The sequence below is a fragment of the Pseudomonas sp. 2725 genome, assembly GCF_050434585.1.
GTDB lineage: Bacteria > Pseudomonadota > Gammaproteobacteria > Pseudomonadales > Pseudomonadaceae > Aquipseudomonas > Aquipseudomonas jessenii.
Genome location: NZ_JBNDIV010000002.1, coordinates 682,189 through 739,859, shown reverse-complemented (window position 1 = coordinate 739,859; position 57,671 = coordinate 682,189). Strand labels below are relative to the sequence as shown.

The following is a 57,671-nucleotide window of genomic DNA, read 5'->3' as shown; positions in this document are numbered from 1 at the left end:
AATCTGTGCCTTGCCGTTTTCGATGGTTTTCAGGTTGACCGCGCAAAGGTCTTCAGCGGCAAATGAAGTGGAAGCCAGCATGGAAGCAGTAACGAACAGACCTAACAGCACAGAACGATTCATGTGTTTCTCCTTGAACTGATGGCCAGGCATTGCTGGCCATCAAATCGGTCTACCGAGTGTTGGGAAAGTCCCGCATTGGCGGGACTTGATCAGTGGACTGCGGCGACACGTCAGGGTTCTGTTTTACTGTGTTGATGCCCACAAGAAACGACTAGACAGGCGCCTGAATGCGCCTTTCTTGAGGCCTCGTCATCAGGTCACCCTGGCCTGGGTAACGCGGTCCACCAGATAGACTAGTCCGTGGTAGTCGATTCCGCCGTGTTGTGTCAGGCCAATCTCGCAGGTACGGCTGGTGGAAATCCCCTCGCTGCACTGCTGCACCGCATCCTTGAGCGTGCGCAGCGAATGGGCGTTCAGCTCCGGCGTGGTGAAGCCCTTGTCGCCGGCAAAGCCGCAGCAGTGAATACCTTCGGGAATGACCACGTTTTTGCTGCACTTGCGCGCCAGGTCGATCAACGCCTGGCTTTCCCCGAGGTGTTGGGTGCTGCAGGTTACGTGCACGGCAATCGGCGCCTCCTGAGGCGTGAAGTCCAGGCGATCCATCAGGTGTGTGCGGATGAAGCGCACCGGGTCGTACAGGTCCAAACGGACTTCCCCGAGGTCTTGAACCAGGCGCAAGGTGCAGGGGCTGGTGTCGCAGTAGATCGGGTCGAGCCCGCCACGGCTGGCGTGGAGCAGGGCGCCGATCAGTTCCTGTCGTTTGTGCTCGGCTTGCTCGGCGTAGCCTTTGGAGGCGAATGGCTGACCGCAGCACAGGTTGTCGAGGTTGTCCGGGAACACCACCTGGTAGCCGGCCTTTTCCAGCAGGCCTCGGGTCTTGTCGTGCAGCGACATTTGCTCCGTATCGCCCGCTGCCGGGCCCATGGCGCGGGATACGCAGGCCGCCAGATAGACCACGCGCGGGCGCGCGTCCGTCACCGTCGGGCTGAAGCGAATCGGCCGTTCAGGCTGAGGCATGGCGTTGGTCCATTGCGGGACCTGACCCTTGGACAGGCGCGTCAACGTCGCCGACAACTTCGCCAATCTCGGTGCCCCCAGCAACATCCGCGCACCATTGGCCACGTGCAGGGTGAAGCGTGCACCTTGCAGTGCCGTGGCGAAATGTCCTTCAAGCCAGTTAGCGGTTTTCGTATGCGTCGCCTTCCGGCTGCGCAGCTTTTTCACCAGCTCGCCGGTATTGATGCCTACAGGGCAACGTTGTGCGCACAGGCCGGTGGCGGCGCAGGTATCGATGCCTTGATAGTCGAAGGCGGCTTCGAGTTCGGACGTATCGATGCCCGCGCGTTTCTTCGCCTGAATGTCGCGCCAGATCACGATGCGCTGACGCGGGCTCAGGGTCAGGCCTTTTGACGGGCAGACCGGTTCGCAGAAGCCGCATTCGATGCACTTGTCCACAATCTCGTCAGCAGCGGGCAAGGGCTTGAGGTGCTTGAGGTGGATCTGTGGATCTTCGCTGAGCACCACGTCCGGGTTGAGAATGCCATTGGGGTCGAGCAGTCGTTTGAGCTGCCACATCAACTGGTAGGCATCGCTGCCCCATTCCAGTTCAACGAACGGCGCCATGTTGCGTCCGGTGCCGTGTTCAGCCTTCAGCGAACCGCCGAACTCCACCGCCACCAGTTGCGCCACATCGTCCATGAACGCCTGATAGCGTGCGACTTCTTCCGGGCTGTTGAAGCCTTGGGTGAAGACGAAGTGCAGATTGCCTTCCAGGGCGTGTCCGAAAAGGATCGCTTCGTCGTAGTGATGTTTGTCGAACAGCTCGATCAGGCGGTTGACGCCGATGGCCAGTTGTTCGACCGGGAAGGTGACGTCTTCGATGATCACCGTGGTGCCGGTCTTGCGCACGGCGCCGACGGCGGGGAAGGTGTCCTTGCGGATGGCCCAGAGCCGGGCGTTTTCTTGCGGGTCTTCGGTGAAGTCGACCTGCTTTTCTACCGGGAACGCCTTGAGCGACGCCATGATCTGCGCCAGTTGCTCGTGCAGCAAAGTGGACGACGCGGCGCGGGATTCGATCAGCAAGGCGCAGGCATTGTTCGACAGATGTTGTACGAAAGCGGGCATGCCGGGTTTGTTCTGTACCGAGCGCAGGCTGCGCCGGTCCAGCAGTTCCACGGCCGACACCGGTTGGCTTTTCAACACGGTGACCGCATTGCAGCAGGTCTCGACATCCGGGAACACAATCAGGGCCGAGGCTTTATTCGGATGGTCGATCACCGTGTCGTAGGTCACCGCACTGATGAACCCGAGCGTGCCCTCGGAGCCCACCAGCAAGTGGCTCAAGATATCCACAGGCTCGTCGAAATCCACCAGGGCATTGAGCGACAGGCCGGTGGTATTTTTCAGACGGTATTTGTGGCGAATTTTCGCAGCCAGCTCGGCGTTTGCCCGGGTCTCGCGGCCCAGAATCGCCAAGCGCTCCAGCAGCGCGGCGTGGCTTTGGTGAAACGCCGTGACGCTGGCGGCATCCTCGGTGTCGAGACGACTGCCATCGGCCAGCACCAGACGAATGCCGGCCAGGGTGTGATAGGTGTTTTGCGCGGTGCCACAGCACATGCCGCTGGCATTGTTGGCGACGATCCCGCCGATCTTGCAGGCGTTGATCGAGGCCGGGTCCGGACCGATCTTGCGTCCGAACGGTGCCAGCCAGGCGTTGGCCTGGGCGCCGATCACCCCCGGTTGCAGGCGGATTTGCGTGCCTTGGCCGCGGATCTCACGACCGTTCCAGTTATCCCCCAGCACGATCAGTACCGAGTCGCTGATCGCTTGGCCGGACAGACTGGTACCGGCGGCGCGGAAAGTCACCGGCACCTGATCCCGTTGCGCCAGTTGCAGCAGTGCCACCACTTCGTCTTCGGACTCGACGCGGATCACCAGTTGTGGAATCAAACGATAGAAACTGGCATCGGTGCCGAAGGCCAGGGTCGACAGAGGGTCGTCGAAACGTCGCTCTTGGGGAATCAGTTGCTGTGCGTCACGCAGGAAAGCGGCCGGTAGACTCATTGGTCCTCCAGGATCAGTACCACCAGGTCTTTTGGACCGTGTGCGCCGTACGCCAGCACTTGCTCGATGTCGGCGGTCTTCGACGGGCCAGACACCAGCAACGCGTTGGTCGGCATGCCCTGGGCCCATTCGAATTCCTGTTGCACCTGATAGAAGTTGTCGCGGATTTCACTGGCCTTGAGCAGGGCGAAATGCACCGGTGGCGCCAGGCTCATCAGGCGCGGTTCTTCCCGGGTCGGCCAGAGAATAAGGCTGCCCGTGGCAGCGATGGCGCCGAGGGTTCCAGTGATGCTCGCCGGGGTGTCGTTGAACAGCTCGGCTTTCCATTCTTCAACGGGACGGTCGTAGGCTTTCAGCATTGGCAGGCCGGGACTATTCGCCCAGTGCTGCGTGATCCGTTGACCGTGGGGCGTTGTCGGTGCGATCAGCAGGCTTGGCAACTGGCGGTCCTGCAGCAACTGCGCGAGTAGCGTCGGCCACTCTTGGCCGGACGTCAGATGAATTTCCGTGTGCACCGCTTCCATCAATTTGCGCAGCTGCGCAATGCGCTGCTCTGGCGCGTAGGTGTAAGGCTGGGTCACCAGATCGACATCGAAGTTGTCGGCCACCGGCGTTGTGCCTGTCAGGCTTTTACGCAGTTTGGCGAGGATATTTTGTTTGGCGCTCATCGGCGGTCTCCCTGTTTGGCCAAATGTTCGCGGGCCATGTCATGCAATGAGCGGGCAGCGGGTTTTGGTGCGCTGTGGTTTTGCGTCCACGGGCCGACATTGCTCGGCGTAAGGGCGCGCAAACGGGTGGCAAAGAAACCGAACAGGCGATAGAGCGTCGGCGAACTGTTGAGCTTGGCCCAGGCGTTCCAGATGAACCGCTCCTTGCGCGAATACTTGCTGCCCTGGCCGCGCATCACTTGATGGGGGCTGTCCGGGGCCTTGACGTTTTCTTCCCGCAGGCGCCGCAGCAAAGCAGGGATCGGGATTTTCACCGGGCAGACTTCACCGCAGGCGCCGCACAGCGACGAGGCGCTCGGGTGATCCGGGACTTTCGCCAGGCCGACCATGTGCGGGGTGATGATTTTTCCGATAGGCCCGGGGTAAACCTCCCCATAGGCATGACCGCCGATTCGGGTGTACACCGGGCAATGATTCATACAGGCGCCGCAGCGAATGCAGTTCAGGGTCTGGCGCAATTCGCTGTCGGCAAAGGCCTGGCTGCGGCCGTTATCGAGCAGTACGAGGTGCACTTCCTGTGGGCCGTCGAGTTCATGTTCCTTGCGTGGACCGGAGATCATGTTGACGTAGGTGGTGATCGGAATGCCCAAGGCTGAACGGGTCAGCAGCGACAGCAACGGCACCACATCACGCAGGTTTTCCACGACTTTTTCGATACCGGTGACGGCGATGTGCACGGGTGGCACCGTGGTGGTCATGCGACCGTTGCCTTCGTTTTCCACCAGCAGCAGGGTGCCGGTTTCGGCCACGGCGAAGTTGACACCGGAGACGCCGATGTCCGCTTCGAAGAATTTCTGCCGCAGGACTCTGCGACCGATCTGAATGAGTTGGTCTACGTCCTTGGTGTATTCCACGCCAAGTTTGTCGTGGAACAAGGACGCGACCTGACCGGCGTTCTTGTGGATTGCCGGCATGATTATGTGTGAAGGCTTCTCGTGGTCGAGCTGGACGATGTACTCGCCCATGTCCGATTCCAGGCATTCAATGCCCTGTTCAGCGAGGACATGGTTCATCTCCATCTCTTCGCTGACCATCGATTTGCCCTTGATCACTTGCCGCCCCTCGTGAGCGCGGATGATCGAGAGGACGATGCCATTGGCCTCGTCCACCGTTTCCGCCCAGTGCACTGTCACACCGTTGCGGGTCAGGTTCTGTTCCAGTTGCTCGAGCAGGTCGGGCAACTTGGAGAGCGCGCGGGCACGGATTGCATTGCCCAGTGCGCGCAAGTGTTCTCTTTCATGGGCATCGCTGAAAGCGGCTGCCCGTTTGGTCATCAGTGAATCCATCGCCTTGCGAAAGTTGCTTCGCAATTGCGGGTCACCCAGTGCGTTGTGAGCGCGGGTGCGGAAATCTTCTTCTACGGCAACCGTAGGAATAATCGTCGAGGTGCTCATTTCACACCTCCGGTTCGCTGCCAGAGGAAGCTGGCCAGATGCTGACCGCGCAACGCTTCCTGTTGTTTTTCCAGCGAGCCGTTGATGTTCATCAAACAGCCGCAGTCGGCACTCAATACCTTGTGCGCGCCGGACTCCTTCAACGCCCGGGTCTTGTCAGCCACCATCGCGCCGGAAATGTCTGGCATACGGACGCTGAATGTCCCACCAAAGCCACAGCATTCACTTTCGTGATCGTGGTTGACCCGCTCCACATTGCTCAACTGCGCCAACAACTCGCGGCCGTGCAGGTGGGTGTTCATTTCACGGCGTGCCGAGCACGAGGTGTGCAGCGCCACTTTCACGGGCTCGCCGCCGTCCTTGAGCTGCACCTTGCAGACAAACAACAGGAACTCGGCCAGCTCGTAGGTTCTGGCCGCCAGGGCCTGGACCTGTTTCAACGTGTCCGGCTCGTCCTTGAACAAGTCGGCGTAATGTTCGCGCAGCATGCCTGCGCAAGAGCCTGAGGGCACTACCACCGGATAGTCGCCGGCAAACAGCGCCAGTTGCGAGCGCGCCACGGTCCGAGCCTGTTCGGTGTAACCCGAGGTGTAGGCTGGTTGGCCGCAGCAGCTTTGCCCTTGCGGGTACTCGACACGAATGCCTTCGCGCTCCAGCAGGTGGATCGCATCCATCCCGGCTTCCGGGTAGAACAAATCGACCACGCAGGTCCCGAACAGGTAGACCCGTGACGGTTTCTCGCTGGGGTACTGCCGAGGCTCGGGCAGTGGCGGGGCGACACGGGTCGCATTCGGCACGGCGTTGTAAAAAAGCTCGCTCATCAGGCGGTCTCCGGGTGGTCCCGGTTATTCGTCTGTTGAGGCTGCTGAATATAGAGCCGGTAGCTTTCAGCAGCCTTACAGACCGGGGTGTGAATAGCGGACGCCGGGGGCGTGGCCCGGCGTCGGTTTTTATCGTGTTGCTTGTAGCCCTTAGTGCACCAGCATGCCGGTGAACCAGTAGGCCTGGGCCAACGTGATCAAGCCGACAATCGTTGCAAAGAATAGGCTGTGCTTGAGCGTGAAGCGGAACAGATCCGATTCTTTGCCCACCAGGCCGGTCGCGGCACAAGCCACGGCGATCGATTGTGGCGAGATCATCTTGCCGGTCACGCCACCACTGGTGTTCGCCGCCACCAGCAAGGTGTCGTTGACACCGATCTGATGCGCAGTGGTCGCTTGCAGCGAACTGAACAGGGCGTTGGACGAGGTATCGGAGCCAGTGAGGAATACGCCCAGCCAGCCGAGGAACGGCGAGAAGAACGGGAACGCTGCACCGGTGCCTGCCAACACCAGGGCCATGGTCGAAGACATGCCCGAGTAGTTGGTGACGAAGGCAAACGCCAGCACCATGCCGATGGACAGGATCGGCCAGCGCAGTTCGTAGAAGGTCTCTTTAAAAGTGGTCAGACCAGTTTTGATATTGATCTTCAGCACCAGCATGGAGATCAGCGCCGAGAAGAAAATCGCCGTGCCGGTGGCGGAAATCGGGTCCAGTTTGAACACTGCCGGAAGGGCGGTTGGCGCGACTACGATCGGTGCGACCTTGATCACCATCTGGTCCAGGTGCGGGATGGCGAAGTTGAATACGAAGCTGTACATCGAACCGCCGGCGGCGAACATCGCCTTGAACGGCTTCAGGGTCCAGATGGTGACCAGTACGGTCAGGATCAGGAACGGCGACCATGCCTTGAAGATTTCCCCAAGGCTGTAGGGCGAAGCCACGGTGGTGCGCTTCTGACCGAAACCACCGACGCTGGCGCTTACCACTGAGGCCGAGACAGCGCCGACGATGTGTTGGCCGGCGGCGCGTTTTGGTTGCCAGACTTTCAGGAACAGGGTCAGGGAAATCAGGCTGGCCAGGGCCGAGGTGATGTCCGGCAGTTCCGGGCCGATGAAGTTCGAGGTGAAGTACTGGGTGACGGCAAAGCTCAAGCCGGCCACCAGCGCTGCCGGCCACGTTTCCCGCACGCCGCGCAGGCCGTCCATCATGAACACCAGCCAGAACGGCACGAACAGCGACAGCAGCGGCAGTTGGCGGCCGGTCATGGCGCCGATCTTGAACGCGTCGATACCGGTCACTTGCCCGGCAACGATGATCGGAATGCCCAGGGCGCCGAAGGCCACCGGCGCGGTGTTGGCGATCAGGCACAGGCCGGCGGCGTACAGCGGGTTGAAGCCAAGTCCTACCAGCAGCGCAGCGGTAATCGCCACGGGTGCGCCAAAACCGGCTGCACCTTCGAGGAAGGCGCCGAAGCAGAAACCGATCAGCAGAACCTGCAGGCGCTGGTCATCGGTGATCGACAGAACCGAACTGCGGATGACTTCAAACTGCCCGCTCTTGACCGTCAGTTTGTAGAGGAACACCGCTGCCACGATGATCCAGGCGATCGGCCACAGGCCATAAGCGAAGCCATACCCGGCGGCGGCGAACGCCATATCGACCGGCATCTGGAAGGCGAAGATCGCCACCAGGATCGACAAGGCCAGGGTGATGCTGCCGGCCACATGTCCTTTGAGGCGGAACACGGCCAAAGCCAGGAAGAAAAATACGATGGGGATGACGGCGGCGAGTGCGGACAAGCCGAGGCTGCCAAGCGGGGTATAGAGCTGTTGCCAGGTTTGCATATGGGGTGGCCCCTAATTGTTGTTGGTCAGGCACTGATCAGCGTTCTTGGATAATTGGTAAGACCAATTTACAATCGCTGTTGGCTAGGGTAAAAGCCTTGTAGGCGGTGTGTCAATTTGCCGCCCTAAAACTTTTGTCGAATGCAAAGTCCGCAGGTCGCCTGCCTGGTAAGACCAAATGCGTTGTGGCAGGTGCTGGCGCGGCGCCGATAGGCCAGAATAGAGCCCCGGCGAGCCGTCGGATCGTGGAGTAATCGAGTTATGGGGTTTGATCAGATTCGTCAGCGCCGTTTGTCTGACGATATTGTCGAGCAGCTTGAGGGCATGATCCTCGAGGGCACGCTGAAAGCGGGTGAGCGCTTGCCGGCCGAACGTGCGTTGGCCGAACAATTTGGCGTGTCACGCCCTTCATTGCGCGAAGCCATTCAGAAGCTGACCGCCAAGGGCCTGCTGGTCAGTCGCCAGGGCGGCGGCAACTATGTGGTGGAGTCGCTGGGTAGCACCTTCAGCGATCCCTTGTTGCAGCTGCTGGAAAGCAACCCCGAGGCACAGCGCGATCTGCTGGAGTTTCGGCATACGCTGGAAGCGTCTTGCGCCTACTACGCGGCGTTGCGTGCCACCGATGTGGATCGCGAGCGACTGACCGCGGCATTCAACGAGTTACAGGACTGCTATTCGCGTCACGAAGAGGTGAGTCGTGCCGAAGAGGGGGCGGCGGACGCAAGGTTTCACCTGGCGATCGCCGAGGCCAGCCACAATGCTGTGTTGCTACACACCATTCGCGGGCTGTTCGACCTGCTCAAGCGCAACGTGGTGACCAACATCGGTGGCATGTACAAGCAGCGCACTGAAACCCGCGACATGCTGATCACGCAGCATCGGGAGTTGTATCAGGCGATTATCGAAGGGCGGGCGGAGCAGGCGCGGGAGGTTTCCAGTCGACACATTCTGTATGTGCAGGAGGTACTGGAGGAGGTGCGTCAGGAAGTGCAGCGCGTGGCCCGGGCGGAACGGCGCAAGGGGATGTAGCCAGTCGGCTCCATATCATTTGTGAGGTTGCTTTCGCGGGCAAGCTCGCTCCCACAGGTACACCGAAACCCTGTGGGCGCGGGCTTGCCCGCGAAGGGGCCTCAAGGCGAAAGAGTCAGTCTTCCTTGCCCTTGTTGCGCACCGCACGCTGCAACTCGCGACCGGCGTCGCGTTCGCGCTCGGTATCGCGCTTGTCGTATTCCTTCTTGCCCTTGCCCAGAGCGATCTCGCACTTGACCATGTGCTTGCTCCAGTACCAGGACAGGCATACGCAGGCGTAACCCTTTTGCTGCACGGCCGCGGCCAGCTTTTCCAGCTCGCGCCGGTTGAGCAGCAATTTACGGGTGCGCACCGGATCGGCAATGACGTGGGTACTGGCGGTCGTCAGGGGCGTAATGTGGCTGCCAAGCAGCCAGGCTTCGCCATCCTTGAGCAGTACGTAGCTGTCAACCAACTGCAGTTTGCTTGCCCGCAGACTTTTTACTTCCCAGCCGGCCAGGACCAGACCAGCCTCGAAACGATGTTCGATGAAGTAATCGTGTCGCGCCTTTTTGTTTTGCGCGATGGTCCCTGTTGGGTGTTTCTTCTGTTTAGCCATAGGGGCGGCATTATAGGGAGTTGCACGCGAGTCGGCTACGGTGTTGCTACGTGCTTGAGCAGGTTGATTGAATCCCGGACAATGCGGCCTCTTTTTTGAACGCTTGGGCGTGATAACGATGTCGACAGACAAGGTTTCTGTCCACGGCAGTTGGGCTAGCCGCTGGGTCTTCATACTCGCCGCGACCGGTTCGGCCGTGGGGCTGGGTAGTATCTGGAAATTCCCGTACATGGTCGGCGTCTATGGCGGCGGCGCCTTCGTGCTGATGTTCCTGGCCTGTATCGCATTGATCGGCGTGCCGGTCATGCTGGCGGAAACCCTGATCGGCCGACGTGCCCGGCAGAGTCCGGCCAATGCCTTGAAGATGCTGGCGGTCGAGGTGGGGCACTCGGCCAAATGGTCCTGGGGCGCGTTTGCCGGGATGATCACGGCATTGCTGATCCTGTCGTTCTACAGTGTGGTTGGCGGCTGGTCGCTGGACTACATCATCGACATGGGGCGTGGCGACTTCCAGGGCGCGACGCCTGATCAAGTGGGGGCTTACTTCGGCAATGTGATCGCCGATCCCTGGCGCCTGACACTTTGGCACACGATTTTCATGCTGTTGTCAGCGGTGGTGATCGCCAAGGGCGTGGTTGCCGGGCTTGAACGCAGCTTGCGAATCATGATGCCGTTGTTGTTCGTGATGATCCTCGTGTTGCTGGGCTACAGCATGACCACCGGGCATTTCATGGAGGGCGTGCATTTCATGTTCGACTTCCACCCGGAAAAGGTCATGGACGGCTTGTTGCCCGCGATGGGGCATGCGTTCTTTTCCCTTAGCGTGGGCGTTGGCTCGATCATGATCTACGGTGCGTACATGCCGAAGAACTCATCGATTTCAGGGACGGTTGTCGGCGTGGCGCTGCTCGACACCTTCGTTTCCCTGGTGGCCGGCCTGGCGTTGTTTCCGATTGTTTTCGCGGCGGGCCTGAATCCGAGCGAAGGGCCGGGGCTGATGTTCGTCAGCCTGCCGTTTGCCTTCGGTAACGTAGCGTTCGGGCAATTGATGGGGGTTGTGTTCTTCGTGCTGGTGGCGGTCGCTGCCTGGAGTTCGGCGATTTCCCTGCTGGAACCGATGGTGGCTTACCTGGTCGAGCGCACTAAAGTGAGTCGTGCCTGGGTCACCTTCTGGCTGGCGTTCAGCTGCTGGTTTGTCGGCCTGGGTACGGTGTTCTCCTTCAATATCTGGAAGGAGGCCAAGTTCTTCGTGAACGAAGGCGGGATGTTCCACCTCTACCAATGGGGAGCGACCGGTGGCCTCGACTTCTTTGGCGTGATCGATTTCTTCACCTCGCGACTCATGCTGCCGCTTGGCGGTTTGTGTTTCGTGGTGTTTGCGGGCTGGATCATGGGGCGTGAAGCGGTGCGCGACGAGTTGTCGATCCGTAACCCTGCGCTGTTTGGCCTGTCCTTGTTCTTGATGCGCTATGTGGCGCCCATCGGCATTCTCGTAGTGTTTGCCGCCCAGCTGTGGAAGTGACGCTGACATGACGACACACATTTCACGTTCGGCCTTGCTGCCGTACCCGGCGCAAGCGCTGTATGACCTGGTCAACGACGTGGCGCGCTATCCGGAGTTTCTGCCGTGGTGCTCGTCCGCCGAAGTCCTGGAGAGCTCACCTGAGCATATGCGGGCGAGTGTCGGCGTGGCGAAGGGTGGCCTCAGTCAGCATTTCGTGACGCGCAACACGTTGATTCCGGGGCAGTCGATCGAAATGAACCTCGAAGAGGGTCCTTTCACCCAATTGCATGGCATCTGGGTATTCAAGGCGCTGACCGACAAAGCCTGCAAGATCAGCCTCGATCTGTCATTCGATTATGCCGGGCCGCTGGTTCGCGCCACCTTGGGGCCGCTGTTCAATCAGGCGGCCAACACTTTGGTGGATGCGTTCTGCCAGCGCGCCAAGCAGATACATGGTTGAGGTCATGATTGAAGTCGAGGTGGTCTACGCGGCCGTAGACCGTCAGGTGCTGCTGACAGTGGCCGTACCTGTCGGAACGACCGTGCGGGCGGCCTTGCTCAGGTCGGCCGTGGCTGAAGAATTTCCGGAGCTGGATCTGACCCATTGCCCTGTGGGGATCTTCGGCAAGGTGGTCGCTGACCCGGAGAGTCGGGTAGTCCAGGCCGGGGATCGCATCGAGATTTACCGCCCGTTGCTGGCCGATCCGAAAGAGGTGCGCCGACTGCGCGCGGCGAAAGCTGCCGAGGCCAAAGCGCGGAATCAGTGAGTGGCTTGAACGCCAGACAATAAAAAGCCCGGGCATGCCGGGCTTTTTATTGCGTCGCAAATTATTGCGGCGAGGTGTCCAGTGGCTCCGGCGTCGGGACCGGAACGGTTTCTACGCCGTCGACGTCCTTCTGGATCTGATCCAGCAACGAACCTGGCTTGACCGGTTTTTCCGGTTTTGGCTTCTCGACGTTTTCTGCCGGGGCAGCCACTGTCGTGCCGCTGTCCTTGCCGAGAATGGCTTCGTCACGGCTCACGCCTGGCATGAAATCACCAGAGAGGCTGACAAGCTGATCATTTGGGTTGAAGATAACGCTAATGCGTTCCTGTTGGCGTTCACCGCCACCCGGTTGCAGGCTGTACAGATAATCCCAGCGATCGGCATGGAACGTGTCAGTCAGCAGAGGGTTGCCCATGATAAACCGTACTTGCTTACGGGTCATTCCCGGGCGTAACTGGTCTATCATGTCCTGCGTGACGACATTGCCCTGCTGGATGTCGATTTTGTAAACCCCGGGGAATGAACAACCGGCGAGTGCGAGCAGTCCCACAAAGGTGAAACTGGTTAGCAAGAGCTTGGTGTTTTGCATCGGTGGGCGACTTCCACTATCTTGGCTGGGACAACGTAAACGCCGATCATACCCGCATTAAGAGAAGCTGCGAAGCAGCATCGCGAGAAAGCTGACCATGGTTGAAAATAGCGAACTACGCAAAGCCGGCCTCAAAGTGACCCTGCCACGGGTCAAAATTCTGCAAATGCTCGATTCCGCCGAGCAGCGCCACATGAGTGCCGAGGATGTCTACAAGGCCCTTATGGAGGCTGGTGAGGACGTCGGTCTGGCCACGGTTTACCGTGTTCTGACCCAGTTCGAGGCAGCTGGCCTTGTGGTGCGGCACAACTTCGACGGAGGCCATGCGGTCTTCGAACTGGACGACGGAAAGCATCACGACCATATGGTCAACGTCGAAACCAGCGAAGTGATCGAATTCTTCGACGAAGAAATCGAGCGGCTTCAGAAAGCAATCGTCGACAAGTATGGCTTCGAGATGGTTGATCACAATCTGGTGCTGTACGTGCGCAAGAAAAAGTAAGCATGTCGCGCGAACATTCAGTTCGCGAAACGAACGAAGGCGACCCCAGGGTCGCCTTCGTGCTTTCTGCCTTTATTCAAGCTTTTGCGGCCACCACCATTTTTTTGGCATGCGCCAGGGATTCCTTGGTGAGGTCGATGCCGCCCAGCATCCGTGCGACTTCTTCGACGCGGTCGTTTTTGCTCAATCTGGAAACGGCCGTGCGGGTGGCATCTTCGCCGCGCACTTTATGCACAAATAGATGTTGATGGCCTTGCGCTGCCACTTGCGGCAAGTGGGTCACGGTCAGTACCTGCCCGCGCTCGCCGAGGCGACGCAACAGCTGGCCGACGATTTCTGCAGTCGGACCACCGATACCAACGTCCACTTCGTCGAACACTAGAGTGGGAACGCGAGATGTCTGCGCGGTGATCACCTGGATCGCCAGGCTGATCCGTGACAGCTCGCCTCCGGATGCAACTTTTGCCAAGGCTTTCAATGGTTGGCCCGGGTTGGCGCTGACCAGTAGTTCAACCTGTTCAAGTCCGTTAGGTAGTAGCTCGTCGCTACTGTTTGGGCGCAGCTCGATGGTGAAGCGCCCGCCAGGCATGCCCAGGCGCTGGATCTCCTGTTCCACGGCGCTGGCCAGGCTACTCGAGGCTTGATGACGCAGGTCGCTCAGTTCCCGAGCCTTTTCCTGATAATGGCGAGCGTATGAAGACAGCTCGTCGCTCAGTCTCTCGATGGATTCGTCGTTGGCGTTGAGGGTTTCGATTTCATCCAGCAGTTTCTGCTGCATCTCGGCAACTTCGGTCGGCTGGATGCGGTGTTTGCGCGCCAGGGTGTAGATCGCGTCGAGGCGTTCTTCGAGGTATTGAAGGCGCGACGGATCGGCGTCGAAGTTGTCGAGGAAGCGGTTCAGTTCACCCACGGCTTCTTCAACCTGGATCTGTGCACTGGTCAACAGGCTGCTGGCTTCGCCCAGCGCACCGATCGAGCTGTTCACGCTCGACAGGCGGTTGAGGCTGGCGGTCAGGGCGTTCAGTACATTCCCGGAATCACTTTCACTGCATTGCTCGACGACTTGCCGGCAGATCCCGAGCAAGGTCTCGGCGTTGGTCAGGTTCTTGTGTTCCTGCTCGAGCTGCTCCAGCTCGTTGTCGCCAAGGCCAAGGTTCTCCAGTTCTTCGAGTTGATAGCTGAGCAACTGATGGCGGGCGCGTTGCTCATCGCCGGAGTTGGAGAGTCGCTCCAGTTCCTGGCGGGTCTGGCGCCAACGCTGGGCGGCGAGCTGAACCTGGCGGGCAAGGTCGGTCGCGCCGGCATACTCATCGAGCAGGCGGCGGTGAGTATCGGTCTTGAGCAGGGATTGGTGTTCGTGCTGGCTGTGAATGTCGATCAGCAGCTCGCCCAGCGCCTTGAGGTCGCCAAGCGGGCAGGGCGTGCCGTTGATGTAGCCGCGCGAACGTCCTTCGGATGTGATGACCCGGCGCAGGATGCACGGGCCGTCGTTTTCGAGGTCGCGTTCGGCCAGCCAGGCGCTGGCTTCCGGAATGTCGACCAGATCGAAGGTGGCCAGGATATCGGCCTTGTCGGCGCCGGGGCGGACCACGCCGCTGTCGGCGCGATCACCCAGGGTAAGGCCCAGCGCGTCGAGCATGATCGACTTGCCCGCGCCGGTTTCTCCGGTGATCACGCTCATCCCGCGATCGAGTTCGAGATCGAGATGTTCAACGATGGCGTAGTTGTGTACGGACAGGTGCACCAGCATATGGGCCGCTCCCAGGTGTTAGGTCTGGTTATTTATACAGTGTTTTGTTTCGGGCTGACAATGCCCCTCGTTAGCTCGATTCGCTCGGACCGACGAAAGCCTTATCGCGACCGGGAATGACAAAGCAGTTGTTTTTTGTAGGGTTAATCGTCGACCCCCCTTGAAGCCGGATTTTGCGGCCCCATATAGCTGGGCAGACGCGCGAGTTGAGCTCGCGGACGAAATTGAAAGGAGAAATCTATGGCTGACGAACAGACAGTGGATACGCAAAACCCAGACGCCAACCAGGCGCCCGAGGCTTCGGGTGATGACCTGGCGGCTCGTGTACAAGTGCTCGAAGAGCAACTGGCAGGCGCTCAGGATCAGGCTTTGCGTGTAGCCGCCGATCTGCAGAACGTCCGCCGTCGCGCCGAGCAGGATGTGGAGAAGGCTCACAAGTTCGCGCTGGAAAAATTCGCCGGCGACCTGCTGCCGATCGTCGACAGCCTGGAGCGTGGCCTGGAACTGTCCAGCCCGGACGACGAAAGCATCCGTCCGATGCGCGAAGGCATCGAGCTGACCCTGAAAATGTTCCACGACACTCTCAAGCGTTATCAGCTTGAAGCGATCGATCCGCATGGCGAACCGTTCAACGCCGTTCAGCATCAGGCAATGGCCATGCAGGAAAGCGCAGATGTCGAGCCGAACAGCGTTCTGAAGGTGTTCCAGAAGGGCTATCAGCTCAATGGTCGCCTGTTGCGCCCGGCGATGGTCGTGGTCAGCAAGGCGCCTGCGCCGGTTTCGCCTTCGATTGACGAGCAGGCTTGAAATCCGCCGTAAGGCCCCCATTTATAAGTCAAGCGTTTAAGTGCTACCGCAGTTAGCCACCACTGCTGCGGCAACCAAATCCAAAGTTTCGGGAGAGTGAACATGGGCAAAATTATCGGTATCGACCTGGGGACTACCAACTCCTGCGTCTCCGTGCTGGAAAACGGCAAGGCAAAAGTTATTGAAAACGCTGAAGGCGCGCGTACCACGCCGTCGATCATCGCTTACGCCAACGATGGCGAAATCCTGGTTGGCCAGTCGGCCAAGCGTCAGGCCGTGACCAATCCGCACAACACCCTGTATGCGGTGAAGCGTCTGATCGGTCGTCGTTTCGACGAAGAAGTCGTGCAGAAAGACATTCAGATGGTCCCTTACAAGATCGTCAAGGCTGACAACAGCGACGCCTGGGTTGAAGTGAACGGCCAGAAAATGGCACCGCCACAAATCTCGGCTGAAATCCTGAAGAAGATGAAGAAGACCGCCGAAGACTATCTCGGCGAGACCGTGACTGAAGCGGTGATCACCGTTCCGGCCTACTTCAACGACAGCCAGCGCCAGGCGACCAAAGACGCCGGCCGCATCGCTGGCCTGGACGTAAAACGTATCATCAACGAACCAACCGCAGCTGCTCTGGCTTACGGCATGGACAAGGCCAAGGGCGATCACACCGTGATCGTTTACGACCTGGGCGGCGGTACTTTCGACGTTTCCGTGATCGAGATCGCTGAAGTCGATGGCGAGCACCAGTTCGAAGTACTGGCCACCAACGGTGACACGTTCCTGGGCGGTGAAGACTTTGACATTCGTCTGATCGACTACCTCGTCGACGAATTCAAGAAAGAAAGCGGCATGAACCTCAAGGGCGACCCGCTGGCCATGCAGCGCCTGAAAGAAGCTGCTGAAAAAGCCAAGATCGAACTGTCCTCGAGCCAGTCGACCGACGTGAACCTGCCGTACATCACTGCAGACGCCACCGGTCCTAAGCACCTGAACGTGAAGATCTCCCGCGCCAAGCTCGAAGCGCTGGTGGAAGACCTGGTTCAGCGCACCATCGAACCTTGCCGCATCGCAATGAAAGATGCCGGTATCGACGTTGGCGCGATCAACGACGTGATCCTGGTGGGCGGTCAGACCCGTATGCCACTGGTTCAGAAGCTGGTAACCGAGTTCTTCGGTAAAGAAGCTCGTAAAGACGTCAACCCGGACGAAGCGGTTGCCATGGGTGCTGCCATCCAGGGTGCGGTACTGGCCGGTGACGTGAAGGACGTTCTGCTGCTCGACGTCAGCCCGCTGACCCTGGGTATCGAAACCATGGGTGGCGTGATGACCGCGCTGATCGAGAAAAACACCACGATTCCTACCAAGAAATCGCAAGTGTTCTCGACTGCCGACGACAACCAGGGCGCCGTGACCATTCACGTGCTGCAAGGCGAGCGTAAGCAAGCCGCACAGAACAAGTCCTTGGGCAAGTTCGACCTGGCCGACATTCCACCAGCTCCACGTGGCGTGCCGCAGATCGAAGTGACCTTCGACATCGACGCCAACGGCATCCTGCACGTAGGTGCGAAGGACAAGGCTACCGGCAAGACTCAGTCGATCGTGATCAAGGCCAACTCCGGTCTGTCCGACGAAGAAATCGAGCGCATGGTGCGTGATGCCGAGGCTAACGCCGAGGAAGATCGCAAGTTCGAAGAGCTGGCCGCTGCCCGTAACCAGGGTGATGCACTGGTTCACTCGACTCGCAAAATGGTCTCCGACGCCGGCGATAAAGTGACCGCTGAAGAGAAGACTGCAATCGAAGCTGCCGTAGTTGCCCTGGAAGCCGCCGTTAAAGGCGACGACAAGGCTGCTATCGACGCCAAGGTTGAAGAGCTGTCGAAAGTCTCCGCTCCAGTGGCGCAGAAGATGTACGCCGAACAGGCTCAGCCTGCTGAAGGCGCGGCACCGCACGACGACAAGGCGGAAAAGGCTGACGACGTTGTCGACGCCGAGTTCGAAGAAGTCAAAGACCACAAGTAAGTTGTTGGTCGGCCGGTTGACTGCCTTTAGGCGGTGACTGGTAGGATGTCGCCGCGCGGGAGCTTGCTCCCGCGTTGGCGTATCTGGAATACGCGAATTTTTACAGCATGCGACAACGTTCACGTGCTGGTGGTATGGCCGGAAATGCTCCTGCTTTTCGTGCCGCAAGTACCGCAAGAATCAAAGACCAGGATCGTTGAATTGACGTGAGTTGGGTCCGGGCCTGTATTGGGGCTCAACGAGTTCGGCAAACTCAGGAGGGTTTTGTCGGACGTCCTCAAGAGTGCAAAGACTTATGGCAAAGCGTGACTATTACGAAGTGTTGGGTGTTGAGCGTGGCTCAAGCGAAGCGGACCTGAAGAAGGCTTACCGTCGCCTGGCGATGAAGCACCACCCGGACCGTAATCCCGATGACAAGGCGTCGGAAGAGATGTTCAAGGAGGCCAACGAGGCCTACGAAGTGCTGTCCGATTCCAGCAAGCGCGCGGCGTACGACCAGTACGGCCATGCCGGTGTCGACCCGAGCATGGGTGGCGGCGGTGCCGGTTTCGGCGGTCAGAACTTCTCCGACATCTTTGGTGATGTCTTCAGTGACTTCTTCGGTGGCGGTCGCGGCGGTTCCCGTGGCGGTGCTCAGCGCGGCAGTGACTTGCGCTACACCCTGGAGCTGGATCTCGAAGAGGCGGTGCGCGGTACGACCGTGAATATCCGCGTTCCGACGCTGGTCAACTGCAAGCCTTGCGACGGCTCCGGCGCCAAGAAAGGTTCTGCGCCGGTGACCTGCCCGACTTGCGGCGGTATCGGCCAGGTGCGCATGCAGCAAGGTTTCTTCTCGGTGCAGCAGACCTGCCCGCGCTGCCATGGCCAAGGCAAGATCATTTCCGATCCGTGCGATTCCTGCCACGGCGAAGGTCGTGTCGAAGAGTACAAGACCCTGTCGGTGAAGGTGCCGGCCGGTGTCGATACCGGTGATCGCATTCGTCTGTCCGGCGAAGGCGAGGCGGGTGCCCAGGGTGGCCCGACTGGCGACCTGTACGTGGTGATCAATGTGCGCGAGCACTCGATTTTCCAGCGCGATGGCAAGCACCTGTTCTGCGAAGTGCCGATCAGCTTCGTCGATGCGGCGCTGGGTGGCGAGCTGGAGATTCCGACCCTTGATGGCCGGGTCAAGCTGAAGATCCCTGAGGGGACCCAGACCGGCAAGCAGTTCCGTGTGCGCGGCAAGGGTGTCGCGCCAGTGCGTGGCGGTGGTGCTGGCGACTTGATGTGCCGCGTGGCGGTCGAGACTCCGGTCAACCTGAGCCGTCGCCAGCGTGAAATGCTCGAGGAATTCCGTAGTTCGCTGGCGGATGACAACAGCCATTCGCCAAAAACCACCGGTTGGTTCGAAGGCGTGAAGCGTTTCTTCGGCGATTTGTAAGGAGACAGGCATGCGACGTATTGCAGTGATGGGCGCCGCCGGGCGCATGGGCAAGACCCTGATTGAAGCCGTGCAGCAAACCCCGGGCGCCGGTCTGACGGCGGCGGTGGATCGTCCCGACAGCACGTTGGTCGGCGCGGATGCCGGTGAGTTGGCTGCGCTGGGTCGTATCGGCGTGCCTCTGTCCGGTGATCTGGATCGGGTGGTCGACGAGTTCGACGTGCTGATCGACTTCACGCACCCGACGGTGACCCTGAAGAACCTGGCGTTCTGCCGTAAACACGGCAAGGCGATGATCATCGGTACCACCGGTTTCAGCGTTGAGGAAAAGCAGCTGCTGGCGGAAGCGGGCAAGGACATTCCGATTGTCTTCGCGGCCAACTTCAGTGTCGGGGTCAACCTGTGCCTGAAGTTGCTCGACACGGCCGCTCGCGTATTGGGTGACGATGTCGATATCGAAATCACCGAGGCTCACCATCGGCATAAAGTCGATGCGCCGTCCGGCACTGCCGTGCGCATGGGGGAGGTGATTGCCGATGCGTTGGGTCGCGATCTGAAAAAGGTGGCGGTGTATGGCCGTGAGGGCCAGACCGGCGCTCGTGATCGCGAGACCATTGGTTTCGCCACTGTACGCGCTGGCGACATCGTCGGTGATCACACCGTGCTGTTCGCCGCCGACGGCGAGCGTGTCGAGATCACCCACAAGGCGTCCAGTCGCATGACGTTCGCCAAGGGCGCGGTACGTGCTGCATTGTGGCTGGACGGGCGCGAGCCTGGCCTTTACGACATGCAAGACGTGCTGGATCTGCGTTAAGATGCACCCGAAATCGGGCTCGCGCACAGCGTTTGAGCCCGGTTTTGTTCCGCCAAGCGACGTCCTGTCGCATTCTCCAGCCTTTAAGGCTCATTGGCGGTAGACCAAAAAGGCCTTTTTCTGTAAGCTACAGCTTTAGTGTGTCCACTAAAAGCGCGCAGAATAATTCAGTGAAGAAGCGGGGTGACGTGTCCATACGTCACTCCGCTTTTTTACAACCTGCGATCGCCCTTTCAGGCTTTATTTACGGGAGGTCTTCTTGACTAAGCCAGCCATACTCGCCCTTGCTGATGGCAGCATTTTTCGCGGCGAAGCCATTGGAGCCGACGGTCAAACCGTTGGTGAGGTGGTGTTCAACACCGCAATGACCGGCTATCAGGAAATCCTTACCGATCCTTCCTACGCCCAACAGATTGTTACCCTGACTTACCCGCACATCGGCAACACCGGCACCACGCCGGAAGACGCCGAGTCCAACCGCGTCTGGTCTGCCGGCCTGGTCATCCGTGACCTGCCACTGGTGGCGAGCAACTGGCGTAACACGATGTCCCTGTCCGACTACCTGAAGGCCAACAATGTTGTGGCCATCGCCGGTATCGACACCCGCCGCCTGACGCGCATCCTGCGTGAAAAAGGCGCGCAGAACGGCTGCATCATGGCTGGTGACAACATTTCAGAAGCTGCCGCCATTGCCGCCGCCCAGGGCTTCCCTGGCCTCAAGGGCATGGACCTGGCGAAAGTCGTCAGCACCAAGGAAAGCTATGAGTGGCGCTCGACTGTCTGGGATCTGAAAACCGACAGCCACGCGACCATCGAAGCTTCCGAGCTGCCGTACCACGTGGTTGCCTACGACTACGGCGTCAAGGTGAACATCCTGCGCATGCTGGTCGAGCGCGGTTGCCGCGTGACCGTCGTGCCTGCGCAAACACCTGCTGCCGATGTGCTGGCGCTGAAGCCGGACGGCGTATTCCTGTCCAACGGCCCTGGTGACCCGGAGCCTTGCGACTACGCGATCCAGGCGATCCAGGACGTGCTGGAAACCGAAATTCCGGTCTTCGGTATCTGCCTCGGTCACCAACTGCTGGCCCTGGCCTCCGGCGCCAAGACCCTGAAAATGGGTCATGGCCACCACGGTGCTAACCACCCCGTCCAGGATCTGGACAGCGGTGTGGTGATGATCACCAGCCAGAACCACGGTTTTGCCGTAGACGAAGCGACCCTGCCGGCCAACGTTCGCGCGATCCACAAATCGCTGTTCGACGGCACCCTGCAAGGTATCGAGCGTACCGACAAGAGCGCCTTCAGCTTCCAGGGTCACCCGGAAGCCAGCCCTGGCCCGAACGACGTAGCGCCATTGTTCGATCGCTTCATCACCGAGATGGCCAAGCGACGCTGATCGCTCGCCCTGATGTAGCAAGGCTTGAGGGTGGTCCCGATACCGGCGGCCCCCTCAAGGCTTCAGATTGAACAAGACGGCTTGCCGACTGACCTGCGGATTTGAGTGACAAACCCATGCCAAAACGTACAGACATTAAAAGCATCCTGATTCTCGGCGCTGGCCCGATCGTGATCGGCCAGGCCTGCGAATTCGACTACTCCGGCGCCCAGGCCTGCAAGGCCCTGCGCGAAGAGGGTTACCGCGTCATCTTGGTGAACTCCAACCCGGCCACCATCATGACCGACCCGGCCATGGCCGACGCCACCTACATCGAGCCGATCAAGTGGCAGACCGTTGCCAAGATCATCGAAAAAGAGCGTCCGGACGCGCTGCTGCCGACCATGGGCGGCCAGACTGCGCTGAACTGCGCTCTGGACCTGGAGCGCGAAGGCGTTCTGGAGAAGTTCGGCGTAGAGATGATCGGTGCCAACGCCGACACCATCGACAAGGCTGAAGACCGTTCGCGTTTCGACAAGGCGATGAAGTCCATCGGCCTGGCGTGCCCGCGTTCCGGTATCGCCCACAGCATGGAAGAGGCCAATGCGGTCCTCGAGAAGCTCGGCTTCCCGTGCATCATCCGTCCGTCCTTCACCATGGGCGGCACCGGTGGCGGTATCGCTTACAACCGTGAAGAGTTCGAAGAAATCTGCGCCCGTGGTCTGGACCTGTCGCCGACCAAGGAACTGCTGATCGACGAATCGCTGATCGGTTGGAAAGAGTACGAGATGGAGGTTGTCCGCGATAAGAAGGACAACTGCATCATCGTCTGCTCCATCGAAAACTTCGACCCGATGGGCGTGCACACCGGTGACTCGATCACCGTGGCACCTGCACAGACCCTGACTGACAAGGAATACCAGATCCTGCGTAACGCCTCCCTGGCGGTACTGCGCGAGATCGGCGTGGAAACCGGCGGCTCCAACGTTCAGTTCGGTATCTGCCCGAACACTGGCCGCATGGTCGTGATCGAGATGAACCCGCGTGTATCCCGTTCGTCGGCCCTGGCTTCGAAAGCCACCGGCTTCCCGATCGCCAAGGTTGCGGCCAAGCTGGCCGTGGGTTACACCCTCGACGAGCTGTCGAACGACATCACCGGCGGCAAGACCCCGGCGTCCTTCGAGCCGTCCATCGACTACGTCGTCACCAAGCTGCCACGCTTTGCCTTCGAGAAGTTCTCCAAGGCTGACGCGCGCCTGACCACTCAGATGAAGTCGGTCGGTGAAGTCATGGCCATCGGCCGGACCTTCCAGGAGTCCCTGCAGAAAGCCCTGCGCGGCCTGGAAGTCGGTGTTTGCGGTCTGGACGAGAAGGTTGATCTGGCCAACCCGGAAAGCATGAGCGTGCTCAAGCGCGAGCTGACCGTGCCGGGCGCCGAGCGTATCTGGTACGTGGCGGACGCCATGCGCGCCGGCATGAGTGTTGAAGACATCTTCGGCATGACCATGATCGATCCTTGGTTCCTGGTGCAGATGGAAGACCTGATCAAGGACGAAGAGAAGGTCAAGACCCTGGGTCTGACCAGCATCGACCGCGATCTGATGTTCCGCCTCAAGCGCAAAGGCTTCTCCGATATGCGCCTGGCCAAACTGCTGGGCGTGACCGAGAAGAGCCTGCGTGCTCATCGTCACAAGCTGGAAATCTTCCCGGTCTACAAGCGCGTCGACACCTGCGCCGCTGAGTTCGCCACCGACACCGCTTACCTGTACTCGACGTACGAAGAAGAGTGTGAAGCGGCGCCATCGGGTCGCGACAAGATCATGATCCTGGGTGGCGGTCCGAACCGTATCGGCCAGGGTATCGAGTTCGACTACTGCTGCGTACACGCGGCACTGGCCCTGCGCGATGACGGGTACGAGACCATCATGGTCAACTGCAACCCGGAAACCGTATCCACCGACTACGACACCTCCGATCGCCTGTACTTCGAACCAGTGACCCTGGAAGACGTGCTGGAAATCGTCCGCGTCGAGAAGCCAAAAGGCGTGATCGTCCAGTACGGCGGCCAGACCCCGCTGAAACTGGCTCGTGCCCTGGAAGCAGCTGGCGTGCCGATCATCGGCACCAGCCCTGATGCAATCGACCGCGCCGAAGACCGTGAGCGCTTCCAGCAGATGGTTCAGCGCCTGAACCTGCGTCAGCCGCCAAACGCCACCGTGCGCAGCGAAGACGAAGCGATTCGTGCCGCCAGCAAGATCGGCTACCCGCTGGTGGTGCGCCCGTCCTATGTACTGGGCGGTCGTGCGATGGAAATCGTCTACGAAGAAGAAGAACTCAAGCGCTACCTGCGTGAAGCGGTTCAAGTGTCCAATGACAGTCCGGTGCTGCTGGACCACTTCCTCAATTGCGCCATCGAAATGGACGTTGATGCGGTCTGCGACGGCAAGGACGTGGTAATCGGCGCGATCATGCAGCACATCGAGCAGGCTGGCGTTCACTCCGGTGACTCCGCATGCTCGCTGCCGCCATACTCGCTGCCGGCGCACATCCAGGACGAGATGCGCGAACAGGTCAAGAAAATGGCCCTGGAGCTGGGTGTAGTCGGCCTGATGAACGTACAGTTGGCGCTGCAAGGCGAGGACATCTACGTCATCGAAGTCAACCCGCGCGCTTCCCGTACCGTACCGTTCGTGTCCAAGTGCATCGGTGTTTCCCTGGCGATGATCGCGGCGCGCGTGATGGCCGGTAAAACCCTGAAAGAACTGGGTTTCACCAAGGAAATCATTCCGAACTTCTACAGCGTGAAAGAGGCGGTGTTCCCGTTCGCCAAATTCCCTGGCGTTGACCCGATCCTCGGCCCAGAGATGAAGTCGACCGGTGAAGTGATGGGCGTGGGCGACACCTTCGGTGAAGCGTTCGCCAAGGCCCAGATGGGTGCCAGCGAAGTGTTGCCGACCGGCGGTACTGCGTTCATCAGCGTACGTGACGACGACAAGCCACTGGTTGCGGGCGTGGCCCGTGATCTGATCAACTTGGGCTTCGAAGTGGTCGCCACTGCCGGTACTGCCAAGCTGATCGAGGCTGCAGGTCTGAAAGTGCGCCGTGTGAACAAGGTGACCGAGGGTCGTCCGCACGTGGTCGACATGATCAAGAATGACGAAGTCACGCTGATCATCAACACCACCGAAGGTCGTCAGTCGATCGCTGATTCGTACTCCATTCGTCGTAATGCCTTGCAGCACAAGATTTACTGCACCACCACCATTGCTGCTGGCGAAGCCATCTGTGAAGCGCTGAAGTTCGGTCCCGAGAAGACCGTGCGCCGCTTGCAGGATCTACACGCAGGATTGAAGGCATGAGCATAACGAAGTACCCAATGACCGTTCAGGGCGCTCGCGCCCTGGAAGAAGAGCACACTCACCTGACCAAGGTCGTTCGTCCGAAGCTTAGCCAGGACATCGGTACGGCCCGCGAGTTGGGTGACTTGAAGGAAAACGCCGAATACCACGCTGCCCGTGAGCAGCAGGGTATGGTCGAGGCGCGGATCCGTGATATCGAAGGCCGCATGCAGAACGCGGTGATCATCGATGTGACGACCATTCCTCACTCCGGCAAGGTGATTTTCGGCACAACCGTCGAAATCGCCAACGTCGAAACCGATGAAAGCGTGACTTACCAGATCGTTGGTGAGGATGAGGCTGACATCAAACTCGGCAAGATCTCTGTCGGCTCGCCGATTGCCCGCGCCTTGATTGCCAAGGAAGAGGGTGATGTGGTTGCAGTCAAAACGCCTGGTGGCGTTATCGAGTACGAGATTGTCGAAGTTCGCCACGTCTGAAGGCCGGCGCCCGTTTCGTGCGGGCGTCATGCTTTGGCAGCTGACTCAGATGTTGTGGGTCGGCGGCTTGTGGCTGTTGCACGTCGGTCTTTTGCCGGTGCTGGGACGAATTGGCCTGGCACCGCTGCTGATCGAAGAAATCGCAGGCATGCTCAATACGTTGGTAGTGGGATTCGCTACGGCGTGTGTGATATTGCAGGCTTTGGTGCTGGTTAAGGCCGAGGGCCTTGTCAGTCTATGGCGCGATATTCGCGGGCAACTGCTGTTGATGGCGCTGTATGCGTGCGCGATGTACTTCGTGGTGCGTTTCGGCTGGCCGGATGCCGTGCGTTGGCAGGCGTTCAGCTATCTTGTTCTGGGCTTTACCGGGCTGGTGCTGGTGTTGCAGCCGATGCCGGGATGGAGTGGCAGGGTGCGCGAAGCACACCCTTGACCCTTGCCATCACTTGAAGCGATGGACGTTCGACAGCTGCTTGTTGACGCTGAAGTTCTTGCGGTAGATCAGTGCCATCTTGCCGATGACCTGGACCAGATCCGCTTTGCCGACCTTGCAGAGCTCTGCAATGGACGCCAGGCGCGATTCGCGATCGAGGATGTTGAGCTTGATCTTGATCAGCTCGTGATCCGCCAATGCGCGTTCGAGTTCGGCTAACACACCTTCAGTCAAACCATTGTCTGCCACAATCAGAACCGGTTTCAGATGGTGGCCAATGGATTTGTACTGTTTCTTCTGCTCTTGAGTGAGCGGCATAATCTGACCCCTGCGTCTGATCTTGTAAAAAGCGGCGGCCAGTTTACCCGAGCGAGTCCGGGACCGCCCAGTTAATCACGACCCGTTTTATTTTCGAGGTGGCCCGTGGCCCGTTCCAAGACAAGCCTTAACTGGCTGAAAGAACATTTCAACGACCCATTCGTCAAAATGGCACAAAAAGACGGGTATCGTTCCCGCGCCAGCTACAAACTGCTGGAGATCCAGGAAAAGGACCGTCTGATCCGCCCGGGCATGAGCGTAATCGACCTTGGAGCGGCCCCTGGTGGCTGGTCCCAGGTGACCAGTCGTCTGATTGGTGGGCAGGGGACATTGATCGCTTCTGACATTCTGGAAATGGACAGCATCCCGGACGTGACCTTCATTCAGGGCGACTTTACCGAGGATGCCGTGCTGGCCCAGATCCTCGATGCCGTCGGAAATAAGGAAGTAGACCTTGTGATTTCCGATATGGCCCCCAATATGAGTGGACTACCAGCCGTGGACATGCCGCGAGCGATGTTCCTGTGCGAGTTGGCACTGGATCTCTCGACTCGGGTGCTCAAGCCCGGTGGTGATTTTTTGATCAAGATCTTCCAGGGCGAAGGTTTCGACGAGTTCCACAAGAGCGTTCGCCAGCAGTTCGAGAAGGTGCAGATGCGCAAGCCGACTTCGTCGCGCGACCGTTCTCGCGAGCAGTACCTGCTGGGCCGTGGTTTCCGCGGACGCAGTGAGAGTTGAGTGAATTTTCGATCAAGGCGATAGGATTTTTGTATTACGCCTTGTCAGAATTAGCGAATATTGTGTAGGAAGTGTTTCACAAAGGGTTACAGACGGCGCCTGCCAAGTTGTAGGTAATGTAGTAAGTTAGGCCGGTGAATATCATGCGAAGCGCGCGCCAGTAGCGGAGCTTGCTTCAGAGGGTAGTTAATTGAACGATATGGCAAAGAATCTGATCCTGTGGTTGATCATCGCGGCTGTCCTGGTGACGGTGATGAACAACTTCTCCAGCCCTAACGAGCCGCAGACCCTCAACTATTCCGACTTCATCCAGCAGGTCAAGGATGGCAAGGTCGAGCGCGTAGCGGTTGATGGCTACGTGATTACCGGCAAGCGCAACGATGGCGACAGCTTCAAGACCATTCGCCCGGCGATCCAGGACAATGGCCTGATCGGCGACCTGGTGGATAACCACGTCGTGGTCGAAGGCAAGCAGCCTGAACAGCAAAGCATCTGGACTCAGCTTCTGGTTGCCAGCTTCCCGATCCTGGTGATCATCGCCGTGTTCATGTTCTTCATGCGGCAGATGCAGGGCGGTGCCGGTGGCAAGGGCGGGCCGATGAGCTTCGGCAAAAGCAAGGCGCGCCTGCTCTCCGAAGATCAGGTGAAGACGACCCTGGCTGACGTTGCCGGTTGCGACGAAGCCAAGGAAGAAGTCGGTGAACTGGTCGAGTTCCTGCGCGATCCGGGCAAATTCCAGCGCCTCGGTGGCCGCATTCCTCGTGGTGTGCTGATGGTGGGGCCTCCGGGTACCGGTAAAACCTTGATCGCCAAGGCCATCGCCGGCGAAGCCAAGGTACCGTTCTTCACCATTTCCGGCTCCGACTTCGTCGAAATGTTCGTCGGCGTGGGTGCCAGCCGTGTTCGCGACATGTTCGAGCAGGCCAAGAAACACGCTCCATGCATCATCTTCATCGACGAAATCGATGCGGTCGGTCGCCATCGTGGTGCTGGCATGGGTGGTGGTCACGACGAGCGCGAGCAGACGCTCAACCAATTGCTGGTTGAGATGGACGGCTTTGAGATGAATGACGGCATCATCGTGATTGCCGCGACCAACCGTCCCGATGTTCTGGACCCTGCACTGCTGCGTCCGGGCCGTTTCGACCGTCAGGTTGTAGTTGGTCTGCCGGACATCCGTGGTCGCGAACAGATTCTCAAGGTTCACATGCGCAAAGTGCCGATGGGCGACGACGTTGCCCCGGCCGTGATCGCTCGTGGTACTCCAGGCTTCTCCGGTGCTGACCTGGCGAACCTGGTCAACGAGGCATCGTTGTTCGCTGCTCGTGCCGGCAAGCGCATCGTCGAGATGAAAGAATTCGAACTGGCGAAAGACAAGATCATGATGGGCGCCGAGCGCAAATCCATGGTCATGTCCGAGAAAGAAAAGCAGAACACGGCTTATCACGAAGCGGGTCACGCCATTGTAGGTCGTGTCGTGCCTGAGCATGATCCGGTGTACAAGGTGTCGATCATCCCGCGCGGTCGTGCGCTGGGTGTGACCATGTTCCTGCCGGAAGAAGATCGTTACAGCCTGTCCAAGCGTGCGTTGATCAGCCAGATCTGCTCGCTGTACGGCGGTCGTATCGCTGAAGAGATGACCCTGGGCTTCGATGGCGTGACCACCGGTGCCTCCAACGACATCATGCGCGCCAGCCAGATTGCGCGGAACATGGTGACCAAGTGGGGTCTTTCGGAAAAGCTCGGTCCATTGATGTACGCCGAAGAAGAGGGTGAAGTGTTCCTCGGTCGCGGCGGTGGCGGTCAGAGTGCAAGTTTCTCTGGTGAGACGGCCAAGCTGATCGATTCCGAAGTACGCAGCATCATTGATCAGTGCTATGGCACGGCGAAGCAGATTCTCACGGACAACCGTGACAAGCTCGATGCGATGGCCGATGCCTTGATGAAGTACGAAACGATCGATGCCGAGCAGATCGACGACATCATGGCGGGTCGTACGCCTCGCGAGCCGCGCGACTGGTCGGGTGGCACGGGTACTTCCGGCACCCCTCCGGTGGTGCAGGATGAGCGTCCGGAAACACCGATCGGCGGTCCTGCTGCTGACGTATAAGGTTTTAAATGACTTCTGTTCAGTCCTCGACCCGGTTGCCTTGCGGCAACCGGGTTCTTGATTTGGCCCAGACGCATGTCATGGGTATTCTCAATGTCACCCCTGATTCTTTCTCCGATGGTGGCCAATACAGCCAGCTTGACGCGGCCATGCGCCACGCCGAAGCCATGGTGGCTGCCGGCGCGACGCTGATCGACGTCGGTGGCGAGTCCACCCGCCCTGGTGCCAGGGTTGTGTCGCCACTCGAAGAGCTGGAGCGCGTAGCCCCCATCGTCGAGCGCATCAATCGCGAACTGGATGTGATCATCTCGGTCGACACCTCAACGCCTGCCGTCATGCGAGAAGCAGCGCGCCTGGGTGCGGGCCTGATCAACGATGTGCGTTCGTTGCGACGCGATGGTGCCCTGGATGCTGCTGCTGCCACCGGGCTGCCGGTTTGTCTGATGCACATGCTGGGCGAGCCGGGCGATATGCAGGACAATCCGCAGTATCAGGATGTCACCCGGGAGGTCGGCGAGTTTCTCGCCGAGCGCATGCATCAGTGTTCATTGGCGGGTATTCCAGCTGAACGGATCATTCTTGATCCCGGCTTTGGCTTCGCCAAAACCTTGCAGCACAATCTGAGTTTGTTCAAACATATGGAAGCCCTGCATGTCTTGGGGCGGCCCCTGTTGGTCGGGGTTTCGCGTAAGAGCATGATTGGTCAGGCATTGAATCGTCCGGTGGGAGACCGGCTGTATGGTGGTTTGGCGCTCGCGGCGCTGGCTTTGGCGAAAGGTGCGCGTATATTGCGCGTCCATGATGTAGCCGAAACAGTGGATGTGGTGCGGATGATCGCCGCAGTGGAATCAGCCGAATAAGAATGAAGGAGCACTTATGAGCAAAAAATATTTTGGCACCGATGGTATTCGTGGGCGTGTCGGTGAGTACCCGATTACTCCTGATTTCATGCTCAAGCTCGGCTGGGCTGCAGGCATGGCTTTCCGCAAGATGGGCGCCTGCAAGGTATTGGTAGGCAAGGACACCCGAATCTCCGGCTACATGTTTGAGTCGGCGCTTGAAGCGGGGCTGACGTCGGCAGGTGCCGATGTGATGCTGCTGGGGCCGATGCCGACTCCGGCAATCGCCTACCTGACGCGCACTTTCCATGCCGAGGCAGGCATCGTCATCAGTGCGTCGCATAATCCGCATGATGACAATGGCATCAAGTTCTTCTCCGGCAAGGGCACCAAGCTTCCGGATGAAGTCGAGCACATGATCGAAGAGCTGCTCGATACCCCAATGACTGTGGTTGAGTCGAGCAAGATCGGCAAGGTGTCGCGAATCAATGACGCGTCGGGTCGGTATATCGAATTCTGCAAGAGCAGTGTGCCGACCGGTACCAGCTTTACCGGCCTCAAGATCGTGATCGACTGCGCTCACGGTGCGACCTACAAAGTGGCGCCGAGCGTGTTCCGCGAGTTGGGCGCTGAAGTCGTCGTATTGTCGGCGCAGCCGAATGGATTGAACATCAACGACAATTGCGGTTCGACCCATATGGGGTCGCTGCAGGCTGCCGTCGTGGCCGAGAAGGCTGATCTGGGCATTGCCTTCGATGGTGACGGTGATCGCGTTCAGATGGTCGATCACACGGGAGCGGTGGTGGACGGCGACGAATTGCTGTTCATCATTGCCCGTGACCTGCATGAGCGCGGCAAGCTGCAGGGCGGCGTGGTCGGAACCCTGATGAGTAACCTGGGGCTGGAGCTGGCCTTGGCGGATCTGGGTATTCCATTGGTGCGCGCCAATGTCGGTGACCGCTATGTCATTGCCGAACTGCTGGAGCGCAACTGGATCGTGGGTGGTGAAAACTCCGGGCACATCGTGTGCTTCAGCCACACCACCACGGGCGATGCAATTATTGCGGCGCTGCAGGTGTTGATGGCGCTGGGCAGGCGTGACGAAGGTCTGGCGCAATCGCGGCAGGCGCTGCGCAAGTGTCCTCAGGTGCTGATCAATGTGCGATTCGGCGGTGGCGCAAGCCCTCTCGAACATCCGTCGGTCAAGGAGGCCAGCGAGCGTGTGACCAAGGCCATGGCGGGTCGCGGGCGTGTGCTGTTGCGCAAGTCCGGAACCGAGCCGCTGGTGCGTGTGATGGTCGAAGGCGAAGACGAAACGCAGGTTCGTGGGTATGCCGAAGAGCTGGCAAAACTGGTTACTGAAGTTTCTGCCTGAATTCGGCTTGCCAGCCATGATTGTGTTGGGTAACATCTGCGCCCACTTTGACCGACGAGGTACAGCATGCGTCGCCCTATGGTAGCTGGTAACTGGAAGATGCACGGTACCCGCGCCAGCGTCGCAGAGCTGATCAACGGCCTTCGTGACTTGGCCTTGCCGAGCAGTGTTGATGTTGCGGTATTCCCGCCTTTCCTGCATATCAATCAAGTGATTGAAGGCCTGGAAGGAAAGTCGATTTCGGTCGGCGCGCAGAATTCTGCGGTGGAATCCGGACAAGGTGCGTTGACCGGTGAAGTTGCACCGAGTCAGTTGGTGGATGCAGGTTGTTCCCTGGTGCTTGTCGGGCATTCCGAGCGCCGCCAGATTCTGGGGGAGCAGGACGCAATGCTGATCCGCAAGTTCGCAGCGGCACAGGCATGTGGCTTGACTCCGGTGTTGTGCATAGGGGAGACCCTGGAGCAACGTGAGGCCGGAAAAACTCTTGAGGTTGTCTCGCGTCAGCTTGGCAGTATCATTGAGGAGCTGGGTGTTGGTGCCTTTGCCAAGGCAGTGATCGCTTACGAGCCGGTCTGGGCCATTGGCACGGGGCTGACTGCAACGCCGCAACAGGCGCAGGATGTGCACGCAGCCATTCGCGCCCAGTTGGCGGCAGAGAATTCTGAAGTCGCACAAGGTGTGCGGCTTCTATACGGCGGCAGCGTGAAGGCGGCCAATGCGGTCGAACTGTTCGGCATGCCGGATATCGATGGGGGTCTCATTGGTGGGGCTTCCCTGAATGCAGATGAGTTCGGTGCGATCTGTCGCGCCGCGGGAAACTGAAAAAATGCTGGAAACAGTCGTAGTCGTTTTTCATCTGCTGGGTGCATTGGGCGTAGTAGCTCTGGTTTTGCTGCAGCAGGGTAAAGGTGCGGATGCTGGCGCGTCTTTCGGAGCAGGTGCTTCAAATACTGTGTTCGGAAGCCAAGGTTCCTCTACCTTTCTTAGTAAGTTTACTGCTATACTTGCCGCAGGTTTTTTCATAACCAGCTTGGGGTTAGGTTACTTTGCTAAAGAGAAGGCTCACCAGCTGACTCAAGTAGGTCTCCCAAATCCAGCGGTACTGGAAGTTCCAAAGCAACAACCGGCTTCTGATGATGTCCCGGTGCTTCAAGAGCAAAAGTCGGCTACTCCAGCGACTGACGTGCCTCCAGCTCAAGAGCAGAAGTAAGAAGGGTTTCAAACGTAGTATTGCCGAGGTGGTGGAATTGGTAGACACGCAACCTTGAGGTGGTTGTGCCCATAGGGTGTAGGGGTTCGAGTCCCCTTCTCGGTACCAATTAGTCAGGAGAGCCCGCTGTTGCGGGCTTTCTTGCAGGTGGAAGGTTACATTGACCCTGTAGGGGATCGGTCGTATACTTCCGCCCCAGCTTTGTCGCGGGGTGGAGCAGTCTGGTAGCTCGTCGGGCTCATAACCCGAAGGTCGTCGGTTCAAATCCGGCCCCCGCAACCAGTTTAAGGAGCCCCTTTTAAGGGGCTTTTTGTTAGCTGGACACTTTCAACGCCGCTGTTCGACGGCGTTTCAAGGATGGGCGTTTCGCCCATTTTTTTATTTTGCATAGCATGCACATACATGCACTAGGGGGTTCAGGTGTCGAGCAAGCTAGAAGAGTTGCAGGCCTTGCTGGCCCCGGTGGTCGTGGCCCTAGGCTATGAATGCTGGGGTATCGAGTTTTCGGCTCAGGGTCGTCACTCGATGTTGCGCGTTTATATCGATAAAGAAGGCGGCGTGCTGGTGGACGATTGCGCCATCGTCAGCCGTCAGATCAGCGGTGTGCTGGATGTTGAAGATCCAATCTCCGTTGAGTACACCCTTGAAGTTTCCTCGCCTGGCATGGAACGCCCTCTGTTCACTCTTGAGCAGTTTGCAAAATTTGCCGGTGAACAAGTGAAGATCAAGCTGCGCTCGCCTTTTGAAGGACGACGCAACTTTCAGGGCCTTCTGCGCGGCGTAGAAGAGCAGGATGTCGTGGTGCAGGTAGATGACCATGAGTTCCTGTTGCCGATCGATATGATCGACAAGGCCAACATTATTCCCAGTTTTGACTGAGGCGTGCCAGATACTGCGGATCCCGCGGATCCAATGGCTTGCGAAAGGCGAGGCGTACGATGAGCAAAGAAGTACTGCTGGTTGTTGAGTCGGTATCCAATGAAAAGGGCGTACCGGCAAACGTGATTTTTGAAGCGCTGGAGCTGGCCTTGGCCACTGCTACCAAAAAGCGTTTTGAAGACGAAGTTGATCTGCGTGTGGAAATCAACCGCCACACGGGTGCATACGAGACATTCCGTCGCTGGACGGTCGTCGAAGAAGCAGACCTGGACGATCCGGCCATCGAAACCTGGCCGAGCAAGGTTGCTGAAACGCATCCTGGCGCCAAGGTCGGTGACGTCGTAGAAGAGAAGATCGAGTCCATCGAGTTCGGCCGCATTGCCGCACAGACTGCCAAGCAAGTCATTGTGCAGAAAGTTCGCGAAGCCGAGCGCGCTCAGGTTGTTGACGCTTACCGCGAGCGCCTGGGTGAAATCATCTCCGGCACCGTGAAAAAAGTTACCCGCGACAACGTGATCGTTGATCTGGGCAACAACGCTGAAGCGTTGCTGGCCCGTGAAGACATCATTTCTCGCGAAACTTTCCGGGTTGGCGTGCGTCTGCGTGCGCTGCTCAAGGAAATCCGCACCGAGAACCGCGGCCCGCAGTTGATCCTGTCGCGTACCGCGCCGGAAATGCTGATCGAGTTGTTCCGCATCGAAGTGCCGGAAATTGCCGAAGGCCTGATCGAAGTGATGGCTGCGTCCCGTGATCCGGGTTCGCGCGCCAAGATCGCCGTTCGCTCCAAGGACAAACGCATCGACCCGCAGGGCGCTTGCATCGGTATGCGCGGTTCGCGCGTCCAGGCAGTGTCGGGTGAGTTGGGCGGTGAGCGTGTTGACATCGTCCTGTGGGACGACAACCCGGCTCAGTTCGTGATCAACGCCATGTCCCCGGCCGAGGTTGCGGCAATTATCGTTGACGAAGATGCCCACGCAATGGACATCGCCGTTGGCGCAGACAATCTGGCTCAGGCCATCGGTCGCGGTGGTCAGAACGTGCGTCTGGCCAGCCAGTTGACTGGCTGGACCCTGAACGTGATGACCGAATCGGACATCCAGGCTAAACAGCAAGCAGAAACCGGCGACATCCTGCGCAACTTCATCGACGAGCTGGAAGTCGACGAAGAACTGGCTCAGGTGCTGGTTGATGAAGGCTTCACCAGCCTGGAAGAGATTGCCTACGTACCGTTGGAAGAAATGCTCAACATCGACGGCTTTGACGAGGAAATCGTCAACGAGCTTCGCGCTCGTGCCAAGGATCGCTTGTTGACCAAAGCCATCGCTACTGAGGAAAAGCTGGCAGACGCCCATCCGGCCGAAGACCTGCTCTCGCTTGAGGGTATGGACAAGGATTTGGCGATGGAACTGGCGGTGCGCGGCGTAATTACCCGCGAAGACCTGGCCGAGCAGTCTATTGACGACCTGCTCGACATCGACGGCATTGACGATGATCGTGCCGGCAAGTTGATCATGGCCGCCCGAGCCCACTGGTTCGAGTAATTAGGCGCGGCCTGAGGAGAGAAGTGCATGACGCAAGTCACGGTGAAACAACTGGCCGATGAGGTCAAAACACCGGTAGAGCGCCTGTTGCAGCAGATGCGTGAGGCAGGTCTGCCGCACACCGCCGCCGAAGAAAGTGTGACTGACAGTGAGAAGCAATCGTTGCTGACTCACTTGAAAAGCAGCCACAAGGCGAAAGTGGAAGAACCACGCAAGATTACGCTGCAGCGTAAAACCACCAGCACCCTGCGTGTTGCTGGCAGCAAGAGCATCAGCGTTGAAGTACGCAAGAAGAAAGTCTTCGTACAGCGCAGCCCGGAAGAAATCGAAGCCGAGCGCAAGCGTGAACTGGATGAACGTCGCGCAGTAGAAAATGCTGCTCGTCAGAAGGCTGAAGAAGAAGCCAAGCGTCGCGCCGAAGAAGAAGCGCGTCGCCAGCCTGCTGCTGCGCCGACCGCTCAAGCCGAACCTGTTGCAGCGCCTGCTGCGGTGGCCGAGCCAGTTCGCGAAAGCGCACCGGTTGTGGCGGCTGCTCCAGCTCCTGCGGCCGATACCCGCAAGCGCGACGAACAGCGCCGTCCGGACAAGCCACGTGCCGACGACAACAATCGTCGCGGTAGCGGCGATGGCGAGCGCAAAAACGCTCCGCATCGTGCTTCGGTCAAGGAAAAGGCTCCGGCTCCACGTGTTGCCCCACGTACTACCGACGAAGAAAGCGATGGCTTCCGTCGTGGTGGTCGCGGCAAGGCCAAGCTGAAGAAGCGCAACGCCCACGGTTTCCAGAGCCCGACCGGCCCTGTCGTGCGCGAAGTGAAGATCGGCGAAACCATCACTGTTGGCGATCTCGCCCAGCAGATGTCGGTGAAGGCTGCTGAAATCATCAAGTTCATGTTCAAACTGGGTACTCCAGCGACCATCAACCAGGTACTGGATCAGGAAACTGCCCAGTTGGTTGCCGAGGAGCTGGGCCACAAAGTGACCCTGGTCAGCGACACCGCCCTGGAAGATTCCCTGGCCGAGTCCCTGAAGTTTGAAGGCGAGGCAGTTTCCCGCGCACCAGTCGTGACCGTAATGGGCCACGTTGACCACGGTAAGACTTCCCTGCTCGACTACATCCGTCGGGCCAAGGTTGCTGCTGGCGAAGCCGGTGGTATCACCCAGCACATCGGCGCATACCACGTTGAAACCGACCGTGGCATGGTGACGTTCCTCGACACCCCTGGTCACGCCGCGTTTACCGCAATGCGTGCTCGTGGTGCCAAGGCGACCGACATCGTGATCCTGGTGGTTGCAGCGGACGACGGCGTGATGCCGCAGACCATTGAAGCTGTCCAGCACGCGGTAGCGGCTGGTGTGCCACTGGTTGTTGCAGTGAACAAGATCGACAAGCCAGGTGCTGACCTCGATCGCATCCGTAGCGAACTGTCGGTTCACGGCGTGACGTCGGAAGAGTGGGGTGGTGACACTCCGTTCGTACCGGTCTCGGCGAAGATGGGTACTGGCGTCGACGAACTGCTCGAAGCCGTATTGCTGCAAGCCGAAGTCCTGGAACTGACTGCAACTCCGTCGGCTCCTGGTCGTGGCGTCGTGGTTGAATCGCGTCTGGACAAGGGCCGTGGCCCGGTGGCTACCGTTCTGGTTCAAGACGGTACCCTGCGCCAAGGCGACATGGTCCTGGTCGGTTCGAACTATGGCCGTGTACGTGCCATGCTCGACGAGAACGGCAAGCCAATCAAGGAAGCCGGTCCGGCCATCCCTGTCGAGATTCTCGGCCTGGACGGTACCCCGGACGCTGGCGACGAAATGAGCGTGGTTGCCGACGAGAAGAAAGCCCGTGAAGTGGCTTTGTTCCGTCAAGGCAAGTTCCGCGAAGTCAAACTGGCTCGCGCTCACGCCGGCAAGCTGGAAAACATCTTCGAAAACATGGGTCAGGAAGAGAAGAAGACGCTCAACATCGTCCTCAAATCCGACGTCCGTGGTTCGCTGGAAGCGTTGAACGGTGCCTTGAACGGCCTGGGTAACGACGAAGTGCAAGTGCGCGTGGTCGGTGGCGGCGTCGGTGGTATCACCGAATCCGATGCCAACCTGGCACTGGCCTCCAACGCTGTACTGTTTGGCTTCAACGTGCGTGCCGATGCCGGCGCGCGCAAGATCGTCGAGCAGGAAGGTCTGGATATGCGTTACTACAACGTGATCTACGACATCATCGAAGACGTCAAGAAAGCCCTGACCGGTATGCTCGGCAGCGATGTTCGCGAGAACATCCTGGGTATCGCCGAAGTGCGTGACGTGTTCCGTTCGCCGAAGTTTGGCGCGATCGCCGGTTGCATGGTTATCGAAGGTGTTGTTCACCGTAACCGTCCAATCCGTGTACTGCGTGAAGACATCGTTATCTTCGAAGGCGAGCTGGAATCCCTGCGCCGCTTCAAGGATGACGCTTCCGAAGTACGTGCCGGCATGGAATGCGGTATCGGCGTGAAGAGCTACAACGACGTTAAAGTCGGTGACAAGATCGAAGTCTTCGAGAAGGTGCAGGTTGCTCGCAGCCTCTAACTCGCGCACTTCAGGAGCCGTGACGGGGCGTCGCATGCAAATGCGCAATTCGTCACCAGGACTCTAAACGCAACGCCCGGTCTGGCTTTTGTCAGGCCGGGCGTTTGCCGCTTTCAGACCTCACGGGTTTCACCGTGGGGCAGTAACAGGTAACAAGACATGGCAAAAGAATATAGCCGTACCCAACGCATCGGCGATCAGATGCAGCGTGAGCTGGCACAACTGATCCGTCGTGAAGTCAAAGACCCGCGCGTCGGCCTGGTCACCATTACCGCAGTGGAAGTCAGCCGTGACGTCGGTCACGCCAAGATCTTCATCACCGTGATGGGGCAGGACAGCGCCGAAGAAATTGCACAAAGCATCAAGGTGCTCAACTCCGCTGCCGGTTTCCTGCGCATGCAGTTGGCTCGTGAGATGAAGCTGCGCAGCGTTCCACAGCTGCACTTCCACTACGACGAAAGCGTCGTGCGTGGTGCGCATCTGTCGGCATTGATCGAGCGCGCAGTGGCTGAAGACAATCAGCATCCGGTTGCGGCAGAAGCCGAAGACACCAAGGAGTAATCGGTGGCTCAGGTCAAACGTATCCGTCGTAACGTCAGCGGCATTATCCTTCTCGACAAACCGCTGGGGTTCACCTCCAACGCGGCCTTGCAGAAGGTTCGCTGGTTGCTGAACGCCGAAAAGGCAGGTCATACCGGCAGTCTCGATCCCTTGGCCACCGGCGTGTTGCCGCTGTGCTTCGGCGAGGCGACCAAGTTCTCGCAATACCTGCTCGATTCCGACAAGGGTTATGAAACCCTGGCGCAACTGGGCAAGACCACCACCACGGCGGATGCCGAAGGTGAAGTTTTGCAGGAGCGCCCGGTGACCGTTGGTCGCGCCGATATCGAGGCTGTACTGCCGAAATTTCGTGGGCAAATCAGTCAGATACCGCCGATGTACTCGGCACTCAAGCGAGATGGCCAGCCGCTGTACAAGCTGGCTCGTGCAGGCGAAGTAGTGGAGCGCGAACCGCGTTCTGTTACTATTACGCGCTTGGAATTGCTGGCCTTCGAAGGTGATACTGCGCGGCTGGCGGTGGATTGCAGCAAAGGCACCTATATCCGTACCCTGGTGGAGGATATCGGTGAGCAACTCGGTTGTGGCGCTTACGTTGCAGAACTGCGACGTACCCAGGCCGGGCCATTCACCCTGGCGCAGACGGTTACCCTCGAAGAGCTGGAAGCGGTACATGCCGAAGGCGGCAACGAAGCGGTCGATCGCTTCCTGATGCCATCGGACAGCGGCCTGCTGGATTGGCCACTGTTGCAGTTCTCGGAAGCGAGTGCGTTCTACTGGCTCAACGGCCAGCCGGTACGTGCCCCGGATGCTCCGAAGTTCGGCATGGTACGGGTACAGGATCACAATGGTCGCTTCATCGGTATCGGTGAAGTGAGCGAAGACGGGCGCATCGCGCCGCGTCGACTGATTCGGTCAGAATGACCGGACGAGGGTGGCTGTCAACAGGCACGGTCACTACTCATTTTTAGATACAGGGATTTGTCCCTGGCCTGTTGAAACTGTTTTTCTGAAACAGTTTCCTGATAAAAGGATTGCCTCATGGCTCTCGACGTTCAAGAAAAAGCTCAAATCGTAGCTGACTACCAGCAAGCTGTTGGTGACACCGGTTCGCCAGAAGTGCAAGTTGCACTGCTGACCGCCAACATCAACAAACTGCAAGGTCACTTCAAGGCCAACGGTAAAGACCACCACTCCCGTCGTGGTCTGATCCGCATGGTTAACCAGCGTCGTAAGCTGCTGGACTACCTGAAAGGCAAGGATCTGGGTCGTTATCAGACTCTGATCGGTCGCCTGGGTCTGCGTCGCTAATAAGCGATTGCGCTAGAGGTTGGTTGTCTGTCGTGCACCAGCGGGTTTCCCGCCGGCGCATGGCAGGCTCCCAGCCTCAAGTTTTATCTGGATTCCTGCTTTGCCTGAGTAACACCTGGACAAACCGGTCGGGCCGATTCCCGGCATTGCCCAAGAATTTCGCAAGAAACCAGTTCCCCCAAGAGCCACAAAGAAGGTAGGACACCGTGAACCCGGTAATCAAAAAATTCCAGTTCGGTCAGTCGACCGTTACCCTCGAGACTGGCCGTATCGCCCGTCAGGCCTCCGCTGCAGTATTGGTCACCGTTGACGACGACGTCAGCGTATTGGTGACCGTAGTCGGTGCAAAACAAGCCGATCCAGGCAAGGGCTTCTTCCCTCTGTCTGTTCACTACCAGGAAAAGACTTACGCTGCCGGTAAGATCCCTGGCGGTTTCTTCAAGCGCGAAGGCCGTCCTTCCGAGAAAGAAACCCTGACTTCCCGACTGATCGACCGTCCGATCCGTCCGCTGTTCCCGGAAGGCTTCATGAACGAAGTGCAGGTTGTCTGCACCGTCGTTTCCACCAGCAAGAAGACCGATCCGGACATCGCTGCGATGATCGGTACCTCGGCTGCGCTGGCGATCTCCGGCATTCCTTTCGATGGCCCGATCGGCGCTGCCCGCGTTGCGTTCCACGAAAGCACCGGTTACCTGCTGAACCCGACTTACGAGCAACAGGCTGCCTCGAGCCTGGACATGGTCGTTGCCGGTACTTCGGACGCTGTGCTGATGGTTGAATCGGAAGCCAAAGAGCTGACCGAAGACCAGATGCTGGGCGCGGTACTGTTTGCTCACGACGAGTTCCAGGTTGTGATCAACGCCGTCAAAGAACTGGCCGCTGAAGCTGCCAAGCCAACCTGGACCTGGGCTCCTGCGCCAGAAGCCACCGAACTGCTGGGCGCTATCCGTGCCGAGTTCGGCGAAGCGATCTCCCAGGCCTACACCATCACCGTCAAGGCCGACCGTTACGCTCGCCTGGGCGAGTTGAAGGACCAGGTCGTTGCCAAGCTGTCCGGTGAAGAAGGCCAGCCTTCTTCCAGCGAAGTCAAAGCAGCTTTCGGCGAAATCGAATACCGCACCGTTCGCGAAAACATCGTTAACGGCAAGCCACGTATCGACGGTCGCGACACCAAGACCGTACGTCCGTTGAACATCGAAGTCGGCGTTCTGCCAAAAACCCACGGTTCGGCTCTGTTCACCCGTGGCGAAACCCAGGCTCTGGTCGTTGCAACTCTGGGTACTGCCCGTGATGCACAGCTGCTGGACACCCTGGAAGGCGAGAAGAAAGACCCGTTCATGCTGCACTACAACTTCCCTCCGTTCTCGGTAGGCGAGTGTGGTCGCATGGGTGGCGCTGGTCGTCGCGAAATCGGTCACGGCCGTCTGGCCCGTCGTTCGGTTTCGGCCATGCTGCCTGCCGCCGACGTGTTCCCGTACACCATCCGTGTTGTGTCGGAAATCACTGAATCCAACGGTTCGAGCTCGATGGCTTCCGTTTGCGGCGCTTCCCTGGCCCTGATGGACGCTGGTGTGCCGATGAAGGCGCCGGTTGCCGGTATCGCCATGGGTCTGGTTAAGGAAGGCGAGAAATTCGCCGTCCTGACCGACATCCTGGGTGACGAAGACCACCTGGGCGACATGGACTTCAAGGTAGCCGGTACCGCCAAAGGCGTCACCGCGCTGCAGATGGACATCAAGATCAAGGGCATCACCGAAGAGATCATGGAAATCGCTCTGGGCCAAGCCCTGGAAGCGCGCCTGAACATCCTCGGCCAGATGAACCAGATCATTGGTCAGTCGCGTACCGAACTGTCGGCCAACGCTCCGACCATGATCGCGATGAAGATCGACACCGACAAAATCCGTGATGTCATCGGTAAAGGCGGCGCGACCATTCGTGCGATCTGTGAAGAAACCAAGGCTTCGATCGACATCGAAGACGACGGTTCGATCAAGATCTTCGGCGAAACCAAGGAAGCGGCTGAAGCAGCACGTCAGCGCGTTCTGGGTATCACCGCTGAAGCCGAGATCGGCAAGATCTACGTCGGTAAGGTTGAGCGCATCGTCGACTTCGGCGCATTCGTCAACATCCTGCCGGGCAAGGACGGTCTGGTTCACATCTCCATGCTGAGCGATGCTCGCGTTGAGAAAGTGACCGACATCCTGAAAGAAGGCCAGGAAGTGGAAGTGCTGGTACTGGACGTGGACAACCGCGGCCGTATCAAACTGTCCATCAAGGACGTGGCGGCAGCCAAGGCTTCGGGCGTTTAATCACGCCTCACGCCTGACTGTTTCAACGTTGTAAAAAATGCCCCGCCGTGAAAACGGTGGGGCATTTTTTTGTCTGTAGATCACAGAGTTGATTGACGACGTTGCCGTTGCTGAAACTCGGTGCTAGGTTTAGCCCACCGCCCGTGTAGCTCAGCCGGTAGAGCAGCGCACTCGTAACGCGAAGGTCGCAGGTTCGATTCCTGTCTCGGGCACCATATCTCCCTCGCTTGTTTCACCTTTCCGCTCAGGTTCTCGAGTTCGCGGTCCTGATCGCTGTTTGAATTTATCTTTCCGCCGTCATCAAAACATCGTGTGCACAACTTTTTGTGGGGAGATGTAAAGAGACGTGTAAATCCTCAGCCAAACGTCCTATATTCGGAGTCTGCCTGAGCAACGCCCAGCAGTTTTCAGATGATCCAGAATGGTTCTGAAGGCCAGATAAACCGGGCTTGATCCGGTTTTTTGTGTCAGAGAGATCCTTGAAGATCCAGATCCATCTTCCATTCCCAGATCAGCGAGAACGCCATGACTGTTAAAGAGATGACCCAGGAAGCCCGACACGAAGAAGCGTTGAAGAAGTATGTGCTGGATGCCCCCGAGTTGATGGACGAGATCAAGGACTTGTCCGCCGACGATCAGAAAGACCAGATCCAGTGGGCGTTCGAGGATGAAGCCGAAGCCCAGGGCTTGCAACCGTGGGAGCTGACGCTCAAGTACACATCAAGCCCGGAAGAATACGAGACCGAACGCCTGAAACTGCACAAGGAAGCTGCCGAGGTGTTGGGCGTCGAGTGGGAAGAGTACTGCGAGATGAACAATCTGGTGGTCTGACACTCATGCAGGAGCGAGCTTGCTGGCGATGGTCGTTAACGATAACGCGTGTTTACTGGTTAAACATGGCGCTCTCAGGTACATCGCGAGCAAGCTCGCTCCTACAGTTTTGGCAACTCACATACGTGTGATCAGAGACTCAGTCGCATCGACAGATCGACCGCCTTCACATCCTTGGTCATCGCACCGATCGAAATGTAATCCACCCCGGTCTGTGCAATTGGCAGCAACGTACTTTCGTTGATCCCGCCGCTGGCCTCCAGCTTGGCCTTGCCGGCATTCAGGCGCACGGCTTCACGCATGTCGTCCAGGCTCAGTTCGTCGAGCATGATGATGTCGGCACCGGCCGCCAGCGCTTCCTTGAGTTCATCCAGGCTTTCCACTTCAATCTCGACCGGTTTGCCCGGAGCGATCTTGTGCGCGGCGGCAATGGCCTGCGCGATGCCGCCGCTGGCGGCGATGTGGTTTTCCTTGATCAGGAAGGCGTCATACAGGCCGATGCGGTGGTTATGGCAACCGCCGCAGGTCACGGCGTACTTTTGCGCCAGGCGCAGCCCCGGCAGTGTTTTGCGGGTGTCGAGCAGCTTGACCTGAGTCTCGGCCACGAAGTCCGCCAGGTATTGCGCGCGGGTCGCCACGCCGGAGAGCAGTTGCAGGAAGTTCAGGGCGCTGCGTTCGCCGGTCAGCAGTGACCGCGCAGGGCCTTCGAGGTGGAACAGCACCTGATTGGGCGTCACCCGTTCACCGTCGGCAACCTGCCAGTGCACCGCCACCCGCGGGTCCAGTTGCCGAAACACGTTATCCACCCAGGCGGTGCCGCTGATGACGGCCGCGTCGCGGGTAATGATGGTGGCTTTGGCCAGGCGTTCAGCCGGGATCAACTGCGCGGTGATATCGCCGCTGCCGATGTCTTCATGCAGCGCACGGCGCACGTTGGCTTCGATTTCGGCGGTCAGATCGGCGAGACGTAGATTCGGCATAACGGACTCCACAAACAAAGTGGCTCGATTATAGGGCCATGGCACCGACCAACCCAAGGCATCAGAGCGTTACGTTTGCGCTGGCACCTGTATTTGGTCGAATCCCTGACGTTACCGGTGTTGGTCGTCGATTCCGAACATACGCCTGTTTGAGATCGACAACCTCAAACGCGGCAAGTGATCGCGTCCTGGGGGATTATCGCGGCATACTGTGCCAATACAGTCGACGTTGAAGGAATCGGTATGCAGTTGGACCCCGCGAGCGGTTGGATTCAGGGTGTGCATGTCTGCCCCTCTCCCAACTTCAATGCGCGCCCCACAGGCGAAATTTCCCTGCTGGTGATCCACAACATCAGCCTGCCGCCGGCGCAGTTCGCCACCGGCAAGGTGCAGGAGTTTTTCCAGAATCGTCTGGATGTCACCGAACATCCCTATTTTGAAGGGATTGTGGACTTGCGGGTGTCGGCGCACTTTCTGATCGAACGTGACGGTACCGTTACCCAGTTTGTTTCGTGCCTTGAGCGTGCGTGGCATGCGGGCGTCTCGAGCTTCGAGGGGCGGGAAACCTGTAACGATTTTTCCGTGGGCATCGAGCTCGAAGGCACGGATGATCTGCCGTTCACCGACGCGCAATACCACGCGTTGACAGCCCTGACGCGCCAGTTGCAACAGGCGTTCACGGCAATCACCACAGAGCGCATCTGCGGGCACAGCGACATTGCACCGGGGCGCAAAACCGATCCAGGGCCGGCGTTCGACTGGGCACGCTATCGTGCCGCCCTGGCACAAGAGGAAGGACGATGAGTTTTCTGGTGTTGCTGTTGGCGGTGTGGATCGAGAAGTTCTCGGCCCTGCGCCATCGGGTTCAGCGTGACAATGGCTGGACACACGAGCTGAACAAGCTTGAGGCCAGCCCGCGATTTTCAAACCGACCATGGCTGGTGCTGTCGATACTGGTCTTGTTGCCGGTGGCGTTGCTGGGGTTGCTGCTGGTCGTCATCGAGCCGGTGGCCTATGGCTTGCTGGCGTTGCCGATCCATATGCTGGTAGTCATCTACAGCCTGGGGCGCGGTGATCTGCTGGGCGATCTCGGGCCGTTCCGCGATGCCTGGCGTCGGGAGGACCTGCAAGCGGCGGCCCATGTCGCCCAGCGCGATCTGGATATCTGCGCAGACAATGGCGAGCAGCTGCTGGAGCAGGTCGAAGGGCATTTGCTGTGGGAAGCCTACCAGAGCTTTTTCGCGGTGATTTTCTGGTACTTCCTGTTGGGTCCGGTTGCGGCGCTGAGTTATCGGTTGCTGGCGCTGGCCGAAGAGCACGGGAAAAACCCTGCAGTGGTCGAGCGCGCCGGGCAACTGCGTCACGCCTTCGACTGGTTGCCGGTGCGTCTGCTGGCCGCGAGCCTGGCGTTGGTCGGCAATTTTGTCGCGGTCAGTCGGGTGATGCTGCATGAGCTGCTGAACTGGAACATCAGCGCCGCGCAATTGATCGTGAAAGTCGGGCTGGTGGCCGGTGAAATTCCGGCGCCGGTGACCGGCGCGGAAGGTATCAACAATCTGGACCGCATCTGGGCGCTGCTGCTGCGTGCGGCGGTGCTCTGGTATGCCGGCTTTGCGTTGTGGACGGTCCTGCATTAGCCCGGCTGTCTGAGCCATTGTGGCTAGGCGGCCCGACAAGCCCCCTCGCCACATTGAGTTCGCTTCGTATCGCTCGCGGACTTCTGTCGTTAACCTTAAGTTACAAAACCTCCTGCCGATTTAAGTTATACAGAGATAGCGTCGAATAGTGGCTATCTGCTTTCTGTCTGCGCCTGCCAATAAAAAAAATAAGAAACTGAAGGGAGACATCCAGTGAAGAGCTTGCTCTATCCCGCTGTCGCACTGATGAACCGTCTGAGCTTCGGTATGAAGTTCAGCCTGATCAGCGTACTGTTCCTGGTGCCGATGCTGGTGACCAACTTCTATCTGGTGCGTGACTCCTACCGCGAATTCCAGGGCACGCGCATCGAGCTGCAAAGTCTCGACCTGTTGGGCAGCAGCCTGACGTTGCGGCGCGATCTGGAAACCCTGAACAACCTGGTGCAGATCAATGTCAGCCTCGGCCAATCCGGCAAGGCCGGCAACGTCGAGTCGAAAATCAGCGCCCTTGAGCAGAATATTCTGACTCGTCTGCAAGGGCTGACGGCGATGACCAGCGACCCGGAGCAGGTTGCGGTGTTTGATGGCAAACGCGATGAAATGATCGCCGCGTTCAAGGCCCAGCAAACGGAAAATTCCCTGCAAAGCAAAAGTGCCTTGATCGGCAAGCTGGTGGGCAGCGCGCAGATTTTCAGCCAGCTCATCACCAGCCAGTCCGGTCTCAGTCGCGACAACCAGAGCGACATGCGCCAGTTGAGCGAGCTCGTCACCCTCGTCACGCCACGGGTCACCCAGATCCTGGGCGAAGGTCGGGCAATGGGGTCTTACTCGTTGGGACAGGGATTCATCAACTCGGCTTCGAGTACCCGTTTCGATGAATTGCTGGCGCAGATTGAAAAGCTCCAGGCCGAGTATGGCCTGAAGTTGCAGGATGCCCTGGGTTCCAGCAAAGCCGCGCGCGATACCCTGGCCGCTCAGGCCGATAGCAGCCGGGCATCCCTGAAGAAAGCCAGCGAGCTGTTCGAAGAACAAGTGGTCATGGCGGATACCCTCGACGCGCCGTGGCAGGGCTTTTACGATCAGGTCAGCGTCCTGATGGACCAGACCTACCAACTCAACGAAGCGGTCCTGAAGTATCTCGGCCCGCAATTGCAGCAGCGACTTGAGCAGAACCGCACGCACATGGTCTTGCAGGCCGTGGCGCTGTCAGTCGTCTTTGTGTTGATCTTTTATCTCTACGGCGCTTTCTATGCCTCGACCCGCACCACGCTCAAGCGCCTGGGCGCGGTGATGGACAAGGTGGCGGCCGGCGACATGACCGTGACCTTCAGCGCCCACAGCCGCGATGAGCTGGGGGAGCTGGGCGAAGTGTTCAACGGCACGGTGAAAAAGATCCATGACCTGATCGAGCGGGTGGGGCAGACCGTCAGCGAAGTCGAGCGTCAGGCCGGCCAGGTGGAAAGCGTTTCCGCGCAAAGCAACCAGGCCGTCGCCGGGCAGCGCACGCAGATCGAACAAGTGGCCACGGCGATGAACCAGATGTCGGCCACTTCCCAGGAAGTGGCGCGCAGTGCCGCCGCGGCGGTGAGCAGTGCCCACAGTGTCAACGATGAGACCATCAGTGGTCGTGGCCTGGTGGAGTCGCAGCAAGGCAGCATTGCCGCGCTGGCCAGCGAGATCGATCAATCGGTACTGGTGATCAACCAACTGGCCAGCGACAGCCAGTCCATCAGCCGTGTGCTCGAAGTGATCAAGAGCATCGCCGAGCAGACCAACCTGCTGGCGCTCAATGCCGCCATCGAGGCGGCACGGGCCGGTGAGCAGGGCCGTGGTTTCGCCGTGGTAGCCGACGAAGTCCGGACCCTGGCCAAACGAACCCAGCAATCGACCGAAGAAATCGAGCAGATGATCGCCAGGCTCCATGGCGGTGTCGGCGCTGCGGTCAAGGCCATGGGCACCAGCCATGAAATGGCCAATGGCACGGTCGGGCAGTCGGAAAAGGTCCAGCGGGCGCTGGAAAACATCTTGGGAGCGGTCGGCATGATCGTCGACCAGAACCAGCAGATTGCCGCCGCAGTGGAGCAACAAACCGCCGTGGCTCACGACATCGACCAGAACATCGTCGAGATCAATCGCGCTGGCGAGCGCACCGCTGAAGGTGCGCATCAGACCGAAGATGCCAGCCGGGCGTTGTCGGCCCAGGTCGTGGAGTTGAAACAGTTGATCAGCGCATTTCGGGTGTAGCGGTCGCCTGATACCACAGGATTTGATTCACCAGTTGAACAACTCGCAGGCATTGGCCGTACTGGCCGCAGCCAATTGCTCGGGGCTGATCGCCATGATGTCGGCCAGTGCCGCGCAGATCGCGGGCAGATGCGCGGGGCTGTTGCGTTGGCCGGGGAACATGGCGGGCGCCATGTCCGGGGAGTCGGTTTCCAGCACCACAGAATCCAGCGGTAGCTTGGCGAGCACTCGGTGCATGCGCAGTGCTTGAGGCCAGGTCGCGGCGCCGCCCAGGCCGAGTTTGAAACCCAGCTTGATGTATTCCCGGGCTTCTTCCTGGCTGCCGGCAAAGGCGTGGATGATGCCGGCCCGTTTTAGGCGAAACCGTTTGAGCGTGGCAATCACCGCCGCATGGCTACGCCGCACATGGATCAATGCCGGAAGAGCGAAATCCGCCGCCAATTGCAATTGCGCCTCGAACAACGCCTGCTGGCGGTCGCGGTCCAGGTTTTCGATGAAGTAGTCCAGGCCGATCTCGCCGACGGCACACAGTTGCCGATGGCCAGCCAGGCGGGTCAGCCAATCGCCGAGTTCGCTCAAGTCTTCAGGGCGATGATCGTCCAGATACACCGGATGCAATCCGAACGCCGCATGCAGGTCGGGATCGTTTTGCACCAGCTCCCAGACCCGCTGCCAATTGGCCTGATAAACCCCCAGCACCACGATCCGCCGCACCCCGAGGGCGCGACTTTCGGCCAGCAGCGCCTGACGGTCGGCGTCGAAGTCCGGAAAATCCAGATGGGTGTGGGTGTCGATCAGCTCCACGGTTCAGCCCTGGCGAATACGCTGCTTGAACGTGCGCGCAATGGCTTGCACACCGGGCCGGTAATCCGACTGCTCGATGGCTGCCAGGGCCAGCGCGAGGGCCTTGTCGGCGATCAACTGGTGCTGCTGGGCCATGGCGTTGACCGGCAGCGGCAGGAAGTCCAGCAACTGAGTGTCGCCGAACGTGCCGAGGCGCAGCGGGCGGTTTTTCAGCGGGAAGTCGTGCAGCGCATCGAACACGCCTTGAAGCAGCACGTAGGATGTGGTCACCAGGGCATCGGGCAAATGGCCCAGGCGCTGCAGTAATTCTTCCATCAATTGTTTGCCGCACTCGCGGCTGAAGGATTCGCCTTCTTCAATCAGCACCTCACCGTTGAACCCGACGAGCGCCTCTTTGAAGCCGGCGCAACGTTCCTGGCTGATGCTCAGCTCCGGGCGGGCGCCGATCAGCGCGATCTGTTTGGGCAAGGGGTCGAGCAGGCTGCGGGTCAGTTGCAGGCTGGCCTCGCGGTCGTCACTGATCACCGAGCAGAAATGCTCGGGTTCCATGACCCGGTCGATGGCGATGATCGGAATGCCCTTGACCTGCAATTGGCGATAGCTGTCGTCGCCGGGCGGCAGGCAGCTGGCAACGATCAGTGCGTCGCAGCGCCGGGCGCGGAACAACTGCAGCAATTGCCGTTCGCTGTCCGGCGCATCGTCGGAACTGGCGATCAGCAACTGATAACCCCGGGCCCGCGCACCTTGTTCCAGCAATTTGGCGATTCGCGCGTAACTGGGGTTTTCCAGATCCGGCAGAATGAACCCCAATGTGCGGGTGTGTCGGCTGCGCAATCCGGCGGCCTGTGGGTTAGGCGTGAAGCCATGTTGTTCGACGACCGCGCGCACGCGTTCGACGGTAGCGCTGCTGATGCGCTGTTGTTCGGCCTTGCCATTGATGACATAGCTGGCGGTGGTGACGGACACACCGGCCAACTGGGCGATATCACTGAGTTTCAACCCGCTGTTTCCTTGTTTTTTCGAGATTGCCTCGACATTTTCGTCAATCCTAACCGATTAAGGCAGGCGACCATTGTCGCAACGCATCCGACAAGTTGGACTTCAAGGATGGGCCAATTTCGAGTAACGTGCCAATCGATATAGATTAAACGTTTCAGCAAGCGTATTTTCTACGTTTTAGGCGCCTTTGGCCGGTTCTGCCGTGAAACCGCCAAAAGCGATGACCAAGCGCCTAAGCTGACTCATTCAAAACAATACCTGGTGCCCCAAGGCGCCAAAAAGGAGAAAGCATGCTCGAGCTCACTGTAGAGCAGATTTCGATGGGCCAGTCGGCTGTGGATAAGTCCGCAGCCCTGCAATTGCTGGCCGGGCATCTGGTCGCCGACGGCCTGGTTGCCGAGGGTTATCTCGCCGGCTTGCAGGCGCGGGAGGCTCAGGGCTCGACCTTTCTCGGTCAAGGTATTGCCATCCCCCACGGTACGCCCGAAACCCGCGACCTGGTGTTCACCACCGGTGTGCGCCTGATGCAGTTCCCCGATGGCGTGGACTGGGGCGATGGTCATATCGTTTACCTGGCGATCGGTATCGCCGCCAAATCCGATGAACATCTGCGCCTGTTGCAATTGCTCACCCGCGCCCTCGGCGAGACTGACCTGGGCCAGGCCCTGCGTCGCGCCGGCTCCGCCGAAGCCTTGCTGAAGTTGCTGCAAGGCGCGCCGCAGGAGCTGGCGCTGGATGCACAGATGATCGGCCTCGGTGTGGCGGCCGAAGATTTCGAAGAGCTGGTCTGGCGTGGTGCACGTTTGCTGCGGCAGGCCGACTGCGTGAGCAACGGTTTCTCCGCGGTGCTGCAGCAGGTTGAAGCGCTGCCCTTGGGCGATGGCCTGTGGTGGCTGCACAGCGAGCAGACGGTGAAGCGTCCGGGCCTGGCCTTCGTCACCCCGGACAGACCGCTGCGTTATCTCGGCCAGCCACTCACTGGACTATTCTGCCTGGCCAGCCTCGGTGAGGCCCATCAAGCCTTGCTCGAACGCCTGTGCGCGTTGTTGATCGAAGGGCGTGGCCATGAGTTGGGGCGCGCCACCAGCAGCCGCAAGGTCCTCGAAGTGCTCGGTGGTGAAGTGCCCGCCGACTGGCCCAGCGCGCGAATTGCATTGGCAAACGCCCACGGTTTGCATGCGCGCCCGGCGAAAATCCTCGCGCAACTGGCAAAGAGTTTTGAAGGTGACATCCGCGTACGCATCGTCGATGGCCATGACAGTGCGGTGTCGGTAAAGAGCTTGAGCAAGTTGCTCAGCCTCGGCGCTCGTCGGGGACAGGTCCTGGAAATCATCGCCGAACCGGGCATCGCGGCGGATGCGTTGCCGGCCCTGTTGGCCGCCATCGAAGAAGGCCTCGGTGAGGAAGTCGAACCGCTGCCGCCGGTAAGTCAGACGCGTGAAGTCGTTGCCGATATGGCCGAAGTGGTCCTCGCCCCGTCATCTGGCAGCGTGGTTCAGGCGATTGCCGCCGCTCCGGGGATCGCTATCGGCCCGGCGCATATTCAAGTGCTGCAAACCATCGATTACCCGTTGCGCGGCGAGTCCGCCGGCATCGAGCGCGAGCGCCTCCAGCACGCCCTGGCGCAGGTACGCCGTGACATCCAGGGCCTGATCGAGCGCAGCAAGAGCAAAGCCATTCGCGAAATCTTCATTACCCACCAAGAGATGCTCGACGACCCGGAACTGACCGATGAGGTCGATACGCGCCTCAAGCAGGGCGAAAGTGCCGAGGCGGCGTGGATGGCCGTGATTGAAGCGGCGGCTCGGCAACAGGAAGCGTTGCAGGATGCCTTGCTCGCCGAGCGTGCGGCCGACTTGCGCGACATCGGGCGTCGGGTGTTGATGCAGCTCAGCGGCATCGAAACCCCGAGCGAACCGGATCAACCGTACATTCTGGTGATGGACGAGGTCGGCCCGTCCGACGTCGCGCGTCTCGACCCGGCTCGCGTGGCGGGGATTCTCACCGCTCGGGGTGGTGCTACGGCGCACAGTGCGATTGTTGCCCGGGCGCTGGGTATTCCGGCCTTGGTCGGCGCCGGTCCCGGCGTGTTGCTGCTGGCACCGGGTACGGCTTTGCTGCTCGATGGCCAGCGTGGTCGTCTGCATGTGGACGCTGACGCGGCGACCTTGCAGCGCGCCACGGCCGAACGCGATACCCGCGAGCAACGCTTGAAGGCGGCTGCTGAACTGCGTCATCAACCGGCATTGACCATCGATGGCCACGCCGTCGAAGTGTTCGCCAACATTGGTGAAAGCGCCGGCGTCACCAGTGCGGTGGAGCAGGGCGCCGAAGGCATTGGCCTGTTGCGCACCGAACTGATTTTCATGGCCCACCCGCAAGCGCCCGACGAGGCGACCCAGGAAATCGAGTACCGCCGCGTTCTCGACGGTCTGGCCGGGCGGCCGCTGGTGGTGCGCACCCTCGATGTCGGTGGCGACAAACCGCTGCCGTACTGGCCGATTGCGAAGGAAGAGAACCCGTTCCTCGGCGTGCGCGGCATTCGCCTGACCTTGCAGCGTCCGCAGATCATGGAAGCGCAACTGCGCGCCTTGCTGCGGGCTGCCGACAACCGGCCGCTGCGGATCATGTTCCCGATGGTGGGCAGCGTCGACGAGTGGCGCCAGGCCCGTGACATGACCAAACGCCTGCGCCAGGAAATCCCGGTTGCCGACCTGCAACTGGGGATCATGATCGAAGTGCCGTCGGCGGCATTGCTGGCACCGGTCCTGGCCAAGGAAGTCGATTTCTTCAGCGTCGGCACCAACGACCTGACCCAGTACACCCTGGCCATCGACCGTGGCCATCCGACGCTGTCGGCCCAGGCCGATGGCTTGCATCCGGCGGTGCTGCAACTGATCGACATCACCGTGCGCGCGGCCCATGCTCACGGTAAATGGGTCGGTGTGTGCGGCGAGCTGGCGGCCGACCCGCTGGCGGTGCCGGTGCTGGTCGGCCTCGGAGTGGATGAGCTCAGCGTCGGGGCGCGCAGCATTGCCGAGGTCAAGGCGCGGATTCGCGAACTGGGCTTCACTCAGACTCAAACCCTTGCCCGACAGGCCCTGGCCGTGGGCAGCGCCAATGAAGTGCGCGCATTAGTGGAGGCCCTGTAATGGCCCGGATACTTACCCTAACCCTTAACCCGGCGCTGGACCTGACCGTCCAGTTGCCGCGCCTTGAAGCCGGCCAGGTCAACCGCAGCGATGTGATGCACACCCACGCCGCCGGCAAAGGCGTGAACGTGGCGCAAGTGCTGGCGGACCTCGGGCATCAGCTGACCGTCAGTGGCTTTCTTGGCGAAGACAACCTGCAAGCGTTCGAAACATTGTTCGCCAAACGCGGTTTTGTCGATGCCTTCATCCGTGTTCCGGGCGAAACCCGCAGCAATATCAAACTGGCGGAAAGCGACGGCCGCATCACCGACATCAACGGGCCGGGGCCGCAGGTCAGCGAGGCGGCGCAGCAGGCTTTGATGGATCGGCTGGAGCAGATTGCTCCGGGGCACGATGCGGTGGTTGTCGCCGGAAGCTTGCCGCTGGGCGTCAGTGCGCAATGGTTGCAGGCGTTGATCTTGCGCTTGAAGAACCTGGGGCTGAATGTCGCCCTCGACACCAGCGGCGAGGCATTGCGCGCAGCGCTGAAAGCGGGGCCGTGGCTGATCAAACCCAACACTGAAGAACTGGCTGAGGTGCTGGGCTGCGAGGTCGTGTCGGTCAGTGCCCAGGCCTTGGCGGCGGAGCGTTTGCATGCCCAGGGCATCGAGCATGTGGTGATTTCCCATGGCGTCGATGGCGTGAACTGGTTCAGCGTCGGCTCGGCGCTGCATGCCACACCACCCAGGGTCAACGTCGCCAGCACGGTGGGCGCGGGTGATTCGTTGCTGGCGGGGATGCTCCACGGTTTGCTCAGTGCCGATACGCCGGAGCAGACCTTGCGCACCGCCACGGCGATTGCCGCGATGGCAGTGACCCAGATCGGATTCGGCATTGGCGATGCAGCGCAACTGGCGCAGCTCGAACAGGGTGTGCGCGTGCGTCCCCTGACAGAACAATAAGAGGGATTGTCATGAAGTTAGCCATCGTTACGGCCTGCCCGAACGGCATGGTCACCAGTGTGCTGTGTGCCCGGCTGCTCGATGCCGCGGCCCAGCGTCAGGGCTGGAGCACCAGTGTCGAAGTCACCGATGCCGCGCATCCCGAAAAGCAAATGTCGGCGGCCACCCTCGACGCGGCGGAGTGGGTGTTGCTGGTGACCAGCGCGCCGGTGGAAATGTCGCGTTTTGTCGGCAAGCGAGTGTTCCAGAGCACCCCGGCCCAGGCCCTGCAAGACGTGGAAGCCGTGCTGCGCCGTGGAGCGCAGGACGCTCAGGTTTACGCCGCCGAAGAGGCCGCCGTCGAACCTGTGGCGGTTGTCCAGAACGCGCCGCGACTGGTGGCCGTTACCGCGTGCCCGACGGGTGTCGCTCACACGTTCATGGCCGCCGAAGCCTTGCAGCAAGCGGCCAAGCGCCTGGGCTATGAGCTGCAGGTGGAAACCCAGGGCTCGGTCGGCGCGCGCAATCCATTGAGCGCGCAAGCGATTGCCGAGGCCGATGTGGTGCTGCTGGCGGCCGATATCGAAGTCGCCACCGAGCGTTTTGCCGGCAAGAAAATCTATCGCTGCGGCACCGGCATTGCCCTCAAGCAAGCCGAAGCGACGTTGGAAAAGGCCTTGGCCGAAGGCCAACAGGAAAGCGCATCGAGCGCTGCCAAAACAACGGCCAGACAGGAGAAGACGGGCGTCTATAAACACCTGCTGACCGGCGTGTCCTTCATGTTGCCGATGGTGGTGGCCGGCGGCTTGATGATCGCCTTGTCGTTCGTGTTCGGCATCACCGCGTTCAAGGAGGAGGGCACGCTGGCGGCGGCGTTGATGCAGATCGGTGGCGACAGCGCGTTCAAGCTGATGGTGCCGCTGCTGGCAGGCTATATCGCCTATTCCATCGCCGACCGTCCGGGCCTCGCGCCGGGGATGATCGGCGGACTGCTGGCGAGCACCTTGGGCGCCGGTTTCATCGGCGGGATCATTGCCGGCTTTCTTGCCGGTTATGCGGCCAGGGCGATTAACCGTTATGCGCGATTGCCGCAAAGTCTTGAGGCGCTCAAGCCGATCCTGATCATCCCGCTGCTGGCGAGTCTGTTCACCGGTCTGGTGATGATCTACGTGGTCGGCAAACCGGTCGCCGGGATGCTTGCCGGGCTCACGAACTTTCTCGACAGCATGGGCACCACCAACGCGATTCTGCTCGGTGTGTTGTTGGGCGGCATGATGTGCGTCGACCTCGGCGGGCCGATCAACAAGGCGGCCTATGCGTTTTCGGTGGGGTTGCTGGCGTCGCAGAGCTACGCGCCGATGGCGGCGACCATGGCCGCGGGCATGGTGCCGCCGATCGGCCTGGGCATCGCCACGTTCATTGCCCGACGCAAGTTCGCCCAGACCGAGCGCGAGGCCGGCAAAGCAGCGCTGGTGCTGGGGCTGTGCTTTATCTCTGAAGGGGCGATTCCTTTTGCGGCGAAAGATCCGCTACGGGTGATTCCGGCGAGCATCGCCGGCGGTGCGCTGACGGGGGCGTTGTCGATGTATTTCGGCTGCAAATTGATGGCGCCCCATGGTGGGTTGTTCGTCCTGGCGATCCCGAACGCGATCAACCATGCGCTGCTCTACCTGTTGGCGATTGTGGCGGGGAGTCTGTTGACGGCGGTGGCGTATGCGCTGGTGAAACGGCCGGAGGTGGTGGAGTTGGCGGTAGAACCCGTCACCGCCTGACACCTGACCCTGTGGGAGCGAGCTTGCTCGCGATGACGGATTCACACTCAACAAATATGTTGGCTGAACGACCGCTATCGCGAGCAAGCTCGCTCCCACAGGGATCTTCAGCGCTGGGAAGATTTGTGTCATGCCAGGGTCATAGGGTCATGCTTTAGTTTTCCTTTTCCAGGGAGAACATCATGAGCGATTTCAACCTCGGGCGCCGTCGTGTCATGCAAGCGGTCGGCGCCGGGCTGTTGTTGCCGGGGCTGGCGCCGGCGGTGATCGCTTCGGTAAAGGATCGGCCGCAACTCACCGACGGCGTACAGTCCGGCGACCTGTTGGGCGACCGGGCGATCATCTGGAGCCGCTGCGACCGCCCCGCGCGGATGGTGGTGGAGTGGGACACCCGCAGCCTGTTTCCCAACCCCCGGCGATTCGTCTCGTCCCTGGCCGATGCGCGCACCGATTTCACTGCCCGGGTCGAACTCACCGAGCTGCCCGCCGGTCAGGCGATTTTCTATCGCGTGCAGTTTGAAGACGCCCAGAGCGGTATCGCCAGCGAGCCCTGGTTCGGTCACTTGCGCAGCGTGCCGCAGACCCGCCGTGACATCCGTTTTGTCTGGAGCGGCGACACCGTCGGCCAGGGCTTCGGCATCAACCCGGACATTGGCGGCATGCGCATCTACGAAGCAATGCGCCTGCGTCTGCCAGACTTTTTTATCCACAGCGGCGACACCATTTACGCCGACGGCCCGATCCCGGCTCAGCTCACCACGGAAGGCGGCCGGGTGTGGCGCAACATCACCACCGAGGCCAAGAGCAAAGTCGCCGAGACCCTCAATGAGTATCGCGGCAACTATCGCTACAACCTGATGGACGAAAACATCCGTCGTTTCAATGCCGAGGTCCCGCAGATCTGGCAGTGGGACGACCACGAAGTGGTGAACAACTGGTCGCCGGGCAAACAGCTGGATGCGCGTTACCAGGACAAAGATATCCACAGCCTGGTGGGCCGCGCACGCCAGGCCTGGCTTGAATATGCGCCGATGCGTTTGCAGAGTGCCAATGGCGGCGGGCGGATCTATCGCAAGCTTGGTTACGGGCCGCTGCTCGATGTTTTTGTACTGGACATGCGCAGTTATCGCGGGCCCAACGATGACAATCAGGGCGCTGAAAAACCTTTCCTCGGGCGTGAGCAACTGGACTGGCTCAAGCGCGAAATGCAGGCCTCGAACGCGCAATGGAAAGTGATCGCCGCCGACATGCCCATTGGCCTCGGCGTGCCCGACGGCGAGATCAGCCCTGGTGTCGCGCGCTGGGAGGCCGTGGCCAACGGTGACCCCGGCCCGGCACAGGGGCGTGAACTGGAAATCGCAGAATTGCTCGGCTTTCTGCGGGCGCAAGAGGTGCGCAATTTCCTGTTCCTCACCGCGGATGTGCATTACTGCGCGGCCCATCATTACCATCCGGATCGGGCGGCGTTTCAGGATTTCGAACCGTTCTGGGAGTTCGTCGCCGGACCGCTGAATGCCGGTAGCTTTGGACCGAACTCGCTGGATAAAACCTTTGGTCCTGAAGTGGTGTTCGAGAAGGCGCCGCCCGCGCAGAACGTCTCGCCGTTTGCCGGGTTTCAGTTTTTTGGCGAGGTGAACATCGATGGGCAGAGCGGGGAGTTGAGCGTGGTGTTGCGGGATCTGGACGGGGTGTCTGTATTTGAGAAAAAGCTGCAGCCGGTTTGAGATGGAGATGGATACATGAACCCTTGTGGGAGCGAGCTTGCTCGCGATGGCGGTATTACATTCAACACATTGGTTGACTGATAGACCGTAATCGCGAGCAAGCTCGCTCCCACAGGGAACTCAGTGAATCAGTACACGTCGCGGCGGTAGCGGCCCTGTTCGATCAGACGCTCCACTTCGGCGCTACCCAACACTTCGTTGAGCACCTGATCCACGCCCGAAGCCATGCCTTGAAGGCTGCCGCAGATGTAGATCACCGCATCGTCCGCCAGCCACTTCTTGAGCTCGGCCGCCGATTCACGCAGGCGATCCTGTACGTAAATCTTTTCGGCCTGGTCGCGGGAAAATGCCAGGTCGAGGCGCGCCAGATCACCATTGATCAGCCACTCCTCCAGCTCCTTTCGGCACAGGTAATCGTGCTCGCGGTGGCGCTCGCCAAACAGCAGCCACTGGCGTTGCTGACCATCGGCAATCCGGGCCTTGAGCAGGCTGCGCAACCCGGCCAGGCCCGTGCCATTGCCCAGCAGGATCATCGGCACCGGTTGGGCCGGCAGATGGAAACCACTGTTGCGCCGCACGCGCAGGCTGATGGAACTGCCCACCGGCGCGTGTTCGGTCAGCCAGCCGGAACCGACACCGAGGTTGCCGTCGGCATGCACTTCCTGACGCACGATCAATTCCAGCACGCCATCGGCCGGGATCGACGCAATGGAATACTCGCGCATCGCCAGCGGCACGAGGGCCTCTGCCAACGCTTGGGCGTGCAGGCCGACCAGGTGGGCGCGGTTCTCCGGCAACTGGCGGCTGGCCAGGGCCTGTTCGAGGGTTTCTTCCAGGCCGTTGAGTTGCACCTTGGTTTCACCGTGAATCCCCATGCCATCGAGGAAGTGCTCGATGGCCCACGGGCAGTTGCGCGGCATCACTTCCACCAGGTCGCCCGCCAGCCAGCTGCTGGTGGAAGGAGGCTTGAGGCCCAACAAGTACACCGGCGAGCCACTGCTGTCCGGATTGAGCAGTTCACGATGCAGCAGGGTCCAGTTGTCGTAGCTGGGCGCTTGCCAGGTATCCACGGGGGCCTGGCCGGTCAACAGGCCCAGTTGCTGTTGCCAGTGGCGCAAGGCGTAAGGGTCACCGCTGTCGACCTCCACCGGGGCGAACAGGGTCTTTGCGCCATGTTCGCCCAACCAGGCGTGCAGGCGTTTGGCGAAACCGCAGAAGTGTTGATACTGCCGGTCGCCCAACCCCAGGACGGCGTAATTCAGGCGTCCCAGGCTCGGTGTCCGGCCCAGTACCTTGCGCTCGAAACTGCGGGCGCTGTCCGGTGCTTCGCCGTCGCCGAAGGTGCTGACGACGAACAAGGCATTGTTCGATTCATGCAAGTCCTGTTCGCTGACGTCCGCCAATGGTTGCACTTTGACCGGCAAGCCTGCGGCCTGTAATTGCCCGGCGGTTTGCCATGCCAGCTGTTCGGCAAAACCACTTTGGCTGGCGAAGCCGATCAGCCA

At 59.8% G+C, this 57,671-nt stretch carries 48 protein-coding genes, 3 tRNA genes and 1 pseudogene (2 of these 52 only partly in view); 38 read left to right on the top strand and 14 right to left on the bottom strand.

Translation table 11 applies throughout. From position 1 onward, the window contains the following. From ABIE16_RS07635 to ABIE16_RS07610, 6 genes are all read right to left on the bottom strand, one after another. Positions 1-123: the 5' end (the start) of a hypothetical protein gene (locus tag ABIE16_RS07635; RefSeq protein ID WP_090453013.1), read on the bottom strand. 150 nt of this gene lie to the left of the window's left edge; the window shows 123 of its 273 coding nt (coding positions 1-123); it begins with the start codon at positions 121-123; its stop codon lies off the left edge, out of view. Between the two features lie 192 nt (positions 124-315). Continuing rightward, the gene (locus ABIE16_RS07630) at positions 316-3,126 is read right to left on the bottom strand and encodes an FAD-binding and (Fe-S)-binding domain-containing protein (RefSeq protein WP_429520798.1); all 2,811 of its coding nucleotides are present in this window, start codon (positions 3,124-3,126) and stop codon (positions 316-318) included. Next, a complete protein-coding gene (locus ABIE16_RS07625; RefSeq protein ID WP_429520797.1) occupies positions 3,123-3,794 on the bottom strand; it encodes a LutC/YkgG family protein in 672 nt (223 codons plus the stop codon). Before ABIE16_RS07625 ends, ABIE16_RS07630 begins: the two co-directional genes overlap by 4 nt. Then, positions 3,791-5,248: a LutB/LldF family L-lactate oxidation iron-sulfur protein gene (locus ABIE16_RS07620; RefSeq protein WP_090453019.1), complete on the bottom strand. Its 1,458-nt coding sequence runs from the start codon at positions 5,246-5,248 to the stop codon at positions 3,791-3,793. The genes ABIE16_RS07625 and ABIE16_RS07620 overlap by 4 nt, the downstream gene beginning before the upstream one ends. Beyond that, complete coding sequence (locus ABIE16_RS07615) at positions 5,245-6,069, bottom strand: (Fe-S)-binding protein (protein ID WP_057716491.1); 825 nt, start codon at positions 6,067-6,069, stop codon at positions 5,245-5,247. The genes ABIE16_RS07620 and ABIE16_RS07615 overlap by 4 nt, the downstream gene beginning before the upstream one ends. Before the next feature lie 150 nt (positions 6,070-6,219). Then, the gene (locus tag ABIE16_RS07610) at positions 6,220-7,914 is read right to left on the bottom strand and encodes a lactate permease LctP family transporter (protein ID WP_057716490.1); all 1,695 of its coding nucleotides are present in this window, start codon (positions 7,912-7,914) and stop codon (positions 6,220-6,222) included. A 261-nt stretch (positions 7,915-8,175) separates the two neighbouring features. On the opposite strand from ABIE16_RS07610, the gene ABIE16_RS07605 reads away from it, so the two are divergent. Further along, complete coding sequence (locus ABIE16_RS07605) at positions 8,176-8,943, top strand: GntR family transcriptional regulator (RefSeq protein WP_218494878.1); 768 nt, start codon at positions 8,176-8,178, stop codon at positions 8,941-8,943. Positions 8,944-9,058: 115 nt separating this feature from the next. Here ABIE16_RS07605 and smpB read toward each other — a convergent pair whose 3' ends face one another. Then, positions 9,059-9,541 (bottom strand): SsrA-binding protein SmpB, encoded by a 483-nt coding sequence (smpB, locus tag ABIE16_RS07600; RefSeq protein WP_008057382.1) that lies wholly within the window; start codon positions 9,539-9,541, stop codon positions 9,059-9,061. Positions 9,542-9,659: 118 nt separating this feature from the next. Here smpB and ABIE16_RS07595 point away from each other — a divergent pair, with 118 nt between their 5' ends. The 3 genes from ABIE16_RS07595 to ABIE16_RS07585 are packed head-to-tail and all read left to right on the top strand — an operon-like array spanning position 9,660 to position 11,812. Beyond that, on the top strand, positions 9,660-11,063 hold the full coding sequence (locus tag ABIE16_RS07595) for a sodium-dependent transporter (RefSeq protein WP_429520796.1): 1,404 nt from the start codon (positions 9,660-9,662) through the stop codon (positions 11,061-11,063). 7 nt (positions 11,064-11,070) lie between these two features. Continuing rightward, positions 11,071-11,505: a type II toxin-antitoxin system RatA family toxin gene (locus ABIE16_RS07590; protein ID WP_057716487.1), complete on the top strand. Its 435-nt coding sequence runs from the start codon at positions 11,071-11,073 to the stop codon at positions 11,503-11,505. Next, complete coding sequence (locus tag ABIE16_RS07585) at positions 11,498-11,812, top strand: RnfH family protein (protein WP_150812841.1); 315 nt, start codon at positions 11,498-11,500, stop codon at positions 11,810-11,812. Before ABIE16_RS07590 ends, ABIE16_RS07585 begins: the two co-directional genes overlap by 8 nt. A gap of 61 nt (positions 11,813-11,873) precedes the next feature. On the opposite strand, the gene ABIE16_RS07580 is transcribed toward ABIE16_RS07585, so the two are convergent. Beyond that, on the bottom strand, positions 11,874-12,401 hold the full coding sequence (locus tag ABIE16_RS07580) for an outer membrane protein assembly factor BamE (protein ID WP_057716485.1): 528 nt from the start codon (positions 12,399-12,401) through the stop codon (positions 11,874-11,876). 97 nt (positions 12,402-12,498) lie between these two features. Here ABIE16_RS07580 and fur point away from each other — a divergent pair, with 97 nt between their 5' ends. Next, on the top strand, positions 12,499-12,903 hold the full coding sequence (gene fur, locus ABIE16_RS07575; RefSeq protein WP_003197684.1) for a ferric iron uptake transcriptional regulator: 405 nt from the start codon (positions 12,499-12,501) through the stop codon (positions 12,901-12,903). 76 nt (positions 12,904-12,979) lie between these two features. On the opposite strand, the gene recN is transcribed toward fur, so the two are convergent. After that, positions 12,980-14,653 carry a DNA repair protein RecN gene (gene recN, locus ABIE16_RS07570; RefSeq protein WP_057716484.1) on the bottom strand — a complete coding sequence of 558 codons (1,674 nt, stop codon included), beginning with the start codon at positions 14,651-14,653 and terminating at the stop codon, positions 12,980-12,982. Positions 14,654-14,893: 240 nt separating this feature from the next. Between recN and grpE the strand changes: the two genes are divergently transcribed. From grpE to ABIE16_RS07530, 8 genes are all read left to right on the top strand, one after another. After that, entirely contained in the window at positions 14,894-15,460 is a 567-nt protein-coding gene (gene grpE, locus ABIE16_RS07565; protein ID WP_015093431.1) for a nucleotide exchange factor GrpE, read from the top strand. Between the two features lie 102 nt (positions 15,461-15,562). Then, complete coding sequence (gene dnaK / locus ABIE16_RS07560; protein ID WP_057716483.1) at positions 15,563-17,479, top strand: molecular chaperone DnaK; 1,917 nt, start codon at positions 15,563-15,565, stop codon at positions 17,477-17,479. Positions 17,480-17,774: 295 nt separating this feature from the next. Further along, positions 17,775-18,899, top strand: coding sequence for a molecular chaperone DnaJ (gene dnaJ / locus ABIE16_RS07555; RefSeq protein ID WP_057716482.1), 1,125 nt, complete (start codon positions 17,775-17,777; stop codon positions 18,897-18,899). Between the two features lie 10 nt (positions 18,900-18,909). Further along, positions 18,910-19,713, top strand: coding sequence for a 4-hydroxy-tetrahydrodipicolinate reductase (dapB, locus tag ABIE16_RS07550; protein ID WP_057716481.1), 804 nt, complete (start codon positions 18,910-18,912; stop codon positions 19,711-19,713). A gap of 259 nt (positions 19,714-19,972) precedes the next feature. After that, on the top strand, positions 19,973-21,109 hold the full coding sequence (gene carA, locus ABIE16_RS07545; protein WP_429520795.1) for a glutamine-hydrolyzing carbamoyl-phosphate synthase small subunit: 1,137 nt from the start codon (positions 19,973-19,975) through the stop codon (positions 21,107-21,109). A gap of 116 nt (positions 21,110-21,225) precedes the next feature. Beyond that, on the top strand, positions 21,226-24,447 hold the full coding sequence (gene carB, locus ABIE16_RS07540) for a carbamoyl-phosphate synthase large subunit (protein WP_150812839.1): 3,222 nt from the start codon (positions 21,226-21,228) through the stop codon (positions 24,445-24,447). Positions 24,448-24,449: 2 nt separating this feature from the next. After that, entirely contained in the window at positions 24,450-24,926 is a 477-nt protein-coding gene (gene greA / locus ABIE16_RS07535) for a transcription elongation factor GreA (RefSeq protein WP_057716674.1), read from the top strand. 28 nt (positions 24,927-24,954) lie between these two features. Next, complete coding sequence (locus ABIE16_RS07530) at positions 24,955-25,359, top strand: MFS transporter (protein WP_429520836.1); 405 nt, start codon at positions 24,955-24,957, stop codon at positions 25,357-25,359. A gap of 9 nt (positions 25,360-25,368) precedes the next feature. Here the strand turns inward: ABIE16_RS07530 and ABIE16_RS07525 are convergent, their stop codons facing one another. Further along, the gene (locus tag ABIE16_RS07525; protein ID WP_007942889.1) at positions 25,369-25,677 is read right to left on the bottom strand and encodes a YhbY family RNA-binding protein; all 309 of its coding nucleotides are present in this window, start codon (positions 25,675-25,677) and stop codon (positions 25,369-25,371) included. Positions 25,678-25,782: 105 nt separating this feature from the next. On the opposite strand from ABIE16_RS07525, the gene rlmE reads away from it, so the two are divergent. The 17 genes from rlmE (at position 25,783) to ABIE16_RS07440 (ending at position 41,934) form a co-directional block, all read left to right on the top strand. Beyond that, positions 25,783-26,415: a 23S rRNA (uridine(2552)-2'-O)-methyltransferase RlmE gene (gene rlmE / locus ABIE16_RS07520; RefSeq protein ID WP_057716479.1), complete on the top strand. Its 633-nt coding sequence runs from the start codon at positions 25,783-25,785 to the stop codon at positions 26,413-26,415. A 199-nt stretch (positions 26,416-26,614) separates the two neighbouring features. Continuing rightward, the gene (gene ftsH / locus ABIE16_RS07515) at positions 26,615-28,525 is read left to right on the top strand and encodes an ATP-dependent zinc metalloprotease FtsH (protein ID WP_057716478.1); all 1,911 of its coding nucleotides are present in this window, start codon (positions 26,615-26,617) and stop codon (positions 28,523-28,525) included. A gap of 8 nt (positions 28,526-28,533) precedes the next feature. Further along, complete coding sequence (folP, locus tag ABIE16_RS07510; protein WP_218494886.1) at positions 28,534-29,385, top strand: dihydropteroate synthase; 852 nt, start codon at positions 28,534-28,536, stop codon at positions 29,383-29,385. A 16-nt stretch (positions 29,386-29,401) separates the two neighbouring features. Continuing rightward, positions 29,402-30,739, top strand: coding sequence for a phosphoglucosamine mutase (gene glmM, locus ABIE16_RS07505; RefSeq protein WP_090453035.1), 1,338 nt, complete (start codon positions 29,402-29,404; stop codon positions 30,737-30,739). Positions 30,740-30,805: 66 nt separating this feature from the next. After that, a complete protein-coding gene (gene tpiA / locus ABIE16_RS07500; protein ID WP_218494887.1) occupies positions 30,806-31,561 on the top strand; it encodes a triose-phosphate isomerase in 756 nt (251 codons plus the stop codon). A gap of 4 nt (positions 31,562-31,565) precedes the next feature. Beyond that, the gene (gene secG, locus ABIE16_RS07495; RefSeq protein ID WP_017336473.1) at positions 31,566-31,949 is read left to right on the top strand and encodes a preprotein translocase subunit SecG; all 384 of its coding nucleotides are present in this window, start codon (positions 31,566-31,568) and stop codon (positions 31,947-31,949) included. Positions 31,950-31,971: 22 nt separating this feature from the next. Then, a tRNA-Leu gene (locus ABIE16_RS07490) sits at positions 31,972-32,057 on the top strand. Positions 32,058-32,154: 97 nt separating this feature from the next. Next, a tRNA-Met gene (locus ABIE16_RS07485) sits at positions 32,155-32,231 on the top strand. Positions 32,232-32,369: 138 nt separating this feature from the next. Then, positions 32,370-32,828 carry a ribosome maturation factor RimP gene (gene rimP / locus ABIE16_RS07480; protein WP_007915250.1) on the top strand — a complete coding sequence of 153 codons (459 nt, stop codon included), beginning with the start codon at positions 32,370-32,372 and terminating at the stop codon, positions 32,826-32,828. A gap of 59 nt (positions 32,829-32,887) precedes the next feature. Next, positions 32,888-34,369: a transcription termination factor NusA gene (gene nusA, locus ABIE16_RS07475; protein WP_007988680.1), complete on the top strand. Its 1,482-nt coding sequence runs from the start codon at positions 32,888-32,890 to the stop codon at positions 34,367-34,369. A gap of 27 nt (positions 34,370-34,396) precedes the next feature. Next, entirely contained in the window at positions 34,397-36,922 is a 2,526-nt protein-coding gene (gene infB / locus ABIE16_RS07470) for a translation initiation factor IF-2 (RefSeq protein WP_057716474.1), read from the top strand. Between the two features lie 159 nt (positions 36,923-37,081). After that, positions 37,082-37,483 carry a 30S ribosome-binding factor RbfA gene (gene rbfA, locus ABIE16_RS07465; protein ID WP_007973108.1) on the top strand — a complete coding sequence of 134 codons (402 nt, stop codon included), beginning with the start codon at positions 37,082-37,084 and terminating at the stop codon, positions 37,481-37,483. Between the two features lie 3 nt (positions 37,484-37,486). After that, positions 37,487-38,404 (top strand): tRNA pseudouridine(55) synthase TruB, encoded by a 918-nt coding sequence (gene truB / locus ABIE16_RS07460; RefSeq protein WP_277534489.1) that lies wholly within the window; start codon positions 37,487-37,489, stop codon positions 38,402-38,404. A 117-nt stretch (positions 38,405-38,521) separates the two neighbouring features. After that, positions 38,522-38,791 (top strand): 30S ribosomal protein S15, encoded by a 270-nt coding sequence (rpsO, locus tag ABIE16_RS07455; protein ID WP_015093441.1) that lies wholly within the window; start codon positions 38,522-38,524, stop codon positions 38,789-38,791. A gap of 206 nt (positions 38,792-38,997) precedes the next feature. Then, positions 38,998-41,103, top strand: coding sequence for a polyribonucleotide nucleotidyltransferase (gene pnp, locus ABIE16_RS07450; RefSeq protein WP_429520794.1), 2,106 nt, complete (start codon positions 38,998-39,000; stop codon positions 41,101-41,103). A 139-nt stretch (positions 41,104-41,242) separates the two neighbouring features. Continuing rightward, positions 41,243-41,318, top strand: a tRNA-Thr gene (locus ABIE16_RS07445). 310 nt (positions 41,319-41,628) lie between these two features. After that, positions 41,629-41,934, top strand: a complete 306-nt coding sequence (locus ABIE16_RS07440; protein ID WP_154910442.1) for a DUF6388 family protein — start codon at positions 41,629-41,631, stop codon at positions 41,932-41,934. A gap of 131 nt (positions 41,935-42,065) precedes the next feature. Here ABIE16_RS07440 and nadC read toward each other — a convergent pair whose 3' ends face one another. Then, complete coding sequence (nadC, locus tag ABIE16_RS07435; RefSeq protein ID WP_057716471.1) at positions 42,066-42,914, bottom strand: carboxylating nicotinate-nucleotide diphosphorylase; 849 nt, start codon at positions 42,912-42,914, stop codon at positions 42,066-42,068. Positions 42,915-43,157: 243 nt separating this feature from the next. On the opposite strand from nadC, the gene ampD reads away from it, so the two are divergent. The 4 genes and pseudogenes from ampD to ABIE16_RS07415 all read left to right on the top strand — a co-directional run bounded on the left by ampD (position 43,158) and on the right by ABIE16_RS07415 (position 46,795). Beyond that, entirely contained in the window at positions 43,158-43,718 is a 561-nt protein-coding gene (gene ampD / locus ABIE16_RS07430) for a 1,6-anhydro-N-acetylmuramyl-L-alanine amidase AmpD (protein ID WP_057716470.1), read from the top strand. Further along, positions 43,715-44,551, top strand: a complete 837-nt coding sequence (gene ampE, locus ABIE16_RS07425) for a regulatory signaling modulator protein AmpE (protein WP_057716469.1) — start codon at positions 43,715-43,717, stop codon at positions 44,549-44,551. Before ampD ends, ampE begins: the two co-directional genes overlap by 4 nt. A 246-nt stretch (positions 44,552-44,797) precedes the next feature. Next, positions 44,798-45,889: pseudogene (locus ABIE16_RS07420) on the top strand (methyl-accepting chemotaxis protein); the annotation flags it as partial. Then, positions 45,866-46,795 carry a methyl-accepting chemotaxis protein gene (locus ABIE16_RS07415; protein ID WP_429520835.1) on the top strand — a complete coding sequence of 310 codons (930 nt, stop codon included), beginning with the start codon at positions 45,866-45,868 and terminating at the stop codon, positions 46,793-46,795. The pseudogene ABIE16_RS07420 and the gene ABIE16_RS07415, both read left to right, overlap by 24 nt. Before the next feature lie 27 nt (positions 46,796-46,822). Here ABIE16_RS07415 and ABIE16_RS07410 read toward each other — a convergent pair whose 3' ends face one another. Further along, on the bottom strand, positions 46,823-47,599 hold the full coding sequence (locus tag ABIE16_RS07410) for a TatD family hydrolase (protein ID WP_429520793.1): 777 nt from the start codon (positions 47,597-47,599) through the stop codon (positions 46,823-46,825). 3 nt (positions 47,600-47,602) lie between these two features. After that, a complete protein-coding gene (gene cra / locus ABIE16_RS07405; protein WP_349733737.1) occupies positions 47,603-48,598 on the bottom strand; it encodes a catabolite repressor/activator in 996 nt (331 codons plus the stop codon). 290 nt (positions 48,599-48,888) lie between these two features. Here cra and ptsP point away from each other — a divergent pair, with 290 nt between their 5' ends. From ptsP to ABIE16_RS07385, 4 genes are all read left to right on the top strand, one after another. Beyond that, positions 48,889-51,750, top strand: a complete 2,862-nt coding sequence (gene ptsP, locus ABIE16_RS07400) for a phosphoenolpyruvate--protein phosphotransferase (protein ID WP_429520792.1) — start codon at positions 48,889-48,891, stop codon at positions 51,748-51,750. Next, entirely contained in the window at positions 51,750-52,691 is a 942-nt protein-coding gene (pfkB, locus tag ABIE16_RS07395; RefSeq protein ID WP_429520791.1) for a 1-phosphofructokinase, read from the top strand. The genes ptsP and pfkB overlap by 1 nt, the downstream gene beginning before the upstream one ends. A gap of 11 nt (positions 52,692-52,702) precedes the next feature. After that, on the top strand, positions 52,703-54,442 hold the full coding sequence (locus ABIE16_RS07390; protein WP_429520790.1) for a PTS fructose-like transporter subunit IIB: 1,740 nt from the start codon (positions 52,703-52,705) through the stop codon (positions 54,440-54,442). 182 nt (positions 54,443-54,624) lie between these two features. Beyond that, entirely contained in the window at positions 54,625-56,166 is a 1,542-nt protein-coding gene (locus ABIE16_RS07385) for an alkaline phosphatase D family protein (protein WP_429520789.1), read from the top strand. Between the two features lie 128 nt (positions 56,167-56,294). On the opposite strand, the gene ABIE16_RS07380 is transcribed toward ABIE16_RS07385, so the two are convergent. Beyond that, a protein-coding gene (locus tag ABIE16_RS07380; RefSeq protein WP_429520788.1) for a PepSY domain-containing protein crosses the window boundary here: on the bottom strand, positions 56,295-57,671 show its 3' portion. The gene runs 1,152 nt beyond the window's last position; the window shows 1,377 of its 2,529 coding nt (coding positions 1,153-2,529); its start codon lies beyond the right edge, outside the window — the gene reads right to left on this strand; the stop codon is at positions 56,295-56,297.

What these genes read in the sequence shown, in the direction of transcription:
- ABIE16_RS07625 (WP_429520797.1), bottom strand. Translation starts at nt 3,794, where the DNA reads ATGAGCGCCAAACAAAATATCCTCGCCAAACTGCGTAAAAGCCTGACA.
- ABIE16_RS07605 (WP_218494878.1), top strand. Translation starts at nt 8,176, where the DNA reads ATGGGGTTTGATCAGATTCGTCAGCGCCGTTTGTCTGACGATATTGTC.
- ABIE16_RS07615 (WP_057716491.1), bottom strand. Translation starts at nt 6,069, where the DNA reads ATGAGCGAGCTTTTTTACAACGCCGTGCCGAATGCGACCCGTGTCGCC.
- rbfA (WP_007973108.1), top strand. Translation starts at nt 37,082, where the DNA reads ATGGCAAAAGAATATAGCCGTACCCAACGCATCGGCGATCAGATGCAG.
- ABIE16_RS07385 (WP_429520789.1), top strand. Translation starts at nt 54,625, where the DNA reads ATGAGCGATTTCAACCTCGGGCGCCGTCGTGTCATGCAAGCGGTCGGC.
- ABIE16_RS07590 (WP_057716487.1), top strand. Translation starts at nt 11,071, where the DNA reads ATGACGACACACATTTCACGTTCGGCCTTGCTGCCGTACCCGGCGCAA.
- ABIE16_RS07525 (WP_007942889.1), bottom strand. Translation starts at nt 25,677, where the DNA reads ATGCCGCTCACTCAAGAGCAGAAGAAACAGTACAAATCCATTGGCCAC.
- dnaK (WP_057716483.1), top strand. Translation starts at nt 15,563, where the DNA reads ATGGGCAAAATTATCGGTATCGACCTGGGGACTACCAACTCCTGCGTC.
- ABIE16_RS07620 (WP_090453019.1), bottom strand. Translation starts at nt 5,248, where the DNA reads ATGAGCACCTCGACGATTATTCCTACGGTTGCCGTAGAAGAAGATTTC.
- dnaJ (WP_057716482.1), top strand. Translation starts at nt 17,775, where the DNA reads ATGGCAAAGCGTGACTATTACGAAGTGTTGGGTGTTGAGCGTGGCTCA.
- folP (WP_218494886.1), top strand. Translation starts at nt 28,534, where the DNA reads ATGACTTCTGTTCAGTCCTCGACCCGGTTGCCTTGCGGCAACCGGGTT.
- recN (WP_057716484.1), bottom strand. Translation starts at nt 14,653, where the DNA reads ATGCTGGTGCACCTGTCCGTACACAACTACGCCATCGTTGAACATCTC.
- carB (WP_150812839.1), top strand. Translation starts at nt 21,226, where the DNA reads ATGCCAAAACGTACAGACATTAAAAGCATCCTGATTCTCGGCGCTGGC.
- ampD (WP_057716470.1), top strand. Translation starts at nt 43,158, where the DNA reads ATGCAGTTGGACCCCGCGAGCGGTTGGATTCAGGGTGTGCATGTCTGC.
- ptsP (WP_429520792.1), top strand. Translation starts at nt 48,889, where the DNA reads ATGCTCGAGCTCACTGTAGAGCAGATTTCGATGGGCCAGTCGGCTGTG.
- ABIE16_RS07440 (WP_154910442.1), top strand. Translation starts at nt 41,629, where the DNA reads ATGACTGTTAAAGAGATGACCCAGGAAGCCCGACACGAAGAAGCGTTG.
- ABIE16_RS07630 (WP_429520798.1), bottom strand. Translation starts at nt 3,126, where the DNA reads ATGAGTCTACCGGCCGCTTTCCTGCGTGACGCACAGCAACTGATTCCC.
- tpiA (WP_218494887.1), top strand. Translation starts at nt 30,806, where the DNA reads ATGCGTCGCCCTATGGTAGCTGGTAACTGGAAGATGCACGGTACCCGC.
- ABIE16_RS07610 (WP_057716490.1), bottom strand. Translation starts at nt 7,914, where the DNA reads ATGCAAACCTGGCAACAGCTCTATACCCCGCTTGGCAGCCTCGGCTTG.
- ABIE16_RS07580 (WP_057716485.1), bottom strand. Translation starts at nt 12,401, where the DNA reads ATGCAAAACACCAAGCTCTTGCTAACCAGTTTCACCTTTGTGGGACTG.
- ampE (WP_057716469.1), top strand. Translation starts at nt 43,715, where the DNA reads ATGAGTTTTCTGGTGTTGCTGTTGGCGGTGTGGATCGAGAAGTTCTCG.
- ABIE16_RS07415 (WP_429520835.1), top strand. Translation starts at nt 45,866, where the DNA reads ATGACCGTGACCTTCAGCGCCCACAGCCGCGATGAGCTGGGGGAGCTG.
- ABIE16_RS07390 (WP_429520790.1), top strand. Translation starts at nt 52,703, where the DNA reads ATGAAGTTAGCCATCGTTACGGCCTGCCCGAACGGCATGGTCACCAGT.
- ftsH (WP_057716478.1), top strand. Translation starts at nt 26,615, where the DNA reads ATGGCAAAGAATCTGATCCTGTGGTTGATCATCGCGGCTGTCCTGGTG.
- pfkB (WP_429520791.1), top strand. Translation starts at nt 51,750, where the DNA reads ATGGCCCGGATACTTACCCTAACCCTTAACCCGGCGCTGGACCTGACC.
- ABIE16_RS07595 (WP_429520796.1), top strand. Translation starts at nt 9,660, where the DNA reads ATGTCGACAGACAAGGTTTCTGTCCACGGCAGTTGGGCTAGCCGCTGG.
- secG (WP_017336473.1), top strand. Translation starts at nt 31,566, where the DNA reads ATGCTGGAAACAGTCGTAGTCGTTTTTCATCTGCTGGGTGCATTGGGC.
- glmM (WP_090453035.1), top strand. Translation starts at nt 29,402, where the DNA reads ATGAGCAAAAAATATTTTGGCACCGATGGTATTCGTGGGCGTGTCGGT.
- rpsO (WP_015093441.1), top strand. Translation starts at nt 38,522, where the DNA reads ATGGCTCTCGACGTTCAAGAAAAAGCTCAAATCGTAGCTGACTACCAG.
- infB (WP_057716474.1), top strand. Translation starts at nt 34,397, where the DNA reads ATGACGCAAGTCACGGTGAAACAACTGGCCGATGAGGTCAAAACACCG.
- fur (WP_003197684.1), top strand. Translation starts at nt 12,499, where the DNA reads ATGGTTGAAAATAGCGAACTACGCAAAGCCGGCCTCAAAGTGACCCTG.
- nusA (WP_007988680.1), top strand. Translation starts at nt 32,888, where the DNA reads ATGAGCAAAGAAGTACTGCTGGTTGTTGAGTCGGTATCCAATGAAAAG.
- grpE (WP_015093431.1), top strand. Translation starts at nt 14,894, where the DNA reads ATGGCTGACGAACAGACAGTGGATACGCAAAACCCAGACGCCAACCAG.
- dapB (WP_057716481.1), top strand. Translation starts at nt 18,910, where the DNA reads ATGCGACGTATTGCAGTGATGGGCGCCGCCGGGCGCATGGGCAAGACC.
- smpB (WP_008057382.1), bottom strand. Translation starts at nt 9,541, where the DNA reads ATGGCTAAACAGAAGAAACACCCAACAGGGACCATCGCGCAAAACAAA.
- ABIE16_RS07585 (WP_150812841.1), top strand. Translation starts at nt 11,498, where the DNA reads ATGGTTGAGGTCATGATTGAAGTCGAGGTGGTCTACGCGGCCGTAGAC.
- ABIE16_RS07530 (WP_429520836.1), top strand. Translation starts at nt 24,955, where the DNA reads ATGCTTTGGCAGCTGACTCAGATGTTGTGGGTCGGCGGCTTGTGGCTG.
- nadC (WP_057716471.1), bottom strand. Translation starts at nt 42,914, where the DNA reads ATGCCGAATCTACGTCTCGCCGATCTGACCGCCGAAATCGAAGCCAAC.